43 protein-coding genes, 1 tRNA gene and 2 pseudogenes (1 of these 46 running past the window's edge) are annotated in these 57671 nt (G+C 59.3%); 19 read left to right on the forward strand and 27 right to left on the reverse strand.

What is annotated here, in order from left to right; all coding sequences use genetic code 11:
• Positions 1-105: 105 nt before the first annotated feature.
• Positions 106-1068, reverse strand: coding sequence for a serine O-acetyltransferase EpsC (gene epsC / locus ACRER8_RS21340; RefSeq protein WP_431748178.1), 963 nt, complete (start codon positions 1066-1068; stop codon positions 106-108).
• Between the two features lie 199 nt (positions 1069-1267).
• On the opposite strand from epsC, the gene ACRER8_RS21345 reads away from it, so the two are divergent.
• From ACRER8_RS21345 to ACRER8_RS21405, 13 genes are all read left to right on the forward strand, one after another.
• A complete protein-coding gene (locus ACRER8_RS21345) occupies positions 1268-2284 on the forward strand; it encodes a D-cysteine desulfhydrase (RefSeq protein ID WP_431748179.1) in 1017 nt (338 codons plus the stop codon).
• Positions 2285-2559: 275 nt separating this feature from the next.
• Positions 2560-3357 carry a cystine ABC transporter substrate-binding protein gene (tcyJ, locus tag ACRER8_RS21350; RefSeq protein ID WP_431748180.1) on the forward strand — a complete coding sequence of 266 codons (798 nt, stop codon included), beginning with the start codon at positions 2560-2562 and terminating at the stop codon, positions 3355-3357.
• Complete coding sequence (gene tcyL / locus ACRER8_RS21355; protein WP_110949395.1) at positions 3354-4022, forward strand: cystine ABC transporter permease; 669 nt, start codon at positions 3354-3356, stop codon at positions 4020-4022. The genes tcyJ and tcyL overlap by 4 nt, the downstream gene beginning before the upstream one ends.
• A 3-nt stretch (positions 4023-4025) precedes the next feature.
• Complete coding sequence (gene tcyN, locus ACRER8_RS21360; RefSeq protein WP_431748181.1) at positions 4026-4769, forward strand: L-cystine ABC transporter ATP-binding protein TcyN; 744 nt, start codon at positions 4026-4028, stop codon at positions 4767-4769.
• Between the two features lie 567 nt (positions 4770-5336).
• The gene (locus ACRER8_RS21365; RefSeq protein WP_431748182.1) at positions 5337-6071 is read left to right on the forward strand and encodes a hypothetical protein; all 735 of its coding nucleotides are present in this window, start codon (positions 5337-5339) and stop codon (positions 6069-6071) included.
• A gap of 509 nt (positions 6072-6580) precedes the next feature.
• Positions 6581-7822, forward strand: a complete 1242-nt coding sequence (locus ACRER8_RS21370) for an SfnB family sulfur acquisition oxidoreductase (RefSeq protein ID WP_431748183.1) — start codon at positions 6581-6583, stop codon at positions 7820-7822.
• Positions 7823-7860: 38 nt separating this feature from the next.
• The gene (locus ACRER8_RS21375; protein ID WP_431748230.1) at positions 7861-9060 is read left to right on the forward strand and encodes an SfnB family sulfur acquisition oxidoreductase; all 1200 of its coding nucleotides are present in this window, start codon (positions 7861-7863) and stop codon (positions 9058-9060) included.
• A complete protein-coding gene (locus ACRER8_RS21380; RefSeq protein WP_431748184.1) occupies positions 9060-10445 on the forward strand; it encodes an LLM class flavin-dependent oxidoreductase in 1386 nt (461 codons plus the stop codon). Before ACRER8_RS21375 ends, ACRER8_RS21380 begins: the two co-directional genes overlap by 1 nt.
• A 97-nt stretch (positions 10446-10542) precedes the next feature.
• On the forward strand, positions 10543-11337 hold the full coding sequence (locus ACRER8_RS21385; RefSeq protein ID WP_431748185.1) for a MetQ/NlpA family ABC transporter substrate-binding protein: 795 nt from the start codon (positions 10543-10545) through the stop codon (positions 11335-11337).
• Positions 11338-11339: 2 nt separating this feature from the next.
• Entirely contained in the window at positions 11340-12467 is a 1128-nt protein-coding gene (locus tag ACRER8_RS21390; RefSeq protein WP_431748186.1) for a methionine ABC transporter ATP-binding protein, read from the forward strand.
• On the forward strand, positions 12457-13101 hold the full coding sequence (locus tag ACRER8_RS21395) for a methionine ABC transporter permease (protein WP_299611118.1): 645 nt from the start codon (positions 12457-12459) through the stop codon (positions 13099-13101). Before ACRER8_RS21390 ends, ACRER8_RS21395 begins: the two co-directional genes overlap by 11 nt.
• Before the next feature lie 682 nt (positions 13102-13783).
• Positions 13784-14038, forward strand: coding sequence for an acyl carrier protein (locus tag ACRER8_RS21400; RefSeq protein ID WP_431748187.1), 255 nt, complete (start codon positions 13784-13786; stop codon positions 14036-14038).
• Between the two features lie 62 nt (positions 14039-14100).
• On the forward strand, positions 14101-14727 hold the full coding sequence (locus ACRER8_RS21405; RefSeq protein WP_431748188.1) for a class I SAM-dependent methyltransferase: 627 nt from the start codon (positions 14101-14103) through the stop codon (positions 14725-14727).
• A gap of 151 nt (positions 14728-14878) precedes the next feature.
• Here ACRER8_RS21405 and ACRER8_RS21410 read toward each other — a convergent pair whose 3' ends face one another.
• The 4 genes from ACRER8_RS21410 to ACRER8_RS21425 all read right to left on the reverse strand — a co-directional run bounded on the left by ACRER8_RS21410 (position 14879) and on the right by ACRER8_RS21425 (position 22562).
• Positions 14879-17122, reverse strand: coding sequence for a glycoside hydrolase (locus ACRER8_RS21410; protein ID WP_431748189.1), 2244 nt, complete (start codon positions 17120-17122; stop codon positions 14879-14881).
• 96 nt (positions 17123-17218) lie between these two features.
• Complete coding sequence (locus ACRER8_RS21415) at positions 17219-20371, reverse strand: efflux RND transporter permease subunit (protein ID WP_431748190.1); 3153 nt, start codon at positions 20369-20371, stop codon at positions 17219-17221.
• Positions 20368-21438, reverse strand: coding sequence for an efflux RND transporter periplasmic adaptor subunit (locus ACRER8_RS21420; RefSeq protein WP_431748191.1), 1071 nt, complete (start codon positions 21436-21438; stop codon positions 20368-20370). The genes ACRER8_RS21415 and ACRER8_RS21420 overlap by 4 nt, the downstream gene beginning before the upstream one ends.
• Positions 21435-22562 carry an efflux RND transporter periplasmic adaptor subunit gene (locus ACRER8_RS21425; protein ID WP_431748192.1) on the reverse strand — a complete coding sequence of 376 codons (1128 nt, stop codon included), beginning with the start codon at positions 22560-22562 and terminating at the stop codon, positions 21435-21437. The genes ACRER8_RS21420 and ACRER8_RS21425 overlap by 4 nt, the downstream gene beginning before the upstream one ends.
• 155 nt (positions 22563-22717) lie before the next feature.
• Here ACRER8_RS21425 and ACRER8_RS21430 point away from each other — a divergent pair, with 155 nt between their 5' ends.
• Positions 22718-23884 (forward strand): AAA family ATPase, encoded by a 1167-nt coding sequence (locus tag ACRER8_RS21430; RefSeq protein WP_431748193.1) that lies wholly within the window; start codon positions 22718-22720, stop codon positions 23882-23884.
• 485 nt (positions 23885-24369) lie between these two features.
• Here the strand turns inward: ACRER8_RS21430 and ACRER8_RS21435 are convergent, their stop codons facing one another.
• The 8 genes and pseudogenes from ACRER8_RS21435 to ACRER8_RS21470 form a co-directional block, all read right to left on the reverse strand.
• Positions 24370-25407 carry an ABC transporter substrate-binding protein gene (locus tag ACRER8_RS21435; protein ID WP_431748194.1) on the reverse strand — a complete coding sequence of 346 codons (1038 nt, stop codon included), beginning with the start codon at positions 25405-25407 and terminating at the stop codon, positions 24370-24372.
• 86 nt (positions 25408-25493) lie between these two features.
• Entirely contained in the window at positions 25494-26360 is an 867-nt protein-coding gene (locus tag ACRER8_RS21440; RefSeq protein WP_431748195.1) for an ABC transporter permease, read from the reverse strand.
• 191 nt (positions 26361-26551) lie between these two features.
• Positions 26552-27433: an ABC transporter ATP-binding protein gene (locus ACRER8_RS21445; RefSeq protein ID WP_431748196.1), complete on the reverse strand. Its 882-nt coding sequence runs from the start codon at positions 27431-27433 to the stop codon at positions 26552-26554.
• Between the two features lie 42 nt (positions 27434-27475).
• Entirely contained in the window at positions 27476-28372 is an 897-nt protein-coding gene (locus ACRER8_RS21450) for a TauD/TfdA dioxygenase family protein (protein ID WP_431748197.1), read from the reverse strand.
• 564 nt (positions 28373-28936) lie between these two features.
• Complete coding sequence (locus ACRER8_RS21455; protein WP_431748198.1) at positions 28937-29725, reverse strand: MetQ/NlpA family ABC transporter substrate-binding protein; 789 nt, start codon at positions 29723-29725, stop codon at positions 28937-28939.
• A gap of 238 nt (positions 29726-29963) precedes the next feature.
• Positions 29964-30791: pseudogene (locus ACRER8_RS21460) on the reverse strand (sigma 54-interacting transcriptional regulator); the annotation flags it as partial.
• A 130-nt stretch (positions 30792-30921) separates the two neighbouring features.
• Entirely contained in the window at positions 30922-31503 is a 582-nt protein-coding gene (locus ACRER8_RS21465; RefSeq protein ID WP_431748199.1) for an alpha/beta hydrolase, read from the reverse strand.
• Positions 31504-31893: 390 nt separating this feature from the next.
• The gene (locus ACRER8_RS21470) at positions 31894-32970 is read right to left on the reverse strand and encodes a fatty acid desaturase (RefSeq protein ID WP_431748200.1); all 1077 of its coding nucleotides are present in this window, start codon (positions 32968-32970) and stop codon (positions 31894-31896) included.
• Positions 32971-33082: 112 nt separating this feature from the next.
• Between ACRER8_RS21470 and ACRER8_RS21475 the strand changes: the two genes are divergently transcribed.
• Entirely contained in the window at positions 33083-34090 is a 1008-nt protein-coding gene (locus ACRER8_RS21475) for an AraC family transcriptional regulator (protein WP_431748201.1), read from the forward strand.
• Positions 34091-34293: 203 nt separating this feature from the next.
• Here the strand turns inward: ACRER8_RS21475 and ACRER8_RS21480 are convergent, their stop codons facing one another.
• The gene (locus tag ACRER8_RS21480) at positions 34294-35007 is read right to left on the reverse strand and encodes a Crp/Fnr family transcriptional regulator (RefSeq protein ID WP_431748202.1); all 714 of its coding nucleotides are present in this window, start codon (positions 35005-35007) and stop codon (positions 34294-34296) included.
• A 105-nt stretch (positions 35008-35112) separates the two neighbouring features.
• On the opposite strand from ACRER8_RS21480, the gene ACRER8_RS21485 reads away from it, so the two are divergent.
• Positions 35113-35649: a DUF962 domain-containing protein gene (locus tag ACRER8_RS21485; protein WP_431748203.1), complete on the forward strand. Its 537-nt coding sequence runs from the start codon at positions 35113-35115 to the stop codon at positions 35647-35649.
• A gap of 135 nt (positions 35650-35784) precedes the next feature.
• On the opposite strand, the gene ACRER8_RS21490 is transcribed toward ACRER8_RS21485, so the two are convergent.
• The 6 genes from ACRER8_RS21490 to dibA all read right to left on the reverse strand — a co-directional run bounded on the left by ACRER8_RS21490 (position 35785) and on the right by dibA (position 42326).
• A complete protein-coding gene (locus tag ACRER8_RS21490; RefSeq protein WP_431748204.1) occupies positions 35785-36774 on the reverse strand; it encodes a sulfate/molybdate ABC transporter ATP-binding protein in 990 nt (329 codons plus the stop codon).
• 3 nt (positions 36775-36777) lie between these two features.
• Positions 36778-37650, reverse strand: a complete 873-nt coding sequence (gene cysW / locus ACRER8_RS21495; protein ID WP_431748205.1) for a sulfate ABC transporter permease subunit CysW — start codon at positions 37648-37650, stop codon at positions 36778-36780.
• Between the two features lie 12 nt (positions 37651-37662).
• Positions 37663-38484, reverse strand: a complete 822-nt coding sequence (gene cysT / locus ACRER8_RS21500; protein WP_431748206.1) for a sulfate ABC transporter permease subunit CysT — start codon at positions 38482-38484, stop codon at positions 37663-37665.
• A 255-nt stretch (positions 38485-38739) separates the two neighbouring features.
• Complete coding sequence (locus tag ACRER8_RS21505) at positions 38740-39750, reverse strand: sulfate ABC transporter substrate-binding protein (RefSeq protein WP_431748207.1); 1011 nt, start codon at positions 39748-39750, stop codon at positions 38740-38742.
• Positions 39751-39925: 175 nt separating this feature from the next.
• Positions 39926-40108, reverse strand: a complete 183-nt coding sequence (oscA, locus tag ACRER8_RS21510) for a sulfur starvation response protein OscA (protein WP_081565193.1) — start codon at positions 40106-40108, stop codon at positions 39926-39928.
• A gap of 274 nt (positions 40109-40382) precedes the next feature.
• Positions 40383-42326: a phosphodiesterase DibA gene (gene dibA / locus ACRER8_RS21515; RefSeq protein ID WP_431748208.1), complete on the reverse strand. Its 1944-nt coding sequence runs from the start codon at positions 42324-42326 to the stop codon at positions 40383-40385.
• A 180-nt stretch (positions 42327-42506) separates the two neighbouring features.
• Between dibA and desA the strand changes: the two genes are divergently transcribed.
• Together desA and ACRER8_RS21525 are read left to right on the forward strand one after the other, a co-directional pair.
• On the forward strand, positions 42507-43691 hold the full coding sequence (desA, locus tag ACRER8_RS21520) for a delta-9 fatty acid desaturase DesA (RefSeq protein WP_431748209.1): 1185 nt from the start codon (positions 42507-42509) through the stop codon (positions 43689-43691).
• 139 nt (positions 43692-43830) lie between these two features.
• A complete protein-coding gene (locus ACRER8_RS21525) occupies positions 43831-44808 on the forward strand; it encodes a GGDEF domain-containing protein (protein ID WP_431748210.1) in 978 nt (325 codons plus the stop codon).
• A 280-nt stretch (positions 44809-45088) separates the two neighbouring features.
• Here the strand turns inward: ACRER8_RS21525 and gabT are convergent, their stop codons facing one another.
• From gabT to ACRER8_RS21540, 3 genes are all read right to left on the reverse strand, one after another.
• Positions 45089-46369, reverse strand: coding sequence for a 4-aminobutyrate--2-oxoglutarate transaminase (gene gabT / locus ACRER8_RS21530; protein WP_431748211.1), 1281 nt, complete (start codon positions 46367-46369; stop codon positions 45089-45091).
• Positions 46370-46546: 177 nt separating this feature from the next.
• The gene (gabD, locus tag ACRER8_RS21535) at positions 46547-47989 is read right to left on the reverse strand and encodes an NADP-dependent succinate-semialdehyde dehydrogenase (protein WP_431748212.1); all 1443 of its coding nucleotides are present in this window, start codon (positions 47987-47989) and stop codon (positions 46547-46549) included.
• 260 nt (positions 47990-48249) lie between these two features.
• Entirely contained in the window at positions 48250-50748 is a 2499-nt protein-coding gene (locus ACRER8_RS21540; RefSeq protein ID WP_431748213.1) for a dermonecrotic toxin domain-containing protein, read from the reverse strand.
• Between the two features lie 222 nt (positions 50749-50970).
• Between ACRER8_RS21540 and ACRER8_RS21545 the strand changes: the two genes are divergently transcribed.
• Positions 50971-51047 (forward strand) — tRNA-Arg (locus tag ACRER8_RS21545).
• Between the two features lie 235 nt (positions 51048-51282).
• Here ACRER8_RS21545 and ACRER8_RS21550 read toward each other — a convergent pair.
• From ACRER8_RS21550 to tssM, 4 genes and pseudogenes are all read right to left on the reverse strand, one after another.
• Positions 51283-53643, reverse strand: a pseudogene (locus tag ACRER8_RS21550) (serine/threonine-protein kinase); the annotation flags it as partial.
• Positions 53644-53653: 10 nt separating this feature from the next.
• Entirely contained in the window at positions 53654-54385 is a 732-nt protein-coding gene (locus ACRER8_RS21555) for a PP2C family protein-serine/threonine phosphatase (protein WP_431748214.1), read from the reverse strand.
• The gene (tagF, locus tag ACRER8_RS21560; RefSeq protein ID WP_431748215.1) at positions 54386-55039 is read right to left on the reverse strand and encodes a type VI secretion system-associated protein TagF; all 654 of its coding nucleotides are present in this window, start codon (positions 55037-55039) and stop codon (positions 54386-54388) included.
• Positions 55036-57671 carry the 3' portion of a type VI secretion system membrane subunit TssM gene (gene tssM, locus ACRER8_RS21565; RefSeq protein WP_431748216.1) on the reverse strand. The gene runs 868 nt beyond the window's last position, so only the last 2636 of its 3504 coding nucleotides appear in the window; its start codon lies off the right edge, out of view; its stop codon occupies positions 55036-55038. Before tssM ends, tagF begins: the two co-directional genes overlap by 4 nt.

Below are 57671 nucleotides of genomic sequence, written 5' to 3' on the forward strand. Positions count from 1 at the left end.
CCGGCAAGCCGTGCGGCTACAGAATCGGTGTTTGCAGAAAAGAGTTCGCGCATTGATCCGAAAACTGGCTTGGCGCGCCAAAGCGGACTCCGGACCCGATCAATCTTACTTCTGCGTCCCGTCATCATGCTGCAGGTTCGCCTGGTTCACGTTGCTGTCCGCGGGCACGCTACGGGTCAGCCAGACGTTGCCGCCAATGGTCGAGCCCCTGCCGATGGTGATACGGCCAAGAATCGTCGCACCTGCGTAGATCACCACGTCATCCTCGACAATCGGGTGGCGTGCATGGCCTTTTTGCAGATGGCCGTCTTCGTCTGCAGGGAAACGTTTCGCACCCAGCGTCACCGCCTGGTAGATCCGCACGCGCTCGCCGATGATCGCTGTTTCGCCGATGACCACGCCGGTTCCATGATCGATGAAGAAGCTCAGGCCAATCTGCGCACCGGGGTGGATGTCGATACCCGTGGCAGAATGCGCCAGCTCGGAACTGATTCGCGCCAGCAGCGGCAGCCCATTGTTGTACAGATGGTGGGCCAGGCGATGATGAATCACCGCGAGAATCCCCGGGTAGCACAGCAGCACTTCATCGACACTGCGCGCCGCCGGGTCGCCCTGATAAGCCGCCAATACGTCGGTATCGAGGACGCGCCGGATATTGGGCAGTGCGCTGGCAAAATCCTGAATCAGCCGTTCGGCGTGCACATCGGCACAGCTGGCATCCTCTCCGCGCTGGCGGGCGACGTAACGCAATTCAAGCCGCGCCTGATCCAGCAGCGAATTCAAGGCAACGTCGAGGGTATGGCCGACGTAAAAGTCTTCGCTCTCTTCGCGCAGATCTACCGGCCCCAGGCGCATGGGGAACAGCGCACCGCTCAGAGCCTCGAGAATGTCGCGCATAGCCTCGCGGGAAGGCAACTCGCGGCCGCCTTTCTCACCGCTGACACGACCGTTACGGGTGCGCCACTCATCACGCGCGGCGCGCAACTCACCCACGATCCGCTGCAACTGCCAGTGGCCGGTCAATCCCTCGGCACATTCTTTCGGGGACAGTTCGGGAATAGTGCTCACGCAGATTTCTCCTCAGTTCAACGGCTCGTCAGGCTGGACATGGCCGAAGGTCAAGCCACTCTACGGCAAACATTTGTCGCAAAAAAATAACAATTTTCGTGAGGCTATAACCCGACTCGCTCGGTAAATCCTTCAGTTGCCCTGTCGGAATCGTCTGCCTATAGTCCAGCGACTCACTTGCGGATGTATCGATACGACCATGATCAAACAACAGCTCGAACGTTTTGACCGCCTGGAACTGCTGGGCGCGCCAACGCCGCTGGAGAAACTCGAACGTCTCTCGGCCTGGGTCGGGCGCGATATTTATGTCAAACGCGACGACATTACCCCGCTGGCCATGGGCGGCAACAAACTGCGCAAGCTCGAATATCTGGCGGCGGATGCGCTGGCCCAAGGAGCCGACACGCTAATCACCGCAGGCGCGATCCAGTCCAATCACGTCCGCCAGACTGCCGCGCTGGCCGCCAGGCTGGGGTTGGGCTGCGTCGCGCTGCTGGAAAACCCGATCGGCACCGACGACCGCAATTACCTGGGCAACGGCAACCGTCTGCTGCTGGATCTGTTCGACGCCCAGGTCGAGCTGGTGGAAAACCTCGACAACGCGGATGAGCAGCTTCAGGCCTTGGCCGGACGCTTGAGCGTGAGCGGCAAGAAGCCGTATCTGGTGCCGATCGGTGGTTCCAGCCCCATCGGTGCGCTGGGTTATGTACGTGCGGGTTTCGAGCTGGCAGAGCAGATTCACCAGAGTGGCGTGCAATTCGCGGCCGTCGCGCTGGCGTCCGGCAGTGCGGGCACTCACAGCGGTCTCGCGTTGGCCTTGGCGGAAGCACTGCCACAGCTGCCGGTGATTGGCGTGACCGTATCGCGCCCGGAAGAAACTCAGGGGCCAAAGGTTCAGGGCTTGGCCGAACGCACGGCTGAGCTGCTCGGTGAGCCAATGCCCGCAGCGTTCAAGGTGGAGCTGTGGGACGAATATTACGGCCCGCGCTATGGCGAACCGAACGCAGGCACCTTGTCGGCGATCAAACTGGTCGCAAGTCAGGAAGGATTGCTGCTGGACCCTGTGTACACCGGCAAGGCCATGGCAGGATTGCTGGACGGGATCGGTCGGCAGCGCGTGGACGACGGCCCGATCATCTTCCTGCACACCGGCGGCGCTCCGGCGTTGTTCGCGTATCCAGATGTTTTTCGGGGCAGTGATTCGCGTGGGGCTTAACAACGACGGATCGGACTGGCCACGTTTATCAGGCACGATGCACTACTTGTAGGAGACGCCGGAGGTTACGACGGCAGAATGCGCGGTGTCAGTTGCAGATCAGTCGGCTGACACACCGCGCTCGCCAGCAACCCGGCTCCTACCGTTTGGACGCCCGCCGGCAGCCACACTAATACCTGGCAGCGCACTGAAAAAGCTGGATAAAGCTGCGACGCCACAGTAGTTTCGTCAGGTCTGAAGCTTGCCTGACATACCAATTAGAACAGGGGACTCACATGAACATGTCTGCAATCCGCCGCACTTTCCTGCTGTCGGCATTCAGTCTGGTGCTCGGCACCGGCCTGGTAACCCACGCCGTCGCTGGCGAGCAACTGGAAACCATCAAAAAGAATGGCACCCTTAACGTCGGCCTGGAAGGCACCTACCCGCCCTTCAGCTTCGTCGGCGAAGACGGCAAGCTGACCGGTTTCGAGGTCGAGTTCTCGGAAGCCCTGGCCAAGGAGCTGGGCGTGAAGGTCAAGCTGACTGCAACCCCATGGGCAGGCATCCTCGCAGCACTGGAATCCAAGCGTCTGGACGTAGTCGTCAATCAGGTGACCATCTCCGACGAACGCAAGAAGAAATACGACTTCTCTGAACCGTACACCGTCTCTGGCATTCAGGCCCTCGTGCAGACCAAAGACGCTGGCGTGATCAAGACCGCTGACGATCTCAAAGGCAAGAAGGTCGGCGTCGGCCTGGGTACCAATTACGAAGAATGGCTGAAAACCAACGTGCCTGACGCCATCGTCAAAACCTACGACGATGATCCGACCAAGTACCAGGATCTGCGCGTAGGTCGCATCGATGCCATTCTGGTCGACCGTCTCGCCGCGCTGGAACTGGTGGCCAAGACCAAGGACAAGCTGGTCGTTTCCGGCGAACCCTTCTCCCGCCAGGAAGCCGGTATCGCACTGCGCAAAGGCGAGCCTGAGCTGCTGGACGCGATCAACAAAGCCATCGACAAGCTGCGCGCCGACGGAACCCTGGCCAAGCTGTCCGAGAAGTACTTCAAGGCTGACGTGACCAAATGATTCCAGAGAGCCTACAGCTCGCGCTGGACTCCGCGCCCTTTCTGCTCAAGGGCGCGTATTACACGGTGGGTCTGAGTCTCGGATCGATGTTCTTCGGATTGGTGCTGGGCTTCGGCCTGGCACTGATGCGGCTGTCGAAGGTCTGGATCGTCAGCGCCATCGCCAGGGTCTACGTGTCGTTCTTTCGCGGCACGCCCCTGCTGGTTCAGCTGTTCATGATCTATTACGGCCTGCCTGACCTGGGCATCGAACTGGATGCGATCACGGCGGCGCTCATCGGTTTATCGCTGAACATGGCCGCCTACGCCTGCGAGATCCTGCGCGCCGCCATAGGCGCGGTGGACAGGGGCCAGTGGGAAGCCGCTGCCAGTATCGGCATGACCCGCGCCCAAACCATGCGCCGGGCGATCCTGCCGCAAGCTGCGCGCACCGCTCTGCCACCCTTGGGCAACAGCTTCATTTCGCTGGTAAAAGACACGGCCATGGCCGCCACCATTCAGGTGCCGGAAGTATTCCGTCAGGCGCAGCTTATTTCGTCGAGGACGCTGGAAGTCTTCACCATGTATTTCACCGTCGCGGTGATCTACTGGGTGCTGTGTACCGTGCTGGCACACTTTCAGAACCGCCTGGAAGCACGCGCCAACCGCCACGATGTGGAGTCCTGAGGCATGATCACAGTTGAAAGACTGACCAAGCAATTCAAGGGCAACGAAGTCCTCAAAGGCATTGATCTCAAGGTCGAGCCAGGCGAAGTGGTCGCCATCATCGGCCCCAGCGGGTCCGGCAAGACCACCCTTCTGCGCTGCCTGAACTTTCTTGAAGAACCCAGCAGCGGCACCATCGTCGTCGGCGACATCAGGATCGATGGCAGCCAACCCCTGAGTCAGCAACAAGGCCTGATTCGCCAACTGCGTCAGCACGTTGGTTTTGTGTTCCAGAACTTCAACCTGTTCCCCCATCGCACAGCGCTGGAAAACGTCATCGAAGGTCCGATCGTGGTCAAGAAGATGCCTCGCGAACAGGCGATCGACCTGGGACGCGAGCTTCTGGCCAAGGTCGGCCTTGCAGGCAAGGAGGACGCTTATCCGCGTCGGCTGTCCGGTGGACAGCAGCAGCGGGTCGCGATCGCCAGAGCCTTGGCGATGGAGCCGGAAGTCATTCTGTTCGATGAACCGACCTCGGCACTAGACCCTGAGCTGGTCGGCGAAGTGTTGAACACCATTCGCGCACTGGCCGAAGAACAGCGCACGATGGTCATCGTCACCCACGAAATGAAATTCGCCCGGGATGTGGCCAATCGCGTGGTGTTCATCGATAAAGGCGTGATCGTGGAACAGGGCGATGCCAAAGAGCTGTTCGCCAATCCCAAGGAGGAACGCACGCGGCAATTTCTGGAGCGTAGCAGGAACTAGTCCTACAACGTGCGTATGACCAAACGGCGCTCTTTGGCGCCGTTTTCTTTGCGTCCAACATTTGGAAAACCTTGGATCAAGCGAAACTCTCTCTAATGCCGCCTGCGTCAAGGCGCGCTTCTTATCGATTTTCTCTATAAAACGCACAAGCGCTTACGTCAGATGACTGCTTCGTACATTGACTTCGAATCTTCCTACAAATAACTCAAAAACCGTTTTTTAAGGAATTTCGTCCTACATGTCATCGAATACTTATTACTTACAAGTAGGACGCTGCGCCCGCTCTGGGATCTACGTACTAAACCATTGCGTAGGAACCATCTGTTTATCTTGCACACAGACACTTAACTCTTTTGAGTGATTGACAGATATGCAGCAACACAATTAGCTCAGTTAAACAACTCCATACTTCAATGACGAAATGGCAAGTCCGAATTTGGGACCGTTTGTATGGTTTGCCAACACTGCACATCGAGCGTGTACTAACGGCATCGATTTAAAGAGTGCGTGCGTTGGTGAATGTCTTCGCATGCCTTATCTCAAGCCCAACATTCTGTGAGAACCAAGATGATCCATACCCCTGTCAGCCGTATGCCTCTAAAGCTTTTCGCGCCCTATTTGCCGCAGTCCAACAGACAGGGCATCGGCGCGTTGGCAGCCAGTAACTTGTTAGTGCATATCGATCCTTACCCGGAGATGGAATGCGGAGACTTGATTGAACTGTTCTGGGGAGACTGTTATGTCGCGTCAACACTTTTATCGGAGTCCGACATTGGATATACATCTGTCCTACATATACCCGAGAGCTTTCTACAAAGCGGCAAGGTCAAGACCTACTATCGCGTAACGAAAATCGGCACTGAATCCGTCAGATCACCTAGCTGTAAGTTATGGGTCAAACTGGAGACCCCCGGCGGTCAATTGGTCAGCGCAGACGGAGAAGAAAATCAGGGCCTGGCTCCAGTGAAATTTCCTGAGTTGGTAATGAGCCGAGGGTTGAGCGCCCAGCAACTCAAAGACGGCGTCCATGTCACGATAGAGGCCTATCCGCACATGGAGGCGTACGACGAAATTACCTTGCGCTGGGGGGATATCCGGATGGATCTTCCGGCGTTGACCGAACAGCAGGTCGGCAAAGCCATCAAGATTCACGTGCCGGCGACGCTGATCCGGGAGGCCGGGGATGACCTGCATCAGGAGGTGACCTATTGCGTCATCGATCGAGTCGGCAACAATTCACTGTGGGCGCCGGCGCGGTCCATCAAGGTCAGCACCGACGTGATTCCGGAGTCTGAACTCTGATATTTGCCCACACCCCTGAAGCACCATCGCTATGCTGGAAACTCCGGCTGCGATGGTGTCTTTGCCGGCTTGCTTTACGCAAACGTGAACGTGTTTGCAGATCCAAGACTCACGAGACAAGTCCTACAACCTCAATAAAACCTTCCTACAACCCACCTCGGGGATGAACTCATTGCCACTGCTAGCCTGCATGAAAACTCTTACGAGACGTTCGTTATGCGCTGCAGACATATCGTCAAGTACCTCACCCTCCTGTTCGTCTTCAGCTCTTGCGTCGTATGGACAGGCCATCTGAAAGGTGACCACAGCCCCCCGCTCACCTTCTATGCTTATTCCTAAATGCAAGTTTATTTAATTTTTATAAACGCTTAGGGTATATGCACCGGACCACCGGACCCCGCAAGACTTCCTGCTGCCAATGCGGCTTTGAATCGAGGTTCGAATGGTCACGTACACAATTACCCCAGTGCAAAACGCCAGGGCATTGCGCGTAAGGATCGGTCGCCACCATGACTGATCTGAGCGCACTTTCTGTCCAGCACTCCCTGGACATTGCTCCCCCTCTGTTGCCCGCCAAAGTGCTGCGCAACGACGCCGAAGCGATTGCCGCCGCCCACGAGCTGGCAGCCCTTGTCCGGACCACTGCTGCCACGCGTGATCGCGAGCGGCAGTTGCCATGGACAGAAATTGAGTTGTTCACACGCAGCGGCCTGGGCAGTATTTGCGTGCCCCAAGCTTACGGTGGACCTCAGGTATCGTTCGTCACTGTCGCTCAGGTGTTTGCCATTTTGTCCGCGGCAGATCCGGCAGTAGGGCAGATCCCGCAGAATCATTTCGGGATTCTCAATTCACTGGTTGGCAGCGCCAGCGAAGCGCAGAAAAAGGCGCTGTTCGACAGTATTCTCAACGGCGCACGCATCGGCAACGGCGGCCCGGAACGTGGCACCAAGAACACTCTCGACGTAAAGACCCGTCTGACCGCCGACGGCGATCAATTTTTGCTCAATGGCCGCAAGTTCTACTCGACCGGCGCGCTGTTCGCCCACTGGGTTGCCGTCAAGGCGATCAATGACGACGGCAAACAGGTGCTGGTCTTCGTGCCGCGCGGTACGCGGGGGCTGCACATCATCGACGACTGGTCCGGCTTCGGCCAGCGCACCACCGCCAGCGGCAGCGTGTTACTTGAGAATGTGCGGGTCAGCGGCGATCTGGTCATCGAAAACTGGAAGCTCGCCCTGGCGCCAAGCATCCAGGGTGCGGTTTCCCAACTGATTCAAGCGGCCATCGATGCCGGTATTGCCCGCGAAGCCATCGACGAAACCATCCGTTTCGTCCGGGAGCGCTCGCGTCCGTGGATTGAAGCCAACGTCGAGCGCGCCAGCGATGATCTGTACGTGATCGCCGATATCGGCAAGCTGAAACTGGAGCTGCATGCAGCCGAAGCGCTGCTGAACAAGGCCGGTCGCGTGCTGGATGAAATCGCTGCCTCGCCCATCGACGCGCAGTCCGCGGCCCGGGCTTCTATCGTGGTCGCCGAAGCCAAGGTACTGACGACCGAGATTGCCCTGCAGGCCAGCGAAAAGCTGTTCGAGCTGTCGGGCAGCCGGTCGACGCTGGCCGAATTCAATCTTGATCGCCACTGGCGCAACGCCCGCGTCCACACCTTGCACGACCCGGTGCGCTGGAAGATTCACGCCGTCGGTGCCTGGAACCTCAACGGCACCCTGCCTGCCCGTCATTCCTGGATCTGAACCAGACAACTGGAAGCACACATATGAGCCTTCAATTCTTGCCGCGTGATACGCAGGCGGCAGTCGCGATCATCAAAGATGACGCCCAGGCGCTGCAAATCGCCCATGCACTGGCCGACACCTTCAAAGAGCAAAGCGCCGTGCGTGATCGCGAACGCCGCCTGCCGCATCTTGAACTGGAACAGTTTTCCCGCTCGGGGCTGTGGGGCATCAGCGTGCCAAAAGCCTTCGGCGGCGCAGGTGTTTCCAGCGTCACCCTGGCCGAAGTCCTCCGCATCATTTCGGCCGCCGATGGTTCGCTGGGGCAGATTCCACAGAACCATTTCTACGCCCTCGAAGTGCTGCGCGTGAACGGCAGCCCGGAGCAGCAGAAGCGTCTGTATGCCGAAGTGCTCGCAGGGCAGCGCTTCGGTAATGCGCTGGCCGAACTTGGGACCAAGACCGCCCACGATCGCGCCACGCGCCTGAGCCGTGATGGTGAGGGCTGGCGCATCAACGGCCGCAAGTTCTACTCCACCGGCGCGCTCTACGCGCAGCGCATTCCGACGTCGGTGATCGATGACGACGGCATCCAACAATTGGCGTACGTCCCGGCCAATGCAGCCGGCTTGAACGTGATCGATGACTGGAGCGGTTTCGGTCAGCGCACTACCGGCAGCGGTTCGGTGGTATTCGATAACGTCTACGTCGGAGATGAAGACGTGGTGCCGTTCCAGACGGCGTTCGAGCGCCCGACCACAGTCGGCCCACTGGCGCAGATTCTCCATGCCGCCATCGACACCGGCATCGCCCGGGCGGCTTATGAAGACGCCTTGCACTTCGTGCGCACCCGCACCCGCCCCTGGATCGATTCAGGGATTGAAAAGGCCGTGGACGACCCATTGACCCTGCACAGCTTTGGCAAACTCGGCATCCGCCTGCACGCCGCAGAAGCCTTGCTCGAACGGTCCGGCCAATACCTGGATCGCGCCCAAGCTGAAACCACAACCGAGAACCTCGCACAGGCCTCGATTGCAGTGGCCGAAGCCCGCGCCATCAGCACCGAAATTTCTCTGGCGGCCAGCAGCACGCTGTTCGAGCTGGCCGGCTCCCAAGCGACGCTGGCCGAGCACGGTCTGGATCGTCACTGGCGCAATGCGCGAGTCCACACCCTGCATGATCCGGTGCGCTGGAAGTACCACGCGATCGGCAACTTTTATCTCAACGAGGTCAATCCTCCACGCCGGGGGACGATCTGATGAGCAAGAAAAAGATCCTGCTCAACGCGTTCAACATGAACTGCATCGGGCACATCAACCATGGTTTCTGGACGCATCCCAGGGACACCTCGACCCAATACAAGACCATCGAGTACTGGACCAACCTGGCGCAATTGCTTGAGCGCGGGCTGTTCGACGGCTTGTTCATCGCCGATATCGTCGGTGTGTATGACGTGTATCAGAAGTCGGTTGACGTGCCGCTGAAGGAGTCGATTCAGCTGCCGGTCAATGATCCGCTGCTACTGGTTTCAGCCATGGCGGCGGTCACCAGCAACCTCGGTTTCGGCCTGACCGCCAACCTTACTTATGAAACGCCGTATCTGTTTGCCCGGCGCATGTCGACGCTGGATCACCTGACCCGCGGGCGTGTGGGCTGGAATATCGTCACCGGTTATCTGGACAGCGCCGCCAAGGCGATGGGGCTCAAGGAGCAGATCGAGCACGACCGCCGTTACGACCAGGCCGACGAATACCTGGAGGTGTTGTACAAACTCTGGGAAGGCAGTTGGGAAGACGACGCGGTGATTGACGATCGTCAGGCGCGCATCTACGCACGACCGGAAAAGGTGCACTACGTGCGCCATCACGGCGAGTTCTATCAGGTCGAGGGTTATCACCTGTGCGAACCGTCGCCGCAGCGTACACCGGTACTGTTTCAGGCTGGCAGCTCCGATCGCGGTTTGCAGTTCGCGGGCAGCAATGCCGAGTGCGTGTTCATCAGCGCGCAGAACAAATCCGCGACCCGAGAGCAGGTGGACAAGGCGCGCGCCAGCGCCGTGACGGCCGGTCGCAACCCGGACGACATCAAGGTGTTCATGGGCCTCAACGTTATCGTCGGAGCGACTGAAGAGGTCGCGCGTGCCAAGCATGCGGAGTATCTGAAGTACGCCAGCGCCGAAGCCGGACTCGCGCACTTTGCCGCTTCTACCGGTATCGACTTCGCCGACTACGAGTTGGACGAACCTATCCAGCACGTTAAAGGCAATGCCATTCAATCGGCGACCAAGATCCTCAAGAACAACGACTGGACCCGGCAGAAACTGCTGGACCAGCACGCGCTGGGCGGTCGCTACATCAACGTGATCGGCTCGCCCGAGCAGGTCGCCGACGAGCTGGAATCCTGGATCGCAGAGACGGGGCTGGATGGCTTCAACCTGACTCGCATCGTTACGCCCGAGAGCTATGAGGACTTCATCGACCTGGTGATTCCGGAATTGCAACGGCGCGGCTCATACAAGACTGCTTACGAGCACGGCACGTTGCGCGAGAAGTCGTTCACCGAGGGGGATGCGCGGTTGCCGCAGCGACATGCGGGGGCAGCCTTTCGCAAAGCAAACAGGGCGGACGACACGCCACCGATTTAGCGAGACGCGCCGAAACGGTAGGAATGAGCTTGCTCACGCAAGCGGCCTTGCAGGCGCCTGAAAAACTAAAACTTGAACACTGACCCGGACACAAACAATGAGCAAAACACTTCTGACCCTGGCCCTTTCCCTCGGCCTGTTCACCGGTTTCACCCAAGCCGCCGATCAGCCGCTCAAGGTCGGCACCACAGCCGCCTTCGCCATTCCGCTGGAGGCCGCAGTGGCCGAGGCCGACAAGCAAGGCCTGAAAGTCGAGCTGGTGGAATTCACCGACTGGATCGCGCCGAACGTCAGCCTCAATGCCGGCGACATCGACGTGAACTACTTCCAGCACATCCCGTTCCTGGAAAACGCCAAAGCCGCGTCGGGCTTCGACTTGGTGCCTTACGCGCCAGGCATTATCAACAACGTCGGCCTGTATTCCAGGAAGTACAAAAGCTTCGATGAGCTGCCAACCGGCGCCACCGTGGCCATCGCCAACGACCCGATCAATAGCGGCCGCGGTCTGCAGCTGCTGGCCAAGGCCGGTCTGATCACTCTCAAACCCGGCGTCGGCTACAAGGCCACCGAAGACGACATCACCGCCAACCCGAAGAAGATCAAGCTGATTCAGGTCGAAGCGGTGCAACTGGTCCGCGCCTATGACGACGCCGACCTGGTTCAGGGCTACCCGGCCTATATCCGTCTGGCGAAGACCTTCGATGCCGGCTCGGCAATTCTGTTCGACGGTCTGGATCACCCGGAATACGTCATCCAGTTCGTGATCAAGCCTGACCACAAGGATGACCCGCGTCTGGCCAAATTCATCGACATCTACCAACACTCGCCTGTCGTGCGCGCCTCGCTGGATAAAGTGAATGGCTCGCTGTACCAGGTCGGCTGGAAGGACTGAACATGAACGCCACCGCCCAACGCTCCCTGCCACTGGAAGAGCACAATCCGCATTCCGCCACACAGGCGCGCCTGCACCCGGAGAAAGCCAACGCTCATGTGCGTTTCAGCCAGTTGGGTAAGGTTTATGAAGGTCAGCAAGGGCCGGTTGCGGCCCTGCAAGGCATTGACCTGGATATCCAGCGTGGCGAGGTGTTCGGCATCATCGGCCGCAGCGGGGCGGGCAAATCGTCGCTGATCCGCACCATTAACCGGCTGGAGCAACCCAGCAGCGGCCGAGTACTGATCGATCAGGTCGACATCGCTGCGTTCAACGAAGACAAGCTGGTGGAACTGCGCCGACGGATCGGCATGATTTTTCAGCACTTCAATCTAATGTCGGCCAAAACCGTCTGGAAGAATGTCGAGTTGCCGCTCAAAGTGGCCGGCGTCCCCAAGGAGCAACGCCAGCGCAAGGTCGCCGAGCTGCTGGAGCTGGTCGGGCTGCAAGACAAGCACAACGCCTATCCGGCGCAGTTATCTGGCGGACAGAAGCAGCGCGTCGGCATTGCCCGCGCCCTGGTGCATGACCCGGAAATTCTGCTGTGCGACGAAGCCACTTCGGCGCTCGATCCGGAAACCACGCAGTCGATTCTCGGCCTGTTGCACGAGATCAATCAGCGCCTGGGTCTGACGATCGTCCTCATCACCCACGAAATGGCTGTCATCCGGGAAATCTGTGACCGGGTGGTGGTCCTGGAACGCGGTCAGATCGTGGAACAAGGCCCGGTGTGGCAGGTATTCGGCGATCCGCAACATGACGTAAGCAAGACCCTGCTGGCGCCCCTGCAACACGCACTGCCGGAAGACTTGCAAGCTCGCCTGCAAGCACAGCCATCGGACAAGAATGCCAGTGTCGTGCTCGATCTGCAGTTCACCGGCAGCGACGGCAACGAGCCTGATCTGTCGGCGCTGTTCAGTGCACTTGGCGGTCGCGTCAGCCTGTTGCATGGCGGCGTGGAACGCATTCAGGGGCGAGCGCTGGGGCATCTGCTCCTCGCCATCAGCCACTCGCCGTTGTCAGTTGAGGAACTGCTCATCCGCGCACGCAAACAGGCGCAACACGCAAAGGTACTGGGTTATGTGGCTTGATCGTTTGTGGCAAGGCGTTATCGACACCTTCCTGATGGTGGGCGTGTCGTCGCTAATCGCGCTGATCCTGGGTATCCCGCTGGCGGTCATTCTGGTCACCAGTGGCAAGGGCGGGATTTTCGAAGCGCCGAACGTCAATCGGGTACTGGGGGCGTTCGTGAACATCTTTCGCTCGGTGCCGTTTCTGATCCTGATGGTCGCGCTGATCCCCTTCACGCGCCTGATCGTCGGCACTACTTACGGTGTCTGGGCGGCGGTCGTGCCGCTGACCATCGCCGCCACACCCTTCTTCGCGCGCATCGCCGAAGTCAGCCTGCGCGAAGTCGACCACGGCCTGATCGAAGCCGCGCAGGCCATGGGTTGCCGACGCTGGCACATCGTCTGGCACGTCCTGCTGCCCGAAGCGCTGCCCGGTATCGTCGGCGGCTTCACCATCACCCTGGTGACCATGATCAACTCCTCGGCGATGGCCGGTGCGATCGGCGCGGGCGGCCTGGGCGACATCGCCTATCGCTATGGTTATCAGCGCTTCGATACGCAAGTGATGCTGACGGTGATCGTGTTGTTGGTGGTGCTGGTGGCGGTGATTCAGCTGGGCGGGGATCGGCTGGCGGTGCGCTTGAATAAGCGGTGAGTGGGTAGGACTCTTCTATATAGTAAGAGCGAACCGTCCTGTTCTTCCCACCGGAAGTTTTTCTAGAGTGAAATTCGTTAGCCTTCAGATTCACTATGTTTTTAACGGTTTGGAGGCTGACAGATGAGGGAACAACACCTAATGGAAGCGGTGTTCGATGGCGTGCATGAATTAAAAAGGACAGGAATAGATTTAGGTCCTCGTGGCCAAATAGCATTCAGTCTGCAAAATTCGATGATGACGTCACGCCCAGGAATGTTGATCCTTCCATCACAGTCCTGAACGTCTGGTTCAATCGGACATGAAGTGATCACCGGCATCCGTACCAACCCTTTAGTACCTGATACTACGTTTGAAACACTCTGGAACTGCACGAAAGCGCACTATGGCCTGACTGCAGCGACGTTCTTAACCGCAGCTGCGGGAATCCCTATCAGCAAGACAGCAGTAGGAGCATGGGTCCACGCTGGCTCCAGCAGAACGACCAATGTCGCCAGTCTGGTCGGTATGCGCTTTTTTCCGCGCACACTTATCAGGCAACCCACGGTCGCCAGACTAGCAAAGGCAACCTTGGGTACTGTAAGGGTCTTTGGCGTTATTGGGAGAGGGATTCCCTTCGTAGCCGTCGGACTGGCCGTGTTTGACCTGGTTAGCATCGGGCTGTGTGCATATGAGGCAAAAAATGGACGCTGAAACCACTCGACACGCGCTAACGCAGGCAATCATCGAGCTTTTCACCTCGATCATCGGATTCGTTCCTCGCGAGGCCGTCACAGGCAAAACCAACTTCGTCAGGGATCTCGACATCATTGATGAAGACCTCACCTGCTTCATGATGCAGGTCAAGTGGCGCTACAAGCTCAACCCGAGGCCCGCAGATTGGGAGCAGATAGAAACCATTGATGAGGTGGTCAATCTCGTGCTCGGCAAAAGTTGAACAAATATCCTGACCTGAGCAGGAGTATATTGGCGGCTTCCTCCGCTCAGAATCCGCCCCACATGAAACTCGACCCGCAGGCCCTCGCTCAGATCACCGCCACGACGCTGGGCAACTACAACGATGTGGCCGAGGGGTTTCGCGAGGGCACGCGGGATCATGATGTCAGCCAGAACATCGACGCGCTGCTGCGCAATATTCAGGGCTCGGCGCCGTTGCAGATCCTTGATTTTGGCTGTGGGCCGGGGCGGGATTTGCGGACGTTCACTGCGATGGGTCATGTCGCGGTAGGTCTTGATGGCTCGGAGCGTTTTGCCGAGATGGCCCGAGCCGATAGCGGCTGCGAGGTGCTGCACCAGAATTTTCTGGAACTCGATCTACCCTCCGAACGCTTCGACGGCGTCTTTGCCAACGCCTCGCTGTTTCATGTCCCAAGACAGGAGCTGCCACGCGTGCTGGGCGAATTGCGCGCAGCGTTGAAACCGGGCGGCGTGCTGTTCAGCTCCAACCCGCGTGGCCATAATCAGGAAGGCTGGAAAGGCGAGCGTTATGGCTCGTTTCACGATCTGGAATCGTGGAGCGCGTTGCTGAGCGGGGCGGGATTTGTCGAAGTCGAGCATTACTACCGGCCGGAAGCCTTGCCCAGAGAGCAGCAGCCCTGGCTGGCGAGCGTCTGGCGCAGGGTTTGAATGCCTCGGATCTCACGACAAATGAAAGACCGATGGGAGCGAGTTCATTCGCGAGGCGATGGTACAACCGACACAGAGAGGTCGAGTGTACGGGCCCGTCGCGAATGAATTCGCTCCCACAGAGCTTGCGCATTGACAGGCTATTACGCGCTCAGTCCGGGAGAGGTTGATAAACCGCTAACACTCCACCCGTTCCAATCGCGGTCACACTCCGCCCAGCAAATGACAGCCCACCCGCCTCCCGCACCCTTTCACCAAAATTCGCCACCAACCGCGTGCCGTCACTGAACGTGGTCTGCTGCAGCAGACGGTCGTGGCTCAGCCATGCAAAACCAGTCATCGCTTGAGTCGCCAGACGCTCATGCAGCGGGCGGAAAAATACGTCCTGTCGCTGGATGATTTTCAACCGGGAATTCAGTGTGTCCTGGCTCAGGTGATACAGCGGAGGCACGTTATAAAGCAGTTGCGTGAGCTCGTTCTGTACCTTGACGTTGCTTAGCTTGAGGCTGTCGAACAACCAGTGATGCGTGGTGATGACCGAACCGTGGAACACGGTTTGATAAAGCGGCAGGCGAGTCGTCGGATCGAAGTGAACGGTGCGATAAGGCTCTTTGATCGGAACCGGCTTGAAGAAGGTGCCGGGCTGTTCCGGCGGATACCAGTCGCCCAGATACCAGGGTGATTTCTTGTTCCGGCTGAGGTCCGCATCACCCCAGCCGATCACCGGGGTCTGCATGCCGTGGGCGAAGAGGATGCCTTGAGATGTGCTCGCGTTGCCGTCCTCGGAGCCAACAGTCAGTCCTTGCGTCTGCGCAACCCACCGCGCGGCATCGACATTGGCCTCGGCGTTCTGCGACTGCGTCAGCGTCGCACCGGGGCGATAGCTGTCGAACAGCATTCCTGTGGCATAGGCATCGAGAAACCAGCTGTTGAAACCGGCCGCATCACGAACCGCCCGCACACGGGCCTCGAGCAAAGGCCGCACACATCGCGGATCGGTGTAATGCCCGGACTGTTGAAACCCGCTCTTGAGCCCGCCGCCCTTCAACACAATCGCGCAGTCCCGGTGTGCGTCATTGCCTAGATGCGCTGTGGTCCAGTCAGGGTTTTCGCTGTCGGACAGCGCTGTTTCGTAGGAGTCGTAGGGTGCAATCAGATAACCCGCCTGCACCGCTGCGTGAACCGCTTCGGGATGCCACAGGCCGCCCTCCCAACCTTCGCCAAGGCCAAGCCACAAGCGCGTAAGGCCGGCGCCACGAATCGCATCATTGTTCTTCGCAGCCAGCATGCTCCCCCACTTGGACGGGTCGTCAGTGAAGGCTCTGCCAAACAGTTGCGCGATGTCCGCCCGCAATTCGCCATAGCTCGTCGCAAGGCGCTGCATATCTGGTCGAGCGCCAGCGCGCCAGCGTTCTCGGGCCACTGAATTGAACGCATGGTTCAGACTGCGCAGCACCACGCCCTGCTCCCAGCGTTGCAATGACGCGCCCTGGCGGTCGAGTACCGCGCTCGCTTCGGCATCCATGAACTTCTTCAACCGAACGGCCAGCGGTGACGAGGACGCGAGAACCCTGGCCAGCCTCGGCCAGGAGCGCACGTCATCCGGCCCCAGCAAATCATTGCCCCACAGATAGACATGCGCAGCGCCCATCAATTTGCGGACCTTGGGGGTTGCGGCAAACTTCTCGTCGAGGGTCTGATAAGACCCGGTGTCTATCAGCCATTGCCGGTAGCGACGCGCGCCGGACATCGGATCCGCGCTTCCCAAATACAGGCGAAACGTCATGGGAGCGTGAGGATCCAGCGAAGTGAACTCATGACTGGCCGAAATAGCCAGCGCATCGCCCTGGGCCTTGAGTCTCAGCCGATTATTGAACGGGTTGGTCATCAGCCAGGTGAGGCTGAACGCGCCGTGCTGCGTGCCCCAAAGCGGCAGGCTCAGATCCTGGGTGGTGTTGAGTTCGCCCTGCTCGACCAGAAACCGCTGCCACACGGCATTGCCCCGCGGAATGTAATGCCCTTCTGCGAGCGGCCAGATCAATGCGTCGCCCATGGCATCAGCGGACTGGTTCAAAACTTCCAGCATCCCGGCCTCGCGGGCCTTGATCGTCAGCAGCAGCTCGCGCTGATCCAGACGTGCCTCAAGCAGCCAGGCGCCTTCGTTCCACTGCCATTTGAGGTGATTCGGCGTTCGCTGCAGCTGGCTGACCGGATGAGCACCAACGCCCGTTGATGCCTGAACAGCTGATTGCCCGGCAGGGTGAACGCGAACCGCCAACGTCGCCGGGTCAAGCTCGACACGCCAGAGTTCGTTTTCCAGCATCTCGCTTGCTGAGGCATGCACGCAGAACAGCGCGCAAAGCAGCCACAAGGCACGCGAACATAAGCCGGACATATCGACACCCCCTGATCGATCAAGGGTGTCGACGATAATCGGCGGGCCAGCGTCCGTCTCTCAGACGCGTCCGAAAATCATGACGTCCTTTGGGCGTCAGTGCGTAGGCGTCGGCTCGCCCTCACCCTCACCTTTTTCATCGCCCTCACCTTTTTCCTCGGCTTTACGCTTTTTGTCCTGCTCGAATTTCTCGCGCTGCTCCTGCGTCGGCTCCTTGATTTTGTACCAGGCCACGTAAAGCGCGGGCAGGAACAGCAACGTCAACAGGGTCGCGATGATGATGCCGCCGATCATCGCGTAAGCCATCGGCCCCCAGAACACTTCGCGGGCAATCGGAATCATGCCCAGGCTGGCGGCGGCTGCGGTGAGCAGGATTGGTCGACGACGATGCTCGGTGGCTTCAGCAACCGCGTCCCACGGCAGGTAGCCGGCGGTTTCATACTCGTGAATCTGCGTCACCAGAATCACTGAGTTGCGGATGATGATACCGATCAGCGCCAGAATCCCGAGAATCGCTACGAAGCCCATGGGCGTGCCGGTCGGCACCAGCGCCAGCACCACACCGATCAGGCCCAGCGGCGCGACACTCGCGACCAGAAACATCTTCTGCACACTGTGCAGTTGAATCATCAGGAAGGTCGCCATGAGGAAGATCATCAGCGGCACGACCTTGGCAATCGGGCCTTGTGCCTTGCCACTTTCCTCCACCGTACCGCCGGTGGCGATCTTGTAGCCGACCGGCAGTCCCGAGGCGAACTTGTCGATTTCCGGTTTCAGCTCTTTTACCAGGTCAGTCGGCTGCATGTCGTCGCGCACGGCGGCCTTGAGAGTGATGGTCGGCTTGCGGTCGCGACGCCACACCAGCGGCTGCTCCATTTCGTAGCGCACATTGGCGAAAGCCAGCAGCGGAATGGACGTGCCCTGGGGCGTGACGATCTGCAAATTCTGCAGGGTCTCGGGCGAGTCACGTTCGATATCCACGGCGCGTCCGACCACATTGATCAGGTAGATGTCATCGCGCACCTGAGTCACTGCAGAACCGCTGACGATGCTGTTCATCAGCTGCGCCACGTCTTCGGAAGACAGACCCAATTGCCGCGCCTTGTCCTGATTGATGTCGATGCGCAAGACTTTGCCCGGCTCGTTCCAGTCGTAGATCATCTCGCCGATGTGCTGATTCTTGTCGAGCAGCGTCGCCAGATCGATTGCGTGCTGCCGCACTTTGTCGATGTTGTCGCCGCTGACGCGATATTGAATCGGACGGCCAACCGGCGGCCCCATTTCCAGCGGCTGAACGTAAGTGCCAATGCCGACGAAGTCGTCACGCAGGCGCTTGTTCAAGCGTTCCATCAGCCCGGCGCGTTCTTCCAGCCCTTTGCTCACGATCACCAACTGCGCGTAGTACGGGTTCTCCAGTTGTTGATCCAGCGGCAGGTAGAAACGCACCGCGCCCTGACCGATGTAAGTACTCCAGCGCACGATGTCCGGGTCGTCCTTTAGGGTCGCTTCGAGCCTGTCCACGGCTTTGCGCGTCTCGTTGATCGAGGCGTTCTGCGGCAGGTTGAGGTCGACGAGAATCTCGGGGCGATCCGAGGACGGAAAGAACTGGTTCTGCACGAAGCGCATGCAAAACACCGACGTGGCGAACAGCAGCACCGTGACGATGATTGTCAGCCAGCGATGACGCATCGCCCAGAACATCGAGCTGTTGAATGTGCGGGCAATGCGACCCGGTTTGGCGTGCTCGTCTTTCTTTTTTATGTTCTCGCTGAGAATGTGTACGCCGATCACCGGCGCGAACAGCACCGCCACCACCCACGACACCAGCATGGCCACGGCGATTACAGCGAACAAGGTGAAGGTGTATTCCCCCGCCGAGCTGGCGTTCAACCCGATGGGCACGAAACCGGCCACGGTCACCAGCGTACCGGTGAGCATCGGGAAGGCTGTCGACGTGTAGGCAAAGGTCGCGGCCTGTTCCTTCGAGTCGCCCATTTCCAGCCGCGAAACCATCATCTCAACGGTGATCATGGCATCGTCCACCAGCAGACCGAGGGCGATGATCAGGGCACCCAGCGAAATCCGCTGCATGGTGATGCCGCTGTATTCCATGAACACGAAGACCATGGCCAGCACCAGTGGAATCGAGCACGCCACCACCAGACCGGCGCGCATCCCGAGGCTGATGAAGCTGACGATCAGTACGATCACCACTGCTTCGAACAGGGCGCTGGTGAAACCGCCAACGGCTTTTTCCACCACCTGAGCCTGATCCGACACGTTGTTCACGCCCACGCCGATAGGCAGATCAGCCGTCGCCGCTTCCATGCGATCGTGCAGCTGTTTGCCGAACTCCTGCACGTTGCCGCCCTTCTTCATCGCGATCGCCAGACCGATGGCCGATTTGCCGTTGAAGCGGAACAGCGGTGTGGGCGGATCGACATAACCGCGACTGATCTCGGCAATGTCGCTCAAACGATAGAAGCGATCATTGAGGCGCAGATTGACCTTTTCCAGATCCTTTTCCGACGCGAACTGCCCGGACGTACGCACCGAAATCCGCTCGGGACCGGCCTCGATCACGCCCGCCGGGGTCACCGCATTCTGCGATTGCAGGCTCTGCACCACCTGGCGCTGATCCAGCCCCAGGGCCGCGAGTTTGCGGGTGGAAAAATTCAGGTACAGGACTTCGTCCTGCTGGCCGATCATCTCCACCTTGCCGAGCCCCGGCACATCGCGGATCTGAACGCGCACTTCTTCGACGTAGTCGCGCAGCTGACGCATCGTCAGGCCATCGGCAGTGAACGCATAGATCGAGCCGTAGACGTCACCGAACTCATCATTGAACGCCGGGCCTTGCAGCCCTTGCGGGAACGTGCCGCGAATGTCGTCGATCTTTTTGCGAACCTGATACCAGATTTGCGGGATTGCACCGGCGCTGGTGGTGTCGCGCAGGTAGACAAAAACCGTAGATTCGCCTGGTCGGGTATAGCTCTTCACATAGTCGAGGGAATCAAGCTCTTCGAGCTTCTTCTCGATGCGATCGGTGACCTGCTCAAGGGTTTCGTCCACCGTGGCGCCGGGCCAGCGGGTCTGGATGACCATGGTTTTGATGGTGAACGAAGGGTCTTCTTCACGACCCAGGTTCATGTACGAAAACACGCCCATCAGCAAGCCGACGAACATCAGGTACCAGACGAAGGATTGATGCTTGAGCGCCCAATCGGAGAGGTTGAACTTCCCTTTCATCGTGGGCTGTCCTTATCGACTTTGACTTTTTGCCCCGGTTTGAGGCTGTTCACACCGGCTGTTACCACCAACTCGCCACTCTTGACGCCGCCCGCCAGCACTGCACTGTCATTGTCGCGGCTGATCACGTTGACGGGCCGTGGCGAAACGGTCTGACTCTGCGTATCGATGATCCAGATCTGCGTCTTGCCATCGACCTCCTGCAAGACGTTGGCAGGCAGTTCGATGCGCGGCTCGATGGCCGAGCTGAGGGTGACGCTGATCGCCGTGCCAAGCCGGAACGACGGCGGTGTGTCCGCCAGAGTCAAACGCGCCCGCCGAGTCCGGGTGGCGCTTTCAGCCTGAGGCTCGAGTTCGCGCAAGGTGGCGGTGGTGTTGATGTCGGGCTCCAACTGACTGGCAACTTTGAACACCACGCCCTTGGGCAGTTGCTCGGCCAGCGCCCCCGGTAAATCGATGACCGCTTCTTTGATATCCGGTCGCGCCAGTGTCACCACTTGTTCGCCGGCACTGACCACCTGCCCGGCTTCGACTTTCCATTGGGTGACGACCGCATCGTGATCGGTGCGCAGCTCGCTGTAGCTCAGCTGATCCTTGGCCTGTTGCAGTGCGGCTTTGGACTGATCAAAGGAAGACTGCGAGGTTTTCAGGTCAGTCACTGCGACGTCCAGCGCTGCCTGGGCGCCGACGCCGCGATCGAACAATTCCTGTTGGCGCCGGGCATTGGCCTGCGCGTTGATCAACTGCGCCTGAACCCGAGCCAGATCGCTTTGGGAGGAACGCACCTGGTTCTGCTGATCGGTGGGGTCCAGCACGGCGAGCAAATCACCCTTCTTCACTTCGGCGCCGACATCGACGCTGCGCTGAGCGATGCGGCCCGAGACGCGGAAGCCCAGGGTGCTTTCATAACGCGCGGCGATGTTACCGGCGAAACGCCCCAGGCTCTGCTGATCCTGCGGTTTGACCTCGACGAATAGCACCGGGCGCACGGGCTCCGGTGGCGGCTCCTCCTTGCTGCATGCACTGATGAGTAATCCGCTCAACACAATCCCTGACAGGCGCTTCATTGCTCTGCTCCTGTCGGGTTCTTGTAGACATCGGCGAGCTCGACCTTCATGTCCGGGTGCAGCAGCTGATTACCGGCGACAACCACTTTTTCGCCGTTCTTCAGTCCGTCGACGATGATCACTTTGCCGGTAAGGTAGCGCCCCACCGTGACCTCGCGCAGGCTGACCTTATTCTGGTCGTCGATCACCCACACCGCGGGCTTGCCGAGCTGATCGCCCAGGCCCTTGGTCAAGGCCGACCACGGCAGTTCGACGCTCTGTTTGGCGGGGACTGTCAATGCAGCGCTGACCACCGACCCCAGCTGCATGCCCTGCGGAAGCGATGCCAACGCAATCTTCACCTGCAGCGTGCCGGTTTGGGCCGAGACTGCAGGCGTGATTTCGCGAACTCTGCCGGTAACCTTGACTTGCGGGTTATCCAGCAGCGTGACCTCGACCGGCTGGTCAGTCGGTGGATTGACGAACAACGACTCGTAGACGTTGAAGACCGCATCGCGCTCACCGTCGCGCGCCAGACTGAAAATCGGCATGGTTGCCTGCACCACTTGGCCGACCTCGGCCTGACGCGCAGTGATGATGCCTGGTGCGTCGGCGATCAGCGAGGTGTAGCCCAGTTGCTCGCGGGCATTGGCCAGTTGCGCCTGGGCCGCCTTGAGCGCGCTTTGGCTACCGCGCAGTTGTGCCTGAGCGGAGTCGTACTCGCTTTTGCTGGTGTAACCCTTGGGCAGCAGTTTTTCCTGGCGCACGAAGGCAGCAGCGGTCTGCTTCACGCGGGCCTGTTCGGCGGCCTCGGCGGCGATGGCCGAGTCGACGTTGGTCTGCAAGTCTTTGGGATCGAGCTTGGCCAGCACCTGTTTGGCGCTGATGCGATCGCCGACATCGACCATGCGCTGGATGATCTTGCCGCCCACGCGGAACGACAGTTGCGTCTGCACGCGAGCCTGGATATCGCCGGTCAGCGCAACGGCGGCGGCGAACTCGGCGGTCTTGACCTCCTGTACCTGCACCCGCGGCAGTATCGGATCCTTGGGCTTTTCCTTGCCGCAGCCAGACACCAGCACCAGGCACAAGCCAAGTGCGAGGGCAATCAGATTATTTTGAAGAACCGAGGGTTTAGCAGGCATGCAAGCTCCTTGTGGCAATGCCGTTGCGTACCGCGCCGCCGAGGGTGGTCGTGACGTGATTATGCGACTGTGAGCGTAGATCAGGGTTCCTTGCGCCGCTAAAATCGGCAAAACTCGACTCGCCCGCTGCGCACATTAACAGCAAGGACCGCTCGATGCTCACCACTCTCGCCGTCGCCAACTATCGCTCGATCAACACGCTGGTGGTGCCGCTTGCGCGCTTGAATCTGATCACCGGGCCCAACGGCAGCGGCAAGTCCAACCTGTATCGCGCGCTGCGCTTGCTGGCCGAAACCGCACAAGGTGGCGTGATCAACGCACTGGCTCGTGAAGGCGGCTTGAAGTCGACCTTCTGGGCCGGCCCGGAGAGCATCAGCCGACGCATGCGCAATGGCGAGGTCGAGGTTCAGGGCGGGCCGCGCAAGGAAGTCATCCGCCTGCGTCTGGGCTTTGCCGCCGAGGATTTCAGCTATGCGATTTCATTGGGTCTGCCATCCCCCCCCAAAGCACCCACGGCGTTCGGTCTGGACCCCGAGATCAAACGTGAGTGCATCTGGGCCGGACCTTTGTATCGTCCCGCCAGTTTGCTGGTCGACCGTGCCGGGCCGATGATTCGCGTGCGCGAAGGCCGTGGCTGGGACGTACTGGCGCAACACACGCCGACGTTCGACAGCCTGTTCGATCAGGTCGGCAATCTGCGCTCATCGCCGGAAGTGCTGCAGCTGCGCGAGAGTATCCGCGGGTGGCGATTCTACGATCACTTCCGCAGCGACGCCGACGCCCCTGCGCGCAAACCGCAATTAGGGACGCGCACGCCTGTGCTTCATCACGACGGGCGAGATCTGGCGGCAGCTCTGCAGACGATTCGTGAAATCGGCGAGCCCGAGGCGCTGGATGCTGCGATCAGCGATGCCTTTCCCGGCGCACGCATCGAAATCAATGCGCAGGGCGGCGGGTTGTTTGCGCTGGAGTTTTATCAGCAGGGATTGTTGCGGCCATTGTCAGCGGCAGAGTTGTCGGACGGGACGTTGCGCTATCTGCTGCTGATCGCCGCCCTGCTGACGCCGCGCCCGCCAACCATGATGGTGCTCAACGAGCCGGAAACCAGCCTGCACCCCGACCTGCTGCCAGCGCTGGCGAGGTTGATCATTCGGGCTTCGCAAAACTGTCAGGTATGGGTCGTGTCCCACGCCAGCCGCCTGATCGCCGCGCTGAAGCAGGACCCGGAATGCAACTGCATCATGCTGGAGAAGGAGCTGGGACAGACCGGAATTGTCGGTCAAGGGATGCTGGATCAACCAGCGTGGCATTGGCCGGATTGAACCTGAACGACGCGCGATCCTTGTAGGGGCCGGATGCAAACCTCATCGGTCAATCGGCCTTGGTGGGCTGGATATAAACCTGCGATACACCACCAGAGCTGTAGGGGCCGGCTTGCTGGCGAATGTGGTGTGTCAGCCAACATTTTCGTCACTGACCCAATGCGTTCGCCAGCAAGCCGGCTCCTACAAGTGTCGGGCGACTCAGAAACCTTGTCGCTCAGCCACCCTTTGCGTGGCCGGATGCAAACCTCGTCGGTCAGCCGGCCTTGGTGGGGCTGGATACAAACCTGCGATACAGCACCAGAGCTGTAGGAGCCGGCTTGCTGGCGAATGTGGTGTGTCAGCCAGTATTTTCGTCACTAACCCTACTCGTTCGCCAACAAGCCGGCTCCTACAGATCGAGGTGTGTCAGCCAGCATTGGCGTCAATGACCCACCGCGTTCGCCAGCAATCCGGCGCTTGCAGTTCTTCGTCAGGCTGAAAAGTCAGCTGCCCGCACCACCATGGGCTTCGTCGAAGAAGAAATCCTTCCAGCTGTCGGCCTTGTTTTTCAACACGCCGATTTCATGCAATTTCTCGGCGTAGATGAAGGTGCGTTGCGGCACGACAGTGAAGTCGATTTCTGGGTCCGAAACGATTTTCTCTACCAACGGCAGTGGCAGTTTGGACTTTTCGACGTCAATGTAGGTCTTCGCCGCTGCTGCCTTGTCGGCCTTGATGATCTGCTCGGCTTCAGCCAGCGCGTCATAGAAGGCTTTGTAGGTCTTCGGGTTTTCGTCGTGGAATTTCTGGGTGGTGTAGAGCACGTTGAACGTGGCCTGGCCGCCGAGCACGTCGTACGAGCTCAGCACTTTATGCACGTTTGGGTTTTCCAGTTCCTGATACTGGAACGGCGGGCTGGAGAAGTGCGCGCTGATCTCCGAACCGCCCGCAATCAACGCCGAAGTGGCATCAGGGTGCGGCAGGCTGACGGAGATGTTGTCGAACTTCTTGTAGTTGTCGTTACCGAACAGCTTGGCGGTTTCGATCTGCAGGGTGCGGGACTGGAAGCCCACGCCGGCTGCCGGGACGGCAATACGGTCTTTGTCGGTGAAGTCGTTGAGGGTCTTCACATCAGGCTTGTTGCTGAGCAGGTAGTTGGGCATCGAACCCAACGAAGCGATCGCCTTGACGTTCTGCTTGCCCTTGGTGCGGTCCCAGATGGTCAGCATCGGCGGTACGCCTGCCGACACCACGTCCAGGGCACCTGCCAGCAGCGCTTCGTTCATCGCGGTGGCGCCGGAAATGCTGTTCCAGTCGACCTTGATGTCGATGCCCTCTTCCTTGCCGTGCTTCTCGATCAGTTTCTGCTGTTGCACCACGTCGAGAATCAGATAACCGATACCGAATTGCTGGGCAATGCTGATCTTGCCTTCTGCATGAGCACTACTGCTCAGCAGCGCGCCAGCCAGACCCAATGTGACCGCCAGTGCAGTCAGCACTTGTGGGAGCGAGCCTGCTCGCGAATGTTTGGTATGCCCCATGAAATCCTCACAAAGAAAGCGAAAGTGTTGGATAGCTGAAAGACCACATGCCCGGTCCTTCAGCGCATTTCTTTTTTATGGTCTGCTCAGCGCTGCATGCCCCAACGTTTGACGGTCAGGCGCTCGACATTGCTGAACAGCAGGTTTTCCACCAGCAGACCGATGATGATCACGGCCGCGAGGCCTGCGAACACTTTGTCGGTGTACAGCTCATTGCGGTTCTGGAAGATGTACCAGCCCAGACCGCCCTTGCCCGACGACGCGCCAAACACCAGCTCGGCGGCGATCAGGGTGCGCCAGGCGAATGCCCAACCGATTTTCAGGCCCGCCAGAATCGACGGCAGCGCCGCAGGAATCAGGATGTACCAGACGAACCGCAGGCCCTTCAGACCATAATTGCGACCGGCCATGCGCTGGGTTTCGGAAACCCCGAGAAAGCCTGCGTAGGTGTTCAACGCCAGCGCCCACAGCACCGAATGCACCAGCACGAAGATCAGGCTGTTTTCCCCAAGGCCAAACCACAGCAACGACAGCGGCAGCAGCGCAATGGCCGGGAGCGGGTTGAACATCGCGGTCAGTGTGCCGAGCAGATCGCGACCCAGCTGAGTCGACACGGCAAGCGTGGTCAGACCGAATGCCAGGACGATGCCGATCAGGTAGCCCTTGACCAGCACGGTCAGGGAAATCCACACCTTGGTCAGCAGCTCGCCGGTGACGATGCCGTCGATGAAAGCCTTGGTGGTATCGAGGAAGCTGGGCAGCAACAGGTCGTTACCCTGAATGCGCGCAGCGATTTCCCAGATCACCGCCAGGGCGATCAGGATCACGGTCTTGCGCACCCAACTCAGCTGCCAGATGCGTTGCGCGAGAGCAATATCGCGGGCCAGGTCTTCCTGAGTGAAAGGCTCCAGCGCGACTTCGTATTCCTCGCGGATGGGGGGTGAAAGGCTCATGGTGTTGGTCTCTCTGAGTCAGCGCCGGTCCCCTGTAGGAGCCGGCTTGCTGGCGAAGGCGTAGTGTCATTCACCACCGCAGCGTCAGATAGGCGCCTTCGCAAGGTGGAGCGCCACCCGGCGGTTCCTGCAAAAGGCGCGTTCAATCCGGGCGTTCGGTAGTGTTCAATTCGTGTATCCGGTGCGCGCGATCAGTAAGCGATACGAACATCCTGAAACCGCAAATCCTGCTCGACCGCAGGCGCTTCGCCTTCGTCGAACAGCAGCCGGTGGATGCGCTGCGCGGAGGCCTGGAAATCCACGCCGCCGAGGCTTTTCAGGTCGTATTGATGGCTGTTGATCTCGGCACGCACGCGCCCCGGATGCGGAGACAGCAACAGAATCCGGTTGCCCACCACCAGCGCTTCTTCAATGGAGTGGGTGACGAACAGCAGCGTAAACCGTACCTCTTCCCACAACTCCAGCAGCTCTTCCTGCATCTTGCGGCGGGTCAGGGCATCGAGCGCGGCGAACGGCTCGTCCATGAGCAGGATTTTCGGCTGCATCGCCAGCGCACGGGCAATCGCTACCCGCGCCTTCATGCCGCCGGACAAGGTGTGCGGATACGCATTGGCAAACGCGCTCAGTCCGACCTTTTCCAGATAGTGCCGCGCGCGCTCTTCGGCTTCACGACGCTTGAGCGTGCGCGACGCCAGCAGCGGGAACATGACGTTCTCGATCACCGTCTTCCAGGGCGGTAGTTGATCGAATTCCTGAAACACGACGATCCGGTCCGGCCCCGGTTCCTTGACCTGCTGACCGGCCAGACGAATCTGCCCTTCGCTGGGTGTGATAAAGCCGGCAACCGCCTTGAGCAGCGTCGACTTGCCGCAACCCGATGGGCCGAGTAGGACGAAGCGGTCAGCCGGATCGACTTCGAAACTGACTTGATGAGTAGCCCGCACCACGCGTTCCGGCGTGCGGTATTCAAGGCTTACGCCCTGGACTTGCAATAGCGCTTCAGCGGTAGGCTGATTGGCCTGTTGCGCGTTTGAGCGATCGCTAGCCGTGTGGCTTTGCAGAACAGCATTCATGGAACGGGGCTCCTTAATTCAGGGCAGAGATCAGTGCATGAATCAGAACGGAGCATCGCCCTGGATGGTGGTGCGGTGTAGACGACGACGCAGATGATCGGGCGTGCCGCCTGCCAGGTGAATCAGGGAGCGGTTGTCCCAGAACACCATGTCGTTTTCCTGCCATTTGTGGCGGTAAACGTTTTCCGGACGCACGCTGTGCGCGTAGAGCTCATTGAGGATCGCGCGGCTTTCGTCTTCAGGAATGCCAACGATGTGCGTGGTGAAGCCTTCGCTGACGAACAGCGCCTTACGACCGTTTTCCGGGTGCGTGCGCACGACCGGGTGGCTGACCACAGCGACCTGCGCCAACTGTTCGGCGCTGAGGGTCGGACGCCAGTTCTCGGCATTGCGACCATCGCGATAACGCGAGGTGTAGCTGTGCACGGCGTTGCGACCTTCGACGGCCTTGCGCAGATGCTCAGGCAAGGTTTCCCAAGCCTGGTGCATGTCGGCGAACAGCGTGTCGCCGCCTTCGCTTGGAAGCTCCTGGGCGTAGAGCATCGAGCCCAGGCTCGGCAGTTCCTTGTAGGACAGATCCGAGTGCCAATACTTACCCGCATCACCCAGGCCGACCGGCTGGCCGTTCTCGACGATGTTGGAGACGATCAGGATCTCCGGATGACCGGCGAGCAGGAACTGCTTGAGTACGTGAATCTGCAACACGCCGAACCGGCGACTGAAATCGATCTGCTGCTGCGGGGTGATCTGCTGATCACGGAACACGACAACGTGGTGATCCAGATGCGCGCGATGTACGCGCGCGAAGTCTGCGTCATTGAGCGGACGGGACAGGTCAAGCCCGACGATTTCAGCGCCCACCTTTTCGGTGAATGGACGCACATCGAACTGCTGATCCGGCGCTTGCGCGGACGTGGAAGCTTGGGAGGCTGCTGGCATGAGAACTCCGAGTCCAGAAATAGGCGTGACTGAGAACACGGAACTTTATAGATATAAGAAGGGAAATTTAAATATCGATACAGCATATGGATAGCGCCGAATGTGCTAGCGCCGGCCCGATGCCAGCATTGGTAAGCGTGCAGATACCAAATTCTTATCTTCGGACACGAACCCACGGCGCAAGATTACGGTCTATTTCAGGGGTTACGGCCAGTAGCCACAGGCAAACGAATGATCGCAGGGACAGGAAACCCAGAGGATTGAACATGCCGGTACGATGCAGCAAATCCGACCAGTCGCACGAAAAAATGCACGAAGGCAACGTAAAACTGCTCATCGCCCTGTGCCGTGCATTGGACACAGACGCAAAAACGCCGACGCATGTACGAGCCGTCGGCGTGAAAAACGTATGCGGTGATCCCGAACGCTGCAGCAACTGTGGGAGCGAATTTATTCGCGAGAGGTTCGTGAGGCCGACAAATTTCTATCGTCTGGCCCACTTTTCGCGAATGAATTCGCTCCCACAGGTTGACCGTCAACCCTGAATCAGCCCAATCCCTTCAATCAGAACGCTGGCAATACCGCGCCGTCGTACTTCTTGTTGATGAAGTCTTTGACTTCCTGACTGGTCAGCGCCTTCGACAGCTTTTCGATAGCGTCAGTGTGGGCGTTGTCGGTGCGGGTAACCAGGAAGTTCACGTACGGCGAATCAGCACCTTCGATGATCAACGCGTCTTTCTTCGGATTCAGCTTGGCTTCCAGCGCGTAGTTGGTGTTGATAAGGTCCAGGTCGACCTGATCCAGAGCGCGCGGTAGCAGAGCCGATTCCAGCTCGCGGAATTTCAGTTTTTTCGGGTTGGTGGCGATGTCTTTCGGGGTCGCCAGGGCGTTGGTCGGGTCTTTCAGGGTAATCAGACCGTTCTTTTGCAGGAGAAGCAGAGCACGACCGGCGTTGCTGCCTTCGTTAGGAATGGCGACGGTTGCGCCCTCGGGCAGTTGGTCGATGGACTTCCACTTCTTGGAGTAGCCGCCGAATGGCTCTACGTGGACGCCGACGCCGGTCACCAGCGTGGCACCTTTACCTTTGTTGAAGCCGTCCAGATAAGGTTTGGTCTGGAAGTAGTTGGCGTCCAGACGTTTCTCGTTCAGCTGCACGTTTGGCTGTACGTAGTCGGTGAAAACCTTGATTTCCAGATCCACGCCTTCTTTGGCCAGTTCAGGCTTGATCAGCTCCAGGATCTCGGCGTGCGGCACGGCAGTCGCGCCGACGACCAGTTTCTCTGCGGCTTGGGCCGCGTTGATGCCGATGGAGAGGGCAGCCGCCAGTGCGGTGAACAACAACGTCTTTTTCATGCGATGTCCTTAGAAAAAATTCTGGTCGCCTTGTGAGCAACTTTGTCTAGATGCCGCGGGTAACGACCCTCGCAGGGTGGCGGCTGAAGCGGACATTACCCAGATTTTTTATTCCGAGACAATACTTTTTATGCGGGTGGTTATTCTTTTTGGTTCTCAGGAGGCATTTAGCCAGTAGAGCAATGTCAGCGAAGGCTCTAAACCGCAGTCTTGCTGCCAATGCGACTTACTGGCGGGCAGGAAAATTCAGATGTTCCGGCAAGATTTCCGCTCCGCTACTCACCAGCAACGCGAAGTGAATGACATTCTCCAGCTCCCGCGTATTTCCCGGCCAGTAATGCGCCTCCAGTAGCTTTTGCGCAGCCTCGCTGATTAAAGGCATCTCGAAATCCAGGCGCTGGCTGTAGATCCCCAGGAAATACTCGGCAAGCGGCAAGATATTGCCCGGCTGTTCTCGCAATGCCGGCAGATCCAGTCGACCCTCACTCAGGTAACGATAAAGCCGTTCGTGAAATTTCCCGGCGGCCACGGCCAGACGCAGATCGATACTGGTCGCAGCCACCAACCGCACATCCACCGGGCTTGGCTGCGACGCGCCTACGCGGGTGACTTCGTGATTTTCCAGAGCCGAGAGCAGTTTGATTTGGATCGACAAGGGTAAGTCGGCGATTTCATCAAGATACAACGTCCCGCCTGTGGCAGAGCCGAACCAGCCGGCGCGACTGCTCGCCGAGCCGCTGTGGGCGCCAGGGGCATAGCCGAACAGTTCGGCGTCGGCGTAAGTCGGACTGATCGCGCCGCAGTTCACCGAAACGAACAGCCCCGAACGATCACTGCCGCGATGAATATGCCGGGCCAGCAACTCTTTACCGGTGCCCGGTTCGCCACGAATCAGCACGGGCAGTTCCCGGGGTGCGAGTTGCTCCATTTCTTCACGCAGGCGTCGGGAGCGCGGGTCGAAGAACACCAGCGCCTTGGCACGAATGCTCAGAGGGCTTTTTTCGGCGTCGGGAAAGGTCAGCAGAGGCTGGCTGAACGGCTGTTGCGGGGTAACAGAGTGACTCATGGCAGGCTCCCGCCCAAGCCATCATTGCCTGAGCGTTAAAAAAAAGGCCGCAGCGCCTGTCGGTTCACTGCGGCGAAAGAAATCGTGAACGGCGTGTTGTTCAACGCGACCACAGCCGCGCAACATCGCTTCATGCGCGGCGGCGTGTGAGTTGTTCGATGCGGCCTTGCAAGCGATACAGATAAGCGAAACCCTGCTCCCAGCGTTGGTGGCCGGATTTGACGTTGATGTGGCCAGCGCCGCTCAGGATGCCGATCTCGGCGCCCCAGTTGCGGGCCATTTCCATCGCCCGCAAAGCGCTGACGGCGGAGTCGTTATCGGAACTGACCACCTGCGCCGGGAACGGCAGCAGGTGCTCTGGAATAGGCGCAAAGTTACGAATCGCTGGCGGGCAGTTCGGGCGTTCGACATCGGCAGGCGCTACCAGCAACGCACCACGAACCTGGCGCAGGGTTTCCAGCGGGGCCAACTGCGCCCAGTGCGCGACCGTCACGCAGCCGAGGCTGTGCGCAATCAGGATCACCGGCGAGCTGTCGGCAGCGATAACCCGTTGCAATTCGCCCACCCAGTCTTCGCGACGAGGTTTGAACCAGTCGGCCTGTTCCACGCGCACGCTGTTGGGCAGGCTGTTCTGCCAATGGGTTTGCCAATGGTCTTCGGCAGATCCTTGCCAGCCTGGCACGATCAGGTAACGGATCGATTCGTTATGCATGGCCTTCGCCTCCTGCATTTTTTGCGTTCATGGCGGCGAGTATAGGGACGGGACATATATTCGAAAAAGAATAAGAAGATATTTATTAATAGCTCAAAAACATATGCCGCAATCTCGGGCGATAGCGCATTCAAAAAAGAGGGCCACCCCCTGCCTTAAGGAGTAGCCCTGATAAATTGCGCTGTCTGCCCCCAGCTCGCCGGGGATGAGCAGAGAATACGGAGGAGTTGTTACAGAATTTTTTATGGGAAAGGATTTCTGCGGCCGTTGCCTATCACTGCCGGAAACATCGGACCTGTGGGGGCGAATTCATTTGCGATGCGGTAGTCCATCCGACGGATGATGTATGGGATGCACCATCTCTTCGCGAATGAATTCGCTCCCACAGATTCAACCGCGTGATGGCTGAGACAGGGGATCACCTTCAACTACAGCTATACGCTCAAACCGATTGGCCCGCCCAAACGTCCCGAAATCATTGAAGCGCACCCCCATTTCGGCCATGACCTCATGCGCCACCGGCGCCGTCATCTGGCGGATGTAGAACGGTTCTTTCACCACGAAATGATGAATGCCATGAGTGCTTCCGAAATTGAAGCAGAACGCCTGCAGCGGCCACAGCCACCAAGGATTGAGCACCTGAGTCTGCTGCATGACATTGCCCGGCTCGACATCACCGTAGTAATGCATGTTCGAGCTGACGAAATGCAGGCAAAAGGTGCGCAGCACGTTGGGGCCGATCAGCACCACTACCGCAACGTTGATCACGTGCATGACGGCCAGCGTGCTCGTCGACCAATCCACCGTCGTGCCCATCAGGCTGGCGATGCCATTGGCGGCGTGAAAGCCGAGAAACACATACCACGCGCCCCAGTTGAGAAGCGCCAGCGGTGCATAAACGCGCAGAGTGCGCTTGAGGATGCTGAATTTGTGCGCCCAGGTTTTCGCCCGCAGCATGCGAATCAGCGACGACATGACGTTGTCGCCCACCATCAACAATCGGGCGATGCCCCATGGCTCGCCATTGGTGATCGCGCGCTCTTCCATGTCGGCTTCGGTGCCGGAGACCTTGTGATGATTGAGATGCAGATGCCGACGAATCCACGGGTTTATGGTGCTCGGACGGGCCATCCACACCAGCGCCAGCATCAGATTGTGCGGCACACGCCGTTTGCGGAAGTACATGCTGTGAATCAGATCGTGCTCCAGCTCGTGGGTGAGCGAGGCGAAGAAAGCGTTCAGCAGTAAACATACCCACCAGGCCATGTAACCCCCGAGATAGAGGGCTGCGCTGCCGATCATTCCGGCCAGGGCAAACAGCAGAATGCCGACCCCGATCGCGTCCTGATGCGCAAGGATCGGATAGCGTTGACGCAGGGCATTGCCATGAGCCATAACCACGGCGCGAATATGGGCTGATCGCTGTTGTGCATTCAGTCCGGCAGCGCTTGCAGAAGTGTCGTGCATGCTTCCATTCTCCGGTCTTATGATGATGAAAAACGTGGTTCCACTTTGCCGTGCGGAGCGTTAAACCGCGCGACCGTGGACGCCAACCTGTTGACCGGAAGCGCCAATCTATATGTCTGGGCCGAGCATTCTCGCCAGCTGGACCCGCGCCCTGCGCAAGCAACTCGACGCCCTTGGGCTCGACAGTCTCGCGTTGAGTCAGGCTGCGGGTCTTGATCCGCAATTGATGGATGATCCCAACGCGCGCTATCCGGTAACAGTCACCACGCGTCTGTGGCAGTTGGCGGTGGAGGCCAGCGGCGACCCGGCATTGGGTTTGCGGGTTTCGCGCTTCGTCAGCCCGACGACGTTTCATGCGCTCGGTTACGCGCTGGTGGCCAGTGGTTCTTTGCGTGAGGTGTTCGAGCGCATCGTGCGTTATCACCCGGTGGTCAGCGATGCGCTGGACCTGAGCTTCGAGCGGGTTGGCGACTGTTATGAGTTTCGTTTTCGGGTGCCCGATGGCGCACCGATGCCCGCCAACGAGGCCATGGATGCCTTCGCGGCGATCTACGTGCGAACCTGCCGCAACCGATTGGGCCGCCATTACGCGCCGCTTGCGGTGCATCTGATTCGTCCGCAGCCCGCGGACCCCAAGCCCTGGCACGACGTGTTTCGTGCACCGCTGTTCTTCAGCGCGGCGGAAAACCTGCTGGTCTTCGCATGTGCCGACTTCGACAGTCACCTGGACGACGCCAACCCCGAACTCGCCCAGCACAACGAAACGGTGCTCGATCGCGCGCTGGAAAAGCTCAGCCCACTGACCTGGGAACGCAAGGTGCGGGGCGCAATCGAAGCCCAGTTGCCCGAGGGCGAACCTTCTGCGGATCGTATCGCTCAACACTTGCATCTGAGCCTGCGCAGCCTGCAACGGCATCTGGCCGATGAAGGCTGCAGCTACGATCTATTGCTCAATCAGTGTCGACAGAATCTAGCGCTGCAGCACATGCGCGACCCCGGCAGTTCGCTCAGCGAAATCGCTTATCTGCTGGGCTTTGCCGACACCAGTAGCTTCAGCCGCGCGTTCAAGCGCTGGACCGGCATGACCCCCAGCCAGTATCGGGATGGGATGCTTCGCTGAAGGTAATTCGCGGCCCGCTAACGCAGGTCCCTGTAGCGGCGGCTTGCCAGCGGGAGACGGCGTGTCTTCTCATCTCCTCAACAGACACACCGCGCCGCTGGCAAGCCATGCTGCTACAGCTGAACTGCGCCACTAATACCTGTTCGACGCAGCTCGTCGATTCAACACACTGATGCAATCGTGATCGCGGCAATCACACGTCGTCATGCGCTCAGTTGCGTCAGCCGGTGGCGCGCGGTCCTACGCAGCTTGTCAATGTCCAGCACGCTGATGAAATCATGGTCTCTGCGAATGATCCTGCGTTCGGCGAACTGCCCAAGCACGCGGTCGACCACTTCGGGCGCCAGGCCCAGACACCGTTTGGATGCCAGCTCGTGGACCGAGACGATGCGCACCGAACGGTCGATCTCGCCATAGCCCTCGGAAAGCATCAACAGGCGAAACGCCACGCGCTCATCGGTCGGCAGCAAAGTCATTTGATCGAGCTGCGGAACGCCCGAGCCCAACTTGCGCGCCAGCAATTCACCGAACCAGCGCCAGTATCGCGGGTTCTGTTCCAGGATTTGATTGAGCGGCGCCTGAGGCATCTGCAGCAGGATGACCTGATCTTCGGCGTAGACGTCGTGCCGTCGCGGGCGGTCGTCGAACAATGACACCTCCCCGAACCAGTAAGGCCGCATTGAGGTTGACTGCGGGGCGAGCCATTGGCGTTGCTGTTTGATCTCGCCGAAGCGGATGGAGCCTGCGAGCAGCGCGTACAGGCCGCACGCAGGCTCGCCGCGTTTGAGGATCAACTTGCCGGGTGTGACCCGCCGCTGCCGCATGCCCAGGAGCAGGCTATCCTGCAGGGAAGCGGGTAAATCGTTGAACCAGTGATCGTTGATCAACCACGAGCGCCATTGCGTTCCATTCGTCACGTGAATCTCCTTTTTCTTGTTGGCGATTTGTTGCAGGCTGAGCCAACCGCTGGGCCCCGCCGAAAAAACCAGCGGCATGATCCACGCAACAAGGGAGGAATAACAATGAAAAACCTCATCGATCATCTCAGCCAATACGCGGCTTACCACCGTGATACCCGAAATATCGTTACCCACTTCGTCGGCATTCCGCTGATCGTATTGGCCGTGTCCGTGCTGCTCTCGCGGCCTGGCTGGAGCAGTTGGTCATTGAGCGAGCTGTGGCTTTCACCGGCCCTGCTCGCGACTGTCGCGGCCACGCTGTTCTATCTGCGACTCGACAGGCCGTTCGGCATCGCCATGGGTATCGTGTTGGTGTTTTTCCTGTGGATCGGCGCACACCTGGCGCAACAGAGCACGCTGGTATGGCTCGGCTCAGGCGTCGGGCTATTTGTCGTAGGCTGGGTGATTCAGTTCGTCGGTCATTATTACGAAGGCCGCAAGCCGGCGTTCGTCGACGACCTCACAGGCCTGATCATCGGCCCGCTGTTCGTGGTGGCGGAAGCGGCGTTTTTGCTAGGGATGAGAAAGAAGTTGCAGAACAGCATCGAGGGCAAGGTGGGGCGTACGCATAAGCGGAACACGAAGAAAGCCGCTGTCTAGTGAATCCGCTTCTGTCGGCGAAGCAGCCGGCTTGCTGGCAAAAGCAGTGTTTCAGTCACCATAAATGTCGACTGTCACGATGCATTCGCCAGCAAGCTCGCTCCTACAAGGTTGCGCGCTCGATCGGGCTTGGGATCAAACGTTTTCAACTTTCTGCCAGACCTTCGGCATGAAGAACAACGTCTCCCCGCGCGCCAGGCCGATCAGGCTGTCGTGGTCCTTCACCACTTCGGCCTCGATCAGATCCGGCTGACCTTCGACTTTCAAAGTCACGCGAGTGGTCGCGCCCAACGGGCGGATGTCGCGGACTTCAGCGGCGTGATGCCCTTCCACCTCATGGCGCGACAACGACACCTCATGAGGACGGAACAACACATGGTTGTCCTCGCCCAGATGCAGGCGGTTGGAGTCGCCGAGGAAGTGATAGACGAAATCGCTGGCCGGGTTCTCATAGACCTCACCCGGTGAGCCGATCTGCTCGATCACGCCCTTGTTCATCACCACGATACGATCAGCGACTTCCATCGCCTCTTCCTGGTCGTGGGTCACGAATACAGAGGTCAGGTTGATGTCTTCGTGCAGCCGCGCCAGCCAGCGACGCAGCTCCTTGCGCACCTTGGCGTCGAGTGCACCGAATGGCTCGTCCAGCAGCAACACTTTCGGCTCCACGGCCAGTGCGCGAGCCAGGGCGATACGCTGACGCTGACCGCCGGACAACTGCTCCGGATAGCGGTCGGCCAGCCAATCCAGCTGCACCATGTTCAACAGCTCGTGCACTTTCACGGCGATCTGGGATTCGTTCGGACGCTGGTTCTTCGGCTTCATGCGCAGGCCAAAGGCAACGTTGTCGAACACCGTCATGTGGCGGAACAGGGCGTAGTGCTGAAACACGAACCCGACATTGCGATCGCGCACATCGTGGCCGGAAACATCTTCTCCGTGGAACACGATGTTGCCTTGATCGGGAGTTTCCAGCCCGGCAATGATGCGCAGCAAGGTCGTTTTGCCGCAGCCTGAGGGGCCGAGCAAAGCCACCAGCTCGCCACTCTGGATGTCCAGATTGATGCTGTTGAGGGCCTTGAAAGCGTTGAAATTCTTGCTGACGTTACGGACTTCGATCGACATGGATTATTCCTCCGCCGCGCTTTGGCGCAGACGGCTAATGCGCGCTTCGCTCCACTGCTTGAGCAGCAGGATGAACAGCGCAAGGATCAATAACAGGCTCGCCACGGCAAATGCAGCCACGTGGTTGTACTCGTTGTAGAGAATCTCGACATGCAGCGGCAGGGTGTTGGTCACGCCGCGAATGTGGCCGGACACCACCGACACCGCGCCGAACTCGCCCATCGCCCGCGCGGTACATAGCACCACGCCGTAGATCAGGCCCCATTTGATGTTCGGCACGGTCACATGCCAGAACATCTGCCAGCCATTGGCGCCCAGCAGCCGTGCGGCCTCTTCTTCCTGCGTGCCCTGCTCCTGCATCAGCGGGATCAACTCACGGGCCACGAACGGCACGGTCACGAAGATTGTCGCCAGCACGATACCCGGCAGCGCGAAAACGATCTGAATGTCGTGATCCTGCAACCACGGCCCGAAAATGCCACGGGCGCCAAACATCAGGATGTAGACCAGACCGGCGATCACCGGCGAGACCGAGAATGGCAGGTCGATCAACGTCACCAGAACTGCTTTGCCACGGAACGAGTACTTGCTCACACACCAGGCCGCCGCGACACCGAACACAACGTTCAAAGGCACGGAGATCAGCACCGCATACACGGTGAGCTTGAGTGCCGACAAGGCATCAGGCTCAAGGATCGCCGTGAAGAAGCCGCCCAGACCGTTTTTCAGGCCCTGACTGACGACCACGAACAGCGGTAACAACAAAAACAACGCAAAGACCAGCCACGCAAGACCGATCAGAATGCGCCTCGACACCGCACTGCCACGGCGGGCAGCGTTGGCGGAGGAAGCGGCAATAAGCGATGGACCCGACATAAGTGCGCCTCCTCAGTTAGGGGTTTCGATGCGTCGCTGCAGCAAGTTGATCAGCAGCAACAGAATGAACGACACCACCAGCATCATCACACCGATGGCCGTGGCGCCCGCGTAGTCGTATTGATCGAGCTTGACCATGATCAGCAGCGGCAGGATTTCGGTTTTCATCGGCATGTTGCCGGCAATGAAGATTACCGATCCGTACTCACCTACGCCACGGGCGAACGCCAGTGCGAAACCGGTCAGCCAGGCTGGCAGCAACGCGGGAACGAGAATGTAGCGGAACACCTGGATCGGCCTTGCGCCAAGACACGCCGCGGCTTCTTCGACTTCACGGGGAATATCGGCCAATACCGGCTGCACCGTGCGCACCACGAACGGCATGGTTACGAAGGTCAGGGCCAGGGTGATGCCGAAAGGCGTATAGGCGATCTTGATGCCGAGGTCCGTGGCGAACTGTCCGACCAGGCCCGCTGGTGTGTACAGCGCAGTCAGCGCGATACCGGCGACAGCGGTGGGCAGTGCGAACGGCAGATCGATCATCGCGTCGATGATCTTGCGCCCCGGGAAGGTGTAGCGCACCAAGACCCAGGCCAGCAGCGTCCCGATGATGCCGTTGATGATCGCCGCATAGAACGCCGTGCCGAAGCTCAACCTGAGTGCGGCGAGCACGCGGGGTGCGGTGACGATATTCCAGAACTGCGCGGCGCTCAGCTGGGAGGCATGGATGAACATGGCCGCAAGCGGTATCAGCACAATCAAGCTGAGGTACACCAAGGTGTAGCCCAGCGTCAGCCCGAAGCCGGGTATGACGGGGGATATGCGTCGAGACATAAAGGTCCTTGGTTAACACACGTAACCCGGAGCAAGTCCGGGTCGTTTGGTTCCGATGTAGGCGCGGCGAAATCTAGCAGAAAATACAACCGGTGCCGCAGCGCCTTATTGTCTATCAAGCGTCCTGCAAACACCGATCTGTAGCAGTACGGTTTGCCGCCGGTAGCGATCTTTCGAATGTCGCCGCCGGCAAGCCGTGCTGTTACAGGGAGTGCTGCGCGGTAGCATCCCGGCTAATGGCAATCCTCCACCGATTTACTTCGGAATGTAGATCTGGTCGAAGATGCCACCGTCGTCGAAGAATTTAGGCTGTGCTTCCTTCCAGCCGCCGAAGTCCTTGTCGATGGTCACCAGATCCAGTTTCGGGAACTGCTTCTCGTACTTGGCCGCGATTTCCTTGTCGCGAGGACGGTAAAAGTTTTTGGCGGCGATTTCCTGGCCTTCCTTGCTGTAGAGATGCTTCAGGTATTCGGTAGCAATTTCCGTAGTACCGTGCTTCTCGGCATTCTTCTCGACGACCGCCACTGGTGGCTCCGCCAAGATCGACAGCGAAGGTACGACGATGTCGAACTTGTCAGCACCACCGTCTTCTTTCAGAGACAGGAACGCTTCGTTCTCCCAGGCCAGCAGCACGTCGCCCAAGCCATTGTTGGTAAAGCTGATGGTTGCGCCGCGCGCACCGGTATCCAGCACCGGAACGTGCTCGAACAGCGTTTTGATGTACTCCTTGGCCTTGGCTTCGTCACCACCGTTGGCTTTCAGGCCGTAGGCATAGGCTGCCAAAAAGTTCCAGCGAGCACCGCCGGAGGTCTTCGGGTTTGGCGTGATGACTGCAACGTCTTTTTTGACCAGGTCGGCCCAGTCATGGATGCCTTTAGGGTTGCCCTTGCGCACCAGGAACACGATGGTCGAGGTGTACGGGGTGCTGGCGTCCGGCAATTTGGTCTGCCAGTTTTCAGGGATGGATTTGCCCAGCTTCGAGATTTCGTCGATATCACCGGCCAGGGCCAGGGTCACTACGTCAGCTGGCGAGCCATCGATGACCGAACGGCCTTGCTTGCCCGAGCCGCCATGGGACTGGTTGATCTTGACGGTGTCGCCAGGATGGGATTTTTTCCAGAAGTTGACGAATTCGGCGTTGTAGTCCTGATACAGCTCGCGGGTCGGGTCATAGGACACGTTCAGCAGAGTGAAATCCTTTGCAACAGCGGAACCGGCAAACACGGCGCTGGCGAGCGCAGCCAGTGCGTAACGACGAATGGACATGAATCAAGCTCCTGGAATTATGTGTTGTTGGTTTTTCTAGTTTTGATTTTGGTGCTGCGAAAACCGAATCGGGTATCTCGCCTGTGTCAGCTCGGCCGAGCGGCGTTCCGTTTGCCGACGGTATCGATCTCAAACGCAACCGCTGGCAAGCCGGACCGCTACAGGTGAACGACGCTCAACCCTGCTGTTTGCCCGGATTCTGCAAACGGAATTTTTCCTTGCGCTCGATCTGCACCACTTGCGCGTTATGCACCGTGATTTCAACCGCGCCAAAACGCAGGTCACGCAGAGCGCTCTGAATTTCTCGCAGAATGCTTGCTTCGTCCTGGCCATCGACGCTACGTAGGGATGCGCTCATTATCGTGCTCCTTGAAAGAGTTGCCCGCAGCGGCGGTGGGAAGGCGGCTGCTCATGGCGTAGGGGGGATATTAGAGAGGCGGGGTTATTCTTAAAAATACTATTTAAGAATGCAGATATAACCAAAATGAATTTAGTTGATTTGAAAGGCATTCGACATGCCCAAGGCTCACGTCTTACCTCAGTGGGAGCGAATTCATTCGCGATGCGCCGGCGCCTCCGACACATGTATTTCGTCTGTCACATTTTTCGCAAACGAATTCGTTCTCACGGCTTCAATCGCGCACATCAGCAACCCATGGCGTTGGAAAGATCGGCGCATGTTGCCAATCGATCTGCCCCGCAGGCATCGGCCGAGCGAACCAGTAGCCTTGGCCCAGCTCACAATGGTTGTGCAGCAGGAAACCCGCCTGATCGGCATGCTCGATCCCTTCGGCCAGTACCCGCATGCCCATCGCTTGCGCCAAGGCAATGATCGCCCGGACGATAGCGATGTCGTCATCATCCTCTGGCAAGCCTGAGACGAACCCCTGATCGATCTTCAACTTTTGCACCGGCATGCGCTTTAGCCGCAACAGCGACGAGTAACCCGTGCCGAAATCATCGATCGACAGTTTCAGGCCCAATTCGCGCAAGCGGTGCATCTGCTCTATGGCCTGTTCAGGATCATCCATGACCGCGCTTTCGGTCACCTCAAGCTCCAGATATTCCGGCGCCAGGCCGGTTTCATTCAGCACCTGCGCAACCCGGCTATCCAGATCACCCCGACTGAATAGACGACTGGACACATTGACCGCCACGAACGACAGCACTACCCCATTCTCAAGCCACTCATGCATCTGCCGGCAGGCCTCGGTCAGCACCCAGCGATCGATATCGTCGATCAGCCCGTTCTGCTCGGCGACGGGTATGAACTCACCCGGCGGGACCATGCCACGCTGCGGATGCTGCCAGCGCACCAGCGCCTCGACCCCTTCGATACGTCGGGTGTGCAGGTTGTGGATCGGCTGATAAAACACCCGCAACTCACCCTGCGCGATGGCCCGCCGCAGTTCGCCGGCCAACTCCACGAGGCGCTGGGCATGAGCAGTCAGCTCTTCGGTGTACAAGGCATAGCGTTCGCGGCCCTGGCTTTTGGCCAAAAATAAGGCAGCATCGGCATTGCGCAGCAGTTGCTCGGCGTTCAAGGCATCGTGGGGGAAGATGCTGATGCCGATGCTCGCAGACAGAAACAACGCTTGGCCGTCGATCACAAACGGCTCACGCAGCCCGTCCAGCACACCTTGAGCCAGCTCGGCGGCCTGTACAGCTTGTTGTGGGTTTTCGATCAACACCGCAAATTCGTCGCCACCGAGTCGGGCCAGCGTCAGGCCTTTTTCCAGCAGGTGTGTCAGCCTTTCGCCGACCGCCTTTAATACTTCGTCGCCCACGTTGTGTCCGAGGCTGTCGTTGATGTGCTTGAAGTGGTCCAGATCGATCAGCAGCAGCGCCAGATTCTGCCTGTTGCGCCGGGCATGGGTCTGCGCCTGTTCGGCCCGATCGGTGAACAACAGCCGGTTGGGCAGGCCGGTCAGCGCGTCGTAATGAGCCTGATGAGCCAGCTCGCGCTCGGAATGCTTGATGGTGGTGATGTCGGAGAACACCGCGACGAAGTGCGTGATTGCACTGCGATCATCCTTGATCGAGCGGATACTTTGCCATTGCGGATAGATTTCGCCGCTCTTGCGCCGGTTCCAGATCTCGCCGCTCCATTGCCCAGCGCCGAAAATGGTCTTGTACATGCGCTCGTAGAACTCGGGGCCGTGGCGACCGGACTTGAACTTGCTGGGGGTCAGGCCCAGCACTTCGTCCTGCTGGTAACCGGTGATTTCCATGAACGCGCGGTTCACGTGGACAATCACGCCGTTGGCATCGGTGACCAGCACCCCTTCCAGCGTGCTGTCGAAAACCGCTGCCGCCAGACGCAGACGTTGCAGGTCCTCGTCTCGCCGCTTGCCGTCCTCGATGTCCAAAAAGCCGAGCAGCCTGGATCGCGCGAGGTAGACACATAACGCGCTGACGGCCAGCCACGCATAACCACTCATCAGTTGGGCGCGGGCCAGTTGAATCGAATCTCCGATCAAAAGCGGCAGTACAAAATCCGTGAACGCCAGCCACAAAATCGACAGCAGCCCATACAACAGTGCGGTTTTGAGCGCATCTCGGGTAATCGCTGACATGGAAACCAGAAGCCTTACGAAAACACGGGATTATAGAGTAAGAAATATCCTGCGACGCTTATCTAAAACGCCGACTGGTTTTATCCGGTGGCTAAGTGATAATGCGCGCTGCCGTATCAGGATCAGCGTTCAAAGCCTCCTGCACACTTGTATGCGTTACAACCGAGGGCAACACAGCCTATGTGGAACAACGGTCTGCTCGACCTGTCCGTCTGGCAATTGGTCGCAGTCATTCTGGCGATGACGCATGTCACCATCGTCAGCGTCACAGTCTATCTCCATCGCTATTCCGCCCATCGCTCGCTGGAACTCAACGCCGGGCTCAAGCACTTTTTCCGTTTCTGGCTGTGGCTGACCACGGCGCAGAACACCCGCGAGTGGACGGCCATCCACCGCAAGCACCACGCCAAATGCGAAACCGTCGACGACCCGCACAGCCCGGTCATCAAGGGATTGTCCACTGTCCTGCGCAAAGGTGCCGAGCTTTATCGCGCTGAAGCAGAGAACCCCGAGACCCTGCGTATCTACGGCAAGAATTGCCCGGAAGACTGGATCGAGCGCAATTTGTACTCGCGCTACCCGCGTCTGGGCGTGATGATCATGGGGGCGATCGACCTGGCGCTGTTCGGCGTCATTGGCATCACCGTCTGGGCCATCCAGATGATGTGGATTCCGGTGTGGGCGGCAGGCGTGGTCAATGGTCTGGGCCACGCGATTGGCTATCGCAATTTCGAATGCCGGGATGCCGCGACCAATCTGGTGCCTTGGGGGATTCTGATTGGCGGCGAAGAGCTGCATAACAACCACCACACCTACCCCAACTCGGCCAAGCTGTCGGTCAAGCGCTGGGAGTTCGATATGGGTTGGGCCTGGATCAAACTGTTCTGCTGGTTGCGTCTGGCCAAAGTGCAGCGGGTGGCGCCCATTGCCCATCGGGTCGAAGGCAAAGGCCATGTGGACATGGACACCGCCATGGCAATCCTCAACAACCGTTTTCAAATCATGGCGCAGTATCGCAAGCTGGTGATCGCGCCGCTGGTGCAACAGGAGCTGGCCAAGGCCGATGCTTCGGTCCGCCATCAGTTCCGCCGCGCCAAGCGGCTACTCTCGCGGGAAACCAGCCTGCTGGACGACAAACATCAGGTGCGCATTCAGAACATGCTGGAACACAGTCAGGCGCTGAAAGTGATCTACGAGAAGCGTCTGGCGCTGCAGCAGATCTGGGCCAGAACCAGCAGCAACGGCCACGACATGCTGGCTGCGATCAAGGACTGGGTACACGAGGCGGAAGCCAGCGGCATTCAATCCCTGCGCGACTTTGCCGACCAGCTGAAAACCTACTCGCTACGTCCTCATCACAGCTGAGCCGTTGATCGGCGCATACCTGGGCGGGTATGCGCCGGTCGGAACTTAGTGCCACTACTCCGATCTCATAATCACCTTCGCACGATGCTGTGTGACATGTTGTGGCGTGCGCCGCACCTTATTCTGAGATGCAGTGCTCATGGACAACCAGACATCCTCAATCGAGAATCCAGCCCCCGCAGAAACCCTTCTGGCACTGATGCACGCTCAGGCGGAAGTTGCGCGTCTGAGTGAACGTGAACAACTGTTCAGTTCGTTGCTGGTGAGCGTCAACGCGGTGCTATGGGCATTCGATTGGCAGACCCAGCGCATGATCTACGTAAGCCCCGCGTATGAGCGCATTTTTGGCCGCTCGGCTGGACTGCTGCTGGCTGATTACAACGAATGGCGCGACAGCATCTACCCCGATGACCTTGATTACGCCGAGCGCAGCCTGAGTGAAGTGCTGGAAAAGGGCTCTGTCGAGGACCGTGAATATCGCATCATCCGCGCCGATGGCCAGGTGCGCTGGCTGAGCGACAAGTGCTTCGTCAGCCATCAGGCCGAGCACGGCCAGCGCCTGATCGTGGTCGGCATCGCCGAAGACATCACCGAAAAGAAACATCTGGAGGACGAACTTCAGCGGCTGGCCACCACCGACGTGCTCACCCAGAGCAGCAACCGTCGCCACTTCTTCGAATGCGCCCAGCGAGAGTTCGAGCAGGCGCGCCTGCAAGGTACGCCAATGGCGTTTCTGCTGCTCGACGTAGATGACTTCAAGCTGGTCAACGACACCTACGGTCACCAGGAAGGCGACGTGGTGCTACAACGCATTGCCGAATGCGGACGCAAGACGCTGCGCCGTGGTGATCTGTTCGGAAGGATCGGCGGTGAAGAGTTCGCTGCAGTATTCATTGGCTGCGCCCCGGACATGGCCAAGCAGATCGCCGAGCGACTGCAACGGGAAATACAACGCCTGAGCTTTCAGCGCGATGACAAGACCTTCGGCATTACCGCCAGCCAGGGTTTGACGAATCTCGGCAGTCACGATCAGAGCCTTGAAGCCCTTTTCGCCCGTGCAGATGCCGCGATGTATCAGGCCAAACGGCAGGGCAAGAACCAGATTGTGTTGGTGTAGTTATCGCGTGTACCCGGTCGACCTGTGGGAGCGAATTCATTCGCGAGAGGCCAGTAAGCCGACACGCCTTTGGCACCCGGAACATCTGTCACGAATGAATTCGCTCCCACAGGTCAGGTTTCTACGCTCGAAATCATGCCACTCATTTGTTGCGCAACCGCTCGCCAATCCATGGTGCGTACGATGAGATTTCCGTACGGGCAAAAAAACCTGCCGAAGCAGGTTTTTTTTCTGAAGATCTGGTCACATGGTGATCAATCGTGACCGACTTCATTGATGATCAGGCGATCTCAGCGAAGCACTCTTCGATGATCTTCAGACCTTTGTCCAGTTGCTCGTCTGGCGAGGTCAGCGGGACCAGCACGCGCAGCACGTTGCCGTAGGTGCCGCAAGACAGCAGGATCAGGCCCTTGTCACGCGCCTTGGCAACCACTTGCGCGACTGCAGCTGCGTTTGGCTTGTGAGTGTCACCGTTTTCGAAGCACTCGACTGCGATCATTGCGCCCAACGCACGCACTTCGCCAATGACCGGATACTTGGCTTGAATGGCGCGCAGGCCAGTGACCAAACGCTCGCCGACAGCTTTGCAACGGTCCAGCAGGTGCTCTTCCTCGAATACTTCCATGACCGCGAGAGCGGCGGCGCAAGCGATCGGGCTACCGGCGTAGGTGCCGCCCAGGCCGCCGGGCGCGATAGCGTCCATGTATTCGGCCTTGCCGCAGACACCCGCCAGCGGGAAGCCACCGGCGATGGATTTGGCGAAAGTGGTCAGGTCGGCAGTGACGCCCATCTGTTCCATGGCGAAGAAAGTACCGGTACGGCCAGCGCCGGTCTGAACTTCGTCGGCGATCAGCAGGATGCCGTGCTTGTCGCACAGTTCGCGCAGGCGAGCCATGAAGGCTTTCGGCGCGACGTAGAAACCACCTTCGCCCTGAACTGGCTCGATGATGACCGCGGCGATGTCTTTCGGCTCGGCATCGTTCTTGAAGATGCGCTCGATGCTGGCGATGGAGTCGTCAACGCTTACGCCGTGCAGCTCGTTCGGGTACAACGCGCGGAAGATGCCGCCTGGCATCAGGCCCATGCCCGCCGAGTAAGGCACGACTTTACCGGTCAGACCCAGGGTCATCATGGTGCGGCCGTGATATGCGCCGGTGAAGGCGATCACACCGGCACGGCCAGTGGCTGCGCGGGCGATCTTGACGGCGTTTTCAACGGCTTCCGAACCGGTGGTGACAAGCAGGGTTTTCTTGTCGAAGTCGCCTGGGACCTTGGCGTTGATTTTTTCGCACAGTTCGACGTAAGGCTCGTACGCCAGCACCTGGAAGCAGGTGTGGGTCAGCTTGGTCAGTTGTTCTTGAACCGCGGCGACAATTTTCGGGTGCAGGTGACCGGTGTTCAGTACCGCGATGCCACCGGCGAAGTCGATGAATTCACGACCTTCAACGTCGGTAACGGTAGCATTCTTCGCGGATTCGGCGAAGATCGGGTGAATTTGACCAACACCACGCGGGACGGCGGCTTCGCGGCGTTTCATCAGGGATGCGTTTGTTTTGCTCATGGTTTCCTCATTCACCGCCTCATAGGGCGGCGTGGTTCAAGGATCAGCGGCGGGGGTCAGCAGCGGCAGCATACGATGATCGACTGCCGCGGCCTCCTGGCCAGCAAATGGGGTTATCGGTGCTGCTGAAACCTGCGGAACGTCGCTCTCGCGCCCCGCAGGTGGAATGTCGCTGCCTTAGACGCTGAGGCAGAGGTATTTGATTTCCAGATAGTCTTCGATGCCGTACTTGGAGCCTTCACGCCCCAGGCCCGAAGCCTTCACGCCACCAAAAGGCGCGACTTCGTTGGAGATCAAGCCGGTGTTAATACCCACCATGCCGTATTCCAGAGCCTCGGCCACGCGGAACACGCGGCTCAAGTTCTGAGCGTAGAAATACGACGCCAGGCCGAATTCAGTGTCATTCGCCATGGCAATCACTTCGGCTTCGTCTTTGAAGCGGAACAGCGGTGCCAGTGGTCCGAATGTCTCCTCTTTGGCAACGGCCGAGTCTTTCGACACGTTGACCAGAATGGTCGGCTCGAAGAAGTTGCCTTCCAGGCTGTTGCCACCGCTCAGCACCTTGGCGCCTTTGCCCAGCGCATCAGCAATGTGTTCCTTGACCTTGGCAACCGCTTTTTCGTCGATCAGCGGGCCGGTGGTGGTGCCTTCAGTCAGGCCGTCGCCGACTTTCAGCTTGGCGACCGCTGCTTTCAGTTTCTCGGCGAACGCGTCGTAAACCGAATCCTGCACATAGATGCGATTGGCACAGACACAGGTCTGACCGTTGTTGCGGTATTTGGAAATGATCGCGCCATCAACGGCCTTATCCAGATCCGCGTCGTCGAACACGATGAACGGCGCGTTGCCACCCAGTTCCAGCGAAACTTTCTTGATGTCGTGGGCACATTCGGCCATCAGCTGACGACCGATATCGGTCGAACCAGTGAACGACAATTTGCGCACGATCGGGTTGCTCGTCAGTTCAGCGCCGATGTCGCCAGCGCTGCCAGTGACCACGCTGAACACGCCAGCCGGAATGCCCGCGCGCTCGGCGAGTTCAGCCAGCGCCAGAGCGGAGTAAGGCGTTTGTGAGGCCGGCTTGAGCACCATGGTGCAACCAGCTGCCAGCGCAGGACCGGCCTTACGGGTGATCATCGCTGCCGGGAAGTTCCACGGGGTGATTGCAGCGGTTACGCCGATTGGCTGTTTCAGCACGATCAGACGCTTGTCCGGCTGATGGCCAGGAATCACATCACCGTAGACACGCTTGGCTTCTTCAGAGAACCACTCGATGAAGGAGGCGGCGTAAGCAATTTCGCCCTTGGCTTCGGCCAGCGGCTTGCCCTGCTCCAGGGTCATCAGGCGACCGAGATCGTCCTGGTTTTCGATCATTAGCTCGAACCAGCGACGCAGCTTGGCGCCACGCTCTTTAGCCGTTAGCGCGCGCCAGGCTGGGAGTGCCTTGTCGGCAGCTTCGATGGCACGTCGAGTTTCAGCAGCGCCCATTTTAGGCACGGTGCCCAGCGTCTCGTTGTTCGACGGGTTGTTGACCTTGATGGTCTGGCCGTTGTCGGCATCCGCCCAGGCGCCATTGATGTACGCCTGCTGGCGGAACAACTTCGAATCTTTGAGCTGCATGTCGGCCTCCTAAACAGCACCGCGCGAGGCGGAGCGAATTATTGATTATTCAAAGGCGCCTCCGGTGAGGCTGCCGTCAGGAAAACATTCGCCGGGCCCCGCACGCACGGACTGCGGAAAGCGCGGCGATCGAGCGGGAGCGTTTGAAATCTCAAACGAATCCTAGGATCAACCACTCCAAAGGACAATAGGGTGTTCGAAAAAAAGAACAAAAGCCCTTTATTTGCGAACGCGTCCGGATCAGCGGCTTATCGTCAGGGCTACAGCGCGGCAGGGAAGAATCGTTCAATCAATGACTCATGCCGTACCCGGCTCGCATAGGCAGCGCGATCGAAGGGTTCGCCCGTACGCAAGTCATAGACAGTGCCTGCATCCGGTTTGTCCACTTCACGTAGCCGCACTCTGACGAAGTGATAGTTGGCCCCGCGAATCTCACGAACCGACTCAATGCGCAAAAAACGTCCCGGTGTGAGGACCACTTCGGCTTCCGTGGATGTCAGCGACATCGGCCCAATTGGCACGCCGCTGGTGAGCCCTTTGCCAATCAGCTCATAGACGACCGAGGTGTCGTCGAAGACATTCACGCGATCCAGCCCTTTCGTCTGCCTCGGCGCGACGAAATCACGCAGTGCGTAGGGGTTTTCGGTGAACGAGGTGATGTCAGTAGTCACCAGAACATCGCCCGGATTCAGTCGTCCATTGCGAAACTGCGTACCACCGGTCGCTCGTCCTCCACTGCCACCGCGCCACAAACGCACGGCTTCACTGCGGGGTAACTGCTCCAGAGAATCGAACAGGTCGTTCAGATAAGCTTCCACGCCATTGTCCACTTCCACGCCGTACCGGAATAAGTTGTTGGCCTGTGTCCGCTCGTCGGTGTAGGTAGCGATCAGGTCATTGTTGAAGTAATCGTCCTCGACCCAGGTAAACCATGTCCGCCCATCTTCGAGGAGATAGCGAAACTGCCTGGGGTTCTCCAGTAGAGGGTTAGTAGATGACGGGCTGGGAAAACCTGCCGTCGACAGCGTTTCGCGCTGACGTTCGAGCAACACTTGCGACAGCTCCCAGTGAAGCTCGTAGTTCGTTTGCATGTAGGTGTCCCAGAATCCCGACGCTATCGATTCGAGTTGGAGGGACGCGGTCTGTGCCGGTTGAGCGACTTCCATTGGCGTCCAGATGGTGTCAGTAACCACGCGCAGCCGGGTGGTGGGCAGGAAGGCAAAAGGATCGCTGTCATCCACCGCGAGCCAGCCATCGGCCTCCGGACTGTGTCGAACCCTAAGCGTGAGGTCATTCATTTCGATCCAGGTGGAGCCGTCATCGTCGACGCTCACGCCGTTGAGCAGACCGGGGGTGTTAACGGGTTCCGGGAGAATGCGGTTGCCATCCAGACTTTCAAGCTCCTCAGTCAGCCGCTCGGTTGGCGCCAGGGCTTGAGGCGCCATCAGCCGCTCATGGGGCGGGGCCTGAAAACGCAGTGCTTTGACACCCAGGCCCAGATCGATGATGGAAAACACCGCAGCGACCGTATCGGCCACCGTAGAGAGAATGGCTTGCGCGCGCTCGCCGACAGAGCGGGCCCGCACAGCAGCGTCGATGTCCAGCGACAGACGCGCCGCGCCGACGCCAAGCACGACCAGCCCGAGCGGCCACGCCAGCACCCCAAGGCCACCAAAGACTCCGAGAAACGCGCCAAGATAGCCACGCCAGAGCGTCTTGCGCAGCTCAGCATTGCTGACCGCCAGCGTGTGGCTGACGGCGAGGTCTCTTTTGGCCCAGTCGCGCATCTCGTTGAACAGCTCGCCAGTCACACGCCTGCCAACCCCAAAAGGCCATGCCGGCGCCTCCGGTGGGCCGATGCGACTCAATAAGCTTTTCATAGCCTGCTGATGTGCCACACTCGACTGCTGATTCGCGCGATACAGCGCATCAAACCCTTGCGGCGTACGAAGCTGACAACTGAGCCAGTGGACCAGATCGCCATGATTGTCGAAGGCGCGCGGCAGCCAATCGGTGCCAGGGCAATAAAGCACCGTTCGCCCATCCTCGGCTCGCAGGGTGATCAAATGACCGCCGCCGGTCGCTAAATAATGTCGTATGTGGAAGGCTTCGCGGGTCGTGGCGGCTTTAAGGGCTGCCAACGTCACTTCACGCGAGCCAAGCCCAAGCCAGCCGCGCAGTCGTTGCCGGTCGGTCTGGGTCAGCGCGTCCTGCCTAACAGCCTCATCGATCAGCGCAACGAAACGCAGCTTGGCGAGCAGCATGAAGTCCTCACCGTGTTCGCGCCAGAAACGTTCAGTGCGCTGGCTGAGCAACGACGCGAAATCCAACGTCCACAAATCCCCCATGACCTTGCCGGCATCGAGGTGTATTTCGTTGTGAAGCCCATACTCACGGCCACCGCTACCACGAGTGTAGAAGCCGCCGTAGACAGGCAACACGTCGGGCGCCAGCTGGAAACCGTCGTTGAAACGGTGGATGAACAGCTGAGTGAAAGTCATTGACTGCCTGGGCGCTTCGCTGTGTCGCCAGCCAGTGAACGTCGGGGCGCTGACGGCATTCTCGAACACATTCCACCACACCCGATCCGGGTCCAGGGGTTTGCCGGTGTGCTTCAGGAGATAATCCGCGGCGGTCTTGCGCGCCAACTGATAAAGGTCGGGCCATGCTTGCACGTAAGCCCGCGCCCTGGTCATCACGGCGCGGGCATCGGCCAGCGAATTCAGACTGCGCTCAAGGTGCTTGAGGTCAATCGCCATCTTGAAGGTCCTTTGCTGAATGAAAGACGTTCAAGGAAGCAGCTGAATTGCCTGGATATGCGGTACATAAATACCGCCGCGACGTCGCCGCATTGGCCTAATCTGGATGGGCACGATGGATGCCGGATCGAACGCCACAGGCACCACGCCCCACGGCGAAACAAACGGCAAGTCAATGCAATGGACGCTTTCGACCTAGATGGGTATCATGGCGCCCGCGTTGCACCTGTAGCTCAGCTGGATAGAGTACTGCCCTCCGAAGGCAGGGGTCGTGGGTTCGAATCCCGCCAGGTGCGCCATTTTTGATTTTCAGTCGCGTAAGACGCGCTGGAATCCGCTGAATTAAAAAAGCCCGCCGATGTGCGGGCTTTTTTGTTGTGGGTTGTGGCTGGTGAATTCACGATTTATCCGGCCCGCTGGCCAATGCCTAAGTCCACTTGCTCAAGACGCCCCCGTTCTTGATGCGCCAGACGACTCCGGCGGATATCGCGCCAGAGTCCGGCAACATCTATATGACCTTCATCGACGGCGCAAATCGTGGAACGTTTCATAAAGGCGGATTTTCGAATCCAGCCTGTCGATGAAATGCTCCTGCTCGGCCACGCTTAACGACGGCCAAAAATCCTGGGGCATGCTCAGGGATTTGCTGCGGTACGGCAGACCTTCCAGATACTCGCTAAGCACGCCGCTCTGAGCGAGATTGCCGCCTTTGCGCAATGCCGACGGGTCATGACTCATGTAGGCACCGGCGCTGGCAATTTCCTGAAAGAAATCCCTGGGCGAACTTCGCGTCTCGACGATCAGCTTGAGCGACTGCTGCAGGTCATTGAGCTGCAATTTGCTCAGCATCACGCACACCTCAAATGCCGGTAGACCAGGGTCGGTCAAGTCGCGGTCGGCTGTCCAGGCGCTGACCAGTTGGGGAGCGCGAACGCCCGCCTGCTGCCCGAGGAAGTCCAGGCGCATCGCATAACCAAGGGCCGCCGATTTGTTGGCCACGCTTGGAGCGGCTGAAAGCGTGGGGCCAACTTGGGGTTAATTACTACGCACCTGATGCGCCAGATCGGCAAATACCGCACCGATCTCGGAAACCCGATCACCGAACATCTGCACGTCACCGCCCGGCACCGAAACGTACAGATCGCCGATATTCGGCTTGGTGTCGGCGGTCAGGGTACGGTATTGCTGCTCGGCGAACGCATGATTCTTCTTGCCGGCCTCGGTTTTAAGGTGCAAAGCGTAGATCTTGATCTGCTTGCTCAGCGCCGCCTCCCGTACCTCGGCTTCGTTCATCTGGGTACTACTGTAGGGGTCGTTCTTGCGCAGGGATCCCGCGTCACTGACCAGCAGAATCAAGCGCCCGCCATAGCCCGCCCAGTCCATGCCGTTGATTGCTTGCATCACTCCTGCAAAGGCGTCTTCGTTGAAGGAGTGGCTGGAGACTGTAGTGGCCTTGACCTGCCGCGCCAGCTCCAGGAAACGTTGCGGATCGCGGCCCTGCTCCAGCGTGATCAGCGTCTTGCTCACGTATTCCAATCTTGGGGTTTTGGCCACGTTGTTGCGAAAACCCACCAAGCCAAAGCTGACGTTGTCCAACTCGCCCCGCTCAGCCATTTGGTTCTGCAACTTGGCGACGACATGACGTACCTGATCGATGTACGGCTGCATCGAAACCGACGTATCGACGACCAGCACTACACCCGTGCGGATCGGGGTTTGAACGGCGTCTGTGATGGTTGGCGCCCTGTCAGAACTGACGGGAGCAGGACTGACGGCAGTTGCCTCGCTGGCGGCCGCATTAGTGGCAACAGCGGTCGAAACCACGACAGATTTGTCGTCACCCGACCACCAATAGCCTCCGATGCCCAATCCAAGCGCCGCCGCGACAACTAGCAACGCCATAAAAACCGGACCTTTGCGCTGCGCGGATTTATTCGATGTGTCAAGCACCGGCGCCGCTTTGACCGGCGACACAAGGGGGATATCGGGGATTGCGATAGAGACCGGCGTCAAGCCGCGCGAATCTTCTTTAGCACTCGGCGCAGCATGCAAACTCGTTGGCGGTAACGGCAGCGGGCGAATCTGCGTTGCATCGATGTTCTCAGGTGGCAGGTCATCCAGCGCGGCGATCAGTTCGGCGGCATCGGTGAAGCGTTCGTCGCGATGCTTGGCCAGCAATTTGCTGAGTATGTGCTGGTAGCGACCATGATGAATCGGCAACTCCGGCAACGGCTCGGTCAGGTGAGCCAGTGCCGTGGAAAGCGCGTCGGTGCCGTGGTATGGCAGCTTTCCAACTAGCATTTCGTAGAGGATCACGCCCAGTGCATACAGGTCAGCACGGCCATCGATTTCCAGCCCGCGCGCCTGCTCCGGACTCATGTAATTCGGTGTGCCGATGGCAAATCCGGCATGGGTGAACTGTGTACGATCGTCCAGGGATTTGGCGATGCCGAAGTCCGACAGTACCGCCGAACCATTGGCCCGGAACAGGATATTGGCGGGCTTTACGTCACGGTGCACTAGCCCCTGCGCATGGGCGTAACCCAGCGCCGATGCGATCTGGCGGATGTAGGTCAGGCCCTGTTCGGCATTCAAGCCAGCGGCCACCCGTTCTTTGAGCGTGCCGTTAGGCAGGTATTCCATGGCCATGTAGTACAGATCGCCGACATTACCGATGTCGTGGATGGTGACCGTATGGGGGTGCGAAAGCCGCGCCAGGTTCTTGCCCTCGCGCAGGAAGCGTTCGCAAAACGTGGAATCGGCTGCTAGCGGCGCCGCCATGATCTTTAGCGCGACCTTGCGCTCCAGCGAGCGCTGTGTGGCGACATAGACGGTGGCCATGGCGCCTACGCCAATCTCGCCCTCTATATCGAATCCGGGAATCTGTATGTCCATGGTTGGGTCTTCAGCAGGTTTTGATGACGATGGCCGTAATGTTGTCGGGAGCGCCCCGGGTCAGTCCCAAATGCACGAGACTGCGAACCACCTGCCAAGGGTCGGCATGGCCCAGCACATCGCGAATTTCCTTGTCTTCGGCGGTCTTGTTCAGGCCATCGCTGCACAACAGGTAAGTATCGCCGGGCAGGATGTCGAGATTGACCATCGCCAGGTCCAGCGAGTCCTCGACCCCAACGGCGCGAGTGACAATGTTGGCGCGCGGATGCACTCGGGCTTGCGCTTCGGTGAGCAGACCGCTGTCCTGCAAATCCTGGACGTAACTGTGGTCCCGGGAGATCCCGCGCAGCTCGCCATCACGCAAGCGATAAAGGCGGCTGTCCCCGGCCCACAGGCAAACGCCCTGATCGCCGTTGACTGCCAAGACCACGACCGTGCTGCCCATCATGCTGACGCCGCGGCGATGGGTTTCTTCGCGCACCGCCGAATTCACTTCGATCAGCGCCGTACGCAGCGCGCAGGTGTAGGTCGACAGCGAATCGGCGGGCAGAACGCGGCGCAGGCTGTCTACAATCAGACTGGCGACATAATCCCCTGCCGCATGTCCGCCCATGCCATCGGCCACAGCCCACAGACCGAGTTCGGGCAACTCGAGAAAAGCGTCTTCGTTGATCAGCCGCACCATGCCTACATGGCTGTAGCTGGCGGAGCGCAATTGAGGGTTTTCAGGCAATGCGTGCATCTAGATCGAAGCTCCTTGTCCCAGCAGATAGCTGCCGAATTCGGTGGCGTCAGGCAAGCCCTGAAAACGCATCAGGCTCGGAGCGATCCGCTCGGAGCCCTTGCCCCACCACAGGCTTGCACCTTCGCAGGCCAGCTCGGCCAACTCCCGATGACGGCCGTGCGGTTCGCTTGCAAGAGTGCGCTGCAATCCGGCAAAACGACTGATCGACGCACGCGGAGCCATCGGCAGAAACCCAAGGGCTGAGATGCTTTCATCGAAGGTTGAAAAGTCCGAGGCCTGTTCAAGCGTCGACAACATCAGCGTTTCGACCTGCTCGAACCATTCATCCGGAGCGCAGACCAGCGACGCCAGCGACTGATCGGGGTCGATGGTCTGCGCGATGGTCAGCGGAAAATAGCGCCCTACCCGATCGATGCTCGGCATCAGCACGCCGATTACCGCGTCCGGGCCGCACACGCCCGCCGCCAGTAGAAAACGCCAAAGCGGGCTGACCAGATAAACGTTGAGCCAGTCCTCGCCCAGTTGCCGCTGGCTTACATGCAGCCCCGCCGCCAACCAGGTGTCCCAGGGTTGAATGAAACCTTGCGGCAGACCACGGCTGACGAAATCGCCGCGACTGGCCAATTTGCCGTAGAAACCCAGCGTCGTCATAACCGCTCCGGCAGGCTAAAACCGCTCAACGCGAGGCTCTTGAACGGATTGAACGCGCTGTTGGCGCGCAACTCATAGGAAATGCTGGCATTGTCGACCCGCAGACGCAGGTTGAAACGATCAGGCGATCGACCCGCCACCAGATCAGACTGCTCCAGCAAACGGAACCACGCCCATGGTCCGTCCAAGGTAATGCCTGATCGACCGCCGGCCCCGGGTGGCGAAATCGACAGACGCACCGCCCCGATACTGTCGGGGTTCGGCCACAGCATCGCTACCGGGCGGCTCGGGCCATGGTCGTAGCTGATCTGCTGCCCGTCGAGGTCCAGAAAGAACTGGGTGATCGACGCGTCCATCGCCACCGGCTTGAGTTCGAAACGCACGTTCGGTTGCACCCCGCCTGCGCGGAAGAACGCGTCGCGAATCGCCGCGGCACGCTGGAAAGTCTGCAATACGGAGGCATTGATCCCCAGCTTCTGCGCCGCCCCTGGCTGCCAGCGCCAGGCCGATGTAGAGGTATCGACGTAACTTTGCAGGTACTTGCGGAAGTAGTTATCCATCACCCCGCCAACGCCGAAGAACTGGCCGAAGTCATCGAGCGTTGCGTCCCGTGCGCTGCCCGGCGCCAGCGGATAGCGACCACTCAACGACTGCCGATAGACGTTCACCACGTCGCTGACCCACGCCGCATTCAGCTGATTGCGCACACCGCCCATCATCGTATTGGTGGTCGAATTGACGACCGACTTCACCAAGCCTTGCACCACTGGCGGCTCGCGATTGACATTCAGACTGACCCGGGTCGCCGCGGCACTCGCCGAGTTCTTCGCCTCGCCCAGCAATGCATCGCCGCTGGCGCCGACCATCGCGCTGACCTGCACATACAGCGCGCTCAAGTCCCCGAGCAGACCGTCGATAGCCGAGGGGTCACCTTCGCCCTTGCTGACGAAAGCGTTGAGTTCAGCGAAGTGTGCGCTGACTGGATCTTCCGTGACGGCAGGCGCAGCCGCGTTGCTGGTTTGCTCCTGATCAAGAATCAAACCCAGCCGTTGCTTGAGCTGATCGACACCGCCTTGGACCTTCCTGCCGTGCTCGGCCAGCAGTTTGTCTTCCTGCTGCAGATTGGTTTCCCTGGCGACCGCAACCAGCAGCTTTTTCAGCGGCGAGGTCGGCCCGGAAATCACCCGCAATACGTCAGCGGCCTGCGCCACGCTGGTAATGGGTACGAAGTCGATGTCAGCGAGCAGCGCATCCCACTGGCGCTGGTAATCCTGAAAGTACAGGCGACGTACATCCTCGGCGAGGCTGGCGACGTTCTGCTGATCGGCGCGATCGAGCCCCAGCACCCATTGTTCTTCAACCAGCGCGGAAGCTTGGCTGAGACTGGTGACGAGGAATGCGTCGCGATAGCCCTTGGCGGTGAAGAAACCACTCAGTGGATCGCCCAGTGACTTGCCGCTCTTGCGGGCGAACACCAGTGCGGCATCGCGTCCAGCCGCTTCGGTCACACGGAAATCAGGTACGTTTTCGAGCAGCTTCAGCCGCTTGACCCGGTCATAGACGCGCTGCGCCACCGGCAGTTGCTGCAATTGCCGACGCACGTCATCGATCAGCCGCTGGTCCAGGCGCGCCGATGGTGGATGACGTTCGAACAGAGCCTGCAGATGCTCGGCCAGCGCCTGACGCTGATCGGGCGGCAAGTCACGGGCCAGGCTCTGGTCCCAGTCCAGCGCAACCCACGCCTTGATGAAATCCGGGTCGTAGTGTTCGCTGTCTGCGAGCATCAGATACGCCTTCAGCCCTTCGTAGAGAAAGTCAGGACTGCCGCCACTGCGCAACTGTTCTTCGATACGGGTCACAAGACGCGGCGCGAACACGGCAATCAGTAGCTTGCGATACACACTGCCAGACTCGGCTTGCAGCATATCTCCCTGATACAGGCCCAGGCCTTGCGACATGCCTGGAGGCTCACTCGCCAGATTGCGTACGCCGTTGAGCAGCGGCAAAACGGCCAAAACATCTCGCTGCGTCGGACCCAGACTCTGCACGCTCTGACCAAGTGGCGCGACCTTCCGGTCGACCTGAGCGATGTACGCCTGGTTGGCGCGATAGCTGATCAGCCACAGCGTACCGACCACCAACACCGCTGTGACCGTTGCCGCCAATGCTCCGCGCGCCAGCCATTTGCGTCGACGCTCAACTTTGAGATTGACCCCCACCAGCCCGCGCTCGGCAAATGCCACGGCGGTGAACAGTTTTTCGATGAAGTAGCTGCGGCCGGTCCCGGTCAGCCGGGCCAGATGCCGGCGATCCAGATTCATGCTCTGGGCCATCGCCCCGATCAGGCGGTCGATTGGGCTGCCTTCCTGAGTGCCGCTGGTGAAATACACGCCGCGCAGCAGCGCCCGATCTTCGAACGCGTTGGGCTTGAACACGCCGTCGAGGAAGTTTTGCAACGTGTCTTTCAGCGCGCCGAATTGCTGCGGGAAGCCATAGATCAAATCACGTCGCGCCGGGTTGCGCTCTTGCTGCAAACGCTCGACTAGACGCGCATTCAGCCGCTGCTCCAGCAAGGCGAACTCGCTGAGGAAAGTTGCCAGGGGACCGTCGGCGTTCTTGTCTTCGTCGATGG

This window comes from Pseudomonas sp., from assembly GCF_050739935.1.
Taxonomy (GTDB): Bacteria; Pseudomonadota; Gammaproteobacteria; order Pseudomonadales; family Pseudomonadaceae; genus Aquipseudomonas.

Bases quoted from the DNA above. Each gene is read 5' to 3' on its own strand.
- ACRER8_RS21345 (WP_431748179.1), top strand. From the start codon at position 1,268: ATGATCAAACAACAGCTCGAACGTTTTGACCGCCTGGAACTGCTGGGC.
- tcyJ (WP_431748180.1), top strand. From the start codon at position 2,560: ATGAACATGTCTGCAATCCGCCGCACTTTCCTGCTGTCGGCATTCAGT.
- tcyL (WP_110949395.1), top strand. From the start codon at position 3,354: ATGATTCCAGAGAGCCTACAGCTCGCGCTGGACTCCGCGCCCTTTCTG.
- tcyN (WP_431748181.1), top strand. From the start codon at position 4,026: ATGATCACAGTTGAAAGACTGACCAAGCAATTCAAGGGCAACGAAGTC.
- ACRER8_RS21365 (WP_431748182.1), top strand. From the start codon at position 5,337: ATGATCCATACCCCTGTCAGCCGTATGCCTCTAAAGCTTTTCGCGCCC.
- ACRER8_RS21370 (WP_431748183.1), top strand. From the start codon at position 6,581: ATGACTGATCTGAGCGCACTTTCTGTCCAGCACTCCCTGGACATTGCT.
- ACRER8_RS21380 (WP_431748184.1), top strand. From the start codon at position 9,060: ATGAGCAAGAAAAAGATCCTGCTCAACGCGTTCAACATGAACTGCATC.
- ACRER8_RS21385 (WP_431748185.1), top strand. From the start codon at position 10,543: ATGAGCAAAACACTTCTGACCCTGGCCCTTTCCCTCGGCCTGTTCACC.
- ACRER8_RS21390 (WP_431748186.1), top strand. From the start codon at position 11,340: ATGAACGCCACCGCCCAACGCTCCCTGCCACTGGAAGAGCACAATCCG.
- ACRER8_RS21395 (WP_299611118.1), top strand. From the start codon at position 12,457: ATGTGGCTTGATCGTTTGTGGCAAGGCGTTATCGACACCTTCCTGATG.
- ACRER8_RS21400 (WP_431748187.1), top strand. From the start codon at position 13,784: ATGGACGCTGAAACCACTCGACACGCGCTAACGCAGGCAATCATCGAG.
- ACRER8_RS21405 (WP_431748188.1), top strand. From the start codon at position 14,101: ATGAAACTCGACCCGCAGGCCCTCGCTCAGATCACCGCCACGACGCTG.
- ACRER8_RS21410 (WP_431748189.1), bottom strand. From the start codon at position 17,122: ATGTCCGGCTTATGTTCGCGTGCCTTGTGGCTGCTTTGCGCGCTGTTC.
- ACRER8_RS21415 (WP_431748190.1), bottom strand. From the start codon at position 20,371: ATGAAAGGGAAGTTCAACCTCTCCGATTGGGCGCTCAAGCATCAATCC.
- ACRER8_RS21420 (WP_431748191.1), bottom strand. From the start codon at position 21,438: ATGAAGCGCCTGTCAGGGATTGTGTTGAGCGGATTACTCATCAGTGCA.
- ACRER8_RS21425 (WP_431748192.1), bottom strand. From the start codon at position 22,562: ATGCCTGCTAAACCCTCGGTTCTTCAAAATAATCTGATTGCCCTCGCA.
- ACRER8_RS21430 (WP_431748193.1), top strand. From the start codon at position 22,718: ATGCTCACCACTCTCGCCGTCGCCAACTATCGCTCGATCAACACGCTG.
- ACRER8_RS21435 (WP_431748194.1), bottom strand. From the start codon at position 25,407: ATGGGGCATACCAAACATTCGCGAGCAGGCTCGCTCCCACAAGTGCTG.
- ACRER8_RS21440 (WP_431748195.1), bottom strand. From the start codon at position 26,360: ATGAGCCTTTCACCCCCCATCCGCGAGGAATACGAAGTCGCGCTGGAG.
- ACRER8_RS21445 (WP_431748196.1), bottom strand. From the start codon at position 27,433: ATGAATGCTGTTCTGCAAAGCCACACGGCTAGCGATCGCTCAAACGCG.
- ACRER8_RS21450 (WP_431748197.1), bottom strand. From the start codon at position 28,372: ATGCCAGCAGCCTCCCAAGCTTCCACGTCCGCGCAAGCGCCGGATCAG.
- ACRER8_RS21455 (WP_431748198.1), bottom strand. From the start codon at position 29,725: ATGAAAAAGACGTTGTTGTTCACCGCACTGGCGGCTGCCCTCTCCATC.
- ACRER8_RS21465 (WP_431748199.1), bottom strand. From the start codon at position 31,503: ATGCATAACGAATCGATCCGTTACCTGATCGTGCCAGGCTGGCAAGGA.
- ACRER8_RS21470 (WP_431748200.1), bottom strand. From the start codon at position 32,970: ATGCACGACACTTCTGCAAGCGCTGCCGGACTGAATGCACAACAGCGA.
- ACRER8_RS21475 (WP_431748201.1), top strand. From the start codon at position 33,083: ATGTCTGGGCCGAGCATTCTCGCCAGCTGGACCCGCGCCCTGCGCAAG.
- ACRER8_RS21485 (WP_431748203.1), top strand. From the start codon at position 35,113: ATGAAAAACCTCATCGATCATCTCAGCCAATACGCGGCTTACCACCGT.
- ACRER8_RS21490 (WP_431748204.1), bottom strand. From the start codon at position 36,774: ATGTCGATCGAAGTCCGTAACGTCAGCAAGAATTTCAACGCTTTCAAG.
- cysW (WP_431748205.1), bottom strand. From the start codon at position 37,650: ATGTCGGGTCCATCGCTTATTGCCGCTTCCTCCGCCAACGCTGCCCGC.
- cysT (WP_431748206.1), bottom strand. From the start codon at position 38,484: ATGTCTCGACGCATATCCCCCGTCATACCCGGCTTCGGGCTGACGCTG.
- ACRER8_RS21505 (WP_431748207.1), bottom strand. From the start codon at position 39,750: ATGTCCATTCGTCGTTACGCACTGGCTGCGCTCGCCAGCGCCGTGTTT.
- oscA (WP_081565193.1), bottom strand. From the start codon at position 40,108: ATGAGCGCATCCCTACGTAGCGTCGATGGCCAGGACGAAGCAAGCATT.
- dibA (WP_431748208.1), bottom strand. From the start codon at position 42,326: ATGTCAGCGATTACCCGAGATGCGCTCAAAACCGCACTGTTGTATGGG.
- desA (WP_431748209.1), top strand. From the start codon at position 42,507: ATGTGGAACAACGGTCTGCTCGACCTGTCCGTCTGGCAATTGGTCGCA.
- ACRER8_RS21525 (WP_431748210.1), top strand. From the start codon at position 43,831: ATGGACAACCAGACATCCTCAATCGAGAATCCAGCCCCCGCAGAAACC.
- gabT (WP_431748211.1), bottom strand. From the start codon at position 46,369: ATGAGCAAAACAAACGCATCCCTGATGAAACGCCGCGAAGCCGCCGTC.
- gabD (WP_431748212.1), bottom strand. From the start codon at position 47,989: ATGCAGCTCAAAGATTCGAAGTTGTTCCGCCAGCAGGCGTACATCAAT.
- ACRER8_RS21540 (WP_431748213.1), bottom strand. From the start codon at position 50,748: ATGGCGATTGACCTCAAGCACCTTGAGCGCAGTCTGAATTCGCTGGCC.
- ACRER8_RS21555 (WP_431748214.1), bottom strand. From the start codon at position 54,385: ATGCACGCATTGCCTGAAAACCCTCAATTGCGCTCCGCCAGCTACAGC.
- tagF (WP_431748215.1), bottom strand. From the start codon at position 55,039: ATGACGACGCTGGGTTTCTACGGCAAATTGGCCAGTCGCGGCGATTTC.